At 75.8% G+C, this 57,671-nt stretch carries 47 protein-coding genes (1 of these 47 running past the window's edge); 18 read left to right on the plus strand and 29 right to left on the minus strand.

Annotated features, from left to right (window positions below; all coding sequences use genetic code 11):
- Positions 1–74: 74 nt before the first annotated feature.
- The 3 genes from FN207_RS20250 to FN207_RS20260 form a co-directional block, all read right to left on the minus strand.
- Positions 75–1,787: a GAF domain-containing sensor histidine kinase gene (locus FN207_RS20250; RefSeq protein ID WP_221888316.1), complete on the minus strand. Its 1,713-nt coding sequence runs from the start codon at positions 1,785–1,787 to the stop codon at positions 75–77.
- Positions 1,788–1,894: 107 nt separating this feature from the next.
- A complete protein-coding gene (locus tag FN207_RS26445; RefSeq protein WP_185938450.1) occupies positions 1,895–2,362 on the minus strand; it encodes a pyridoxamine 5'-phosphate oxidase family protein in 468 nt (155 codons plus the stop codon).
- Positions 2,359–2,913, minus strand: coding sequence for a flavodoxin domain-containing protein (locus FN207_RS20260; RefSeq protein ID WP_142460267.1), 555 nt, complete (start codon positions 2,911–2,913; stop codon positions 2,359–2,361). The genes FN207_RS26445 and FN207_RS20260 overlap by 4 nt, the downstream gene beginning before the upstream one ends.
- Positions 2,914–3,225: 312 nt before the next feature.
- On the opposite strand from FN207_RS20260, the gene FN207_RS20265 reads away from it, so the two are divergent.
- Positions 3,226–4,143, plus strand: coding sequence for a universal stress protein (locus FN207_RS20265; RefSeq protein ID WP_142460268.1), 918 nt, complete (start codon positions 3,226–3,228; stop codon positions 4,141–4,143).
- 27 nt (positions 4,144–4,170) lie between these two features.
- Here the strand turns inward: FN207_RS20265 and FN207_RS20270 are convergent, their stop codons facing one another.
- Positions 4,171–4,767 carry an Rv1733c family protein gene (locus FN207_RS20270; RefSeq protein WP_142460269.1) on the minus strand — a complete coding sequence of 199 codons (597 nt, stop codon included), beginning with the start codon at positions 4,765–4,767 and terminating at the stop codon, positions 4,171–4,173.
- 90 nt (positions 4,768–4,857) lie between these two features.
- Entirely contained in the window at positions 4,858–5,172 is a 315-nt protein-coding gene (locus tag FN207_RS20275) for a hypothetical protein (protein WP_142460270.1), read from the minus strand.
- 251 nt (positions 5,173–5,423) lie between these two features.
- Between FN207_RS20275 and FN207_RS20280 the strand changes: the two genes are divergently transcribed.
- Positions 5,424–5,954, plus strand: coding sequence for a YceI family protein (locus FN207_RS20280; RefSeq protein WP_142460271.1), 531 nt, complete (start codon positions 5,424–5,426; stop codon positions 5,952–5,954).
- Positions 5,955–5,966: 12 nt separating this feature from the next.
- Here the strand turns inward: FN207_RS20280 and FN207_RS20285 are convergent, their stop codons facing one another.
- Together FN207_RS20285 and FN207_RS20290 are read right to left on the minus strand one after the other, a co-directional pair.
- A complete protein-coding gene (locus FN207_RS20285) occupies positions 5,967–7,127 on the minus strand; it encodes an acyl-CoA dehydrogenase family protein (RefSeq protein ID WP_221888317.1) in 1,161 nt (386 codons plus the stop codon).
- A complete protein-coding gene (locus FN207_RS20290; protein ID WP_142460272.1) occupies positions 7,124–8,671 on the minus strand; it encodes an acyl-CoA synthetase in 1,548 nt (515 codons plus the stop codon). Before FN207_RS20290 ends, FN207_RS20285 begins: the two co-directional genes overlap by 4 nt.
- Positions 8,672–8,794: 123 nt before the next feature.
- Here FN207_RS20290 and FN207_RS20295 point away from each other — a divergent pair, with 123 nt between their 5' ends.
- Complete coding sequence (locus FN207_RS20295; RefSeq protein ID WP_142460273.1) at positions 8,795–9,442, plus strand: TetR/AcrR family transcriptional regulator; 648 nt, start codon at positions 8,795–8,797, stop codon at positions 9,440–9,442.
- Positions 9,443–9,562: 120 nt separating this feature from the next.
- Here FN207_RS20295 and FN207_RS20300 read toward each other — a convergent pair whose 3' ends face one another.
- From FN207_RS20300 to FN207_RS20330, 7 genes are read right to left on the minus strand one after another with little or no spacing between them, the layout of a single operon-like run.
- Positions 9,563–10,336, minus strand: coding sequence for an enoyl-CoA hydratase-related protein (locus FN207_RS20300; RefSeq protein WP_142460274.1), 774 nt, complete (start codon positions 10,334–10,336; stop codon positions 9,563–9,565).
- Positions 10,320–11,921, minus strand: coding sequence for a class I adenylate-forming enzyme family protein (locus tag FN207_RS20305; RefSeq protein WP_221888318.1), 1,602 nt, complete (start codon positions 11,919–11,921; stop codon positions 10,320–10,322). The genes FN207_RS20300 and FN207_RS20305 overlap by 17 nt, the downstream gene beginning before the upstream one ends.
- The gene (locus FN207_RS20310; RefSeq protein WP_246066218.1) at positions 11,911–13,947 is read right to left on the minus strand and encodes an ATP-binding protein; all 2,037 of its coding nucleotides are present in this window, start codon (positions 13,945–13,947) and stop codon (positions 11,911–11,913) included. The genes FN207_RS20305 and FN207_RS20310 overlap by 11 nt, the downstream gene beginning before the upstream one ends.
- Positions 13,944–15,524 carry an acyl-CoA carboxylase subunit beta gene (locus FN207_RS20315; protein ID WP_142460276.1) on the minus strand — a complete coding sequence of 527 codons (1,581 nt, stop codon included), beginning with the start codon at positions 15,522–15,524 and terminating at the stop codon, positions 13,944–13,946. Before FN207_RS20315 ends, FN207_RS20310 begins: the two co-directional genes overlap by 4 nt.
- Positions 15,521–17,290: an acyclic terpene utilization AtuA family protein gene (locus FN207_RS20320; protein WP_142460277.1), complete on the minus strand. Its 1,770-nt coding sequence runs from the start codon at positions 17,288–17,290 to the stop codon at positions 15,521–15,523. Before FN207_RS20320 ends, FN207_RS20315 begins: the two co-directional genes overlap by 4 nt.
- On the minus strand, positions 17,287–18,090 hold the full coding sequence (locus FN207_RS20325; RefSeq protein WP_246066219.1) for a TIGR03084 family metal-binding protein: 804 nt from the start codon (positions 18,088–18,090) through the stop codon (positions 17,287–17,289). Before FN207_RS20325 ends, FN207_RS20320 begins: the two co-directional genes overlap by 4 nt.
- Positions 18,087–19,232, minus strand: coding sequence for an acyl-CoA dehydrogenase family protein (locus tag FN207_RS20330; protein ID WP_142460278.1), 1,146 nt, complete (start codon positions 19,230–19,232; stop codon positions 18,087–18,089). Before FN207_RS20330 ends, FN207_RS20325 begins: the two co-directional genes overlap by 4 nt.
- Positions 19,233–19,485: 253 nt before the next feature.
- On the opposite strand from FN207_RS20330, the gene FN207_RS20335 reads away from it, so the two are divergent.
- From FN207_RS20335 to FN207_RS20345, 3 genes are all read left to right on the plus strand, one after another.
- Positions 19,486–20,454 carry a sugar phosphate isomerase/epimerase family protein gene (locus tag FN207_RS20335; RefSeq protein WP_142460279.1) on the plus strand — a complete coding sequence of 323 codons (969 nt, stop codon included), beginning with the start codon at positions 19,486–19,488 and terminating at the stop codon, positions 20,452–20,454.
- Between the two features lie 118 nt (positions 20,455–20,572).
- Positions 20,573–21,424, plus strand: a complete 852-nt coding sequence (locus tag FN207_RS20340; protein ID WP_142460280.1) for a patatin-like phospholipase family protein — start codon at positions 20,573–20,575, stop codon at positions 21,422–21,424.
- The gene (locus FN207_RS20345) at positions 21,417–22,457 is read left to right on the plus strand and encodes a lysophospholipid acyltransferase family protein (protein ID WP_246066220.1); all 1,041 of its coding nucleotides are present in this window, start codon (positions 21,417–21,419) and stop codon (positions 22,455–22,457) included. The genes FN207_RS20340 and FN207_RS20345 overlap by 8 nt, the downstream gene beginning before the upstream one ends.
- Positions 22,458–24,646: 2,189 nt before the next feature.
- Here the strand turns inward: FN207_RS20345 and FN207_RS20350 are convergent.
- From FN207_RS20350 to FN207_RS20360, 3 genes are all read right to left on the minus strand, one after another.
- Positions 24,647–25,621 (minus strand): zinc-binding dehydrogenase, encoded by a 975-nt coding sequence (locus FN207_RS20350; protein ID WP_142460281.1) that lies wholly within the window; start codon positions 25,619–25,621, stop codon positions 24,647–24,649.
- A gap of 73 nt (positions 25,622–25,694) precedes the next feature.
- Positions 25,695–27,824, minus strand: a complete 2,130-nt coding sequence (locus FN207_RS20355; RefSeq protein ID WP_142460282.1) for an MMPL family transporter — start codon at positions 27,822–27,824, stop codon at positions 25,695–25,697.
- A gap of 282 nt (positions 27,825–28,106) precedes the next feature.
- The gene (locus tag FN207_RS20360) at positions 28,107–29,648 is read right to left on the minus strand and encodes an MDR family MFS transporter (RefSeq protein WP_142460283.1); all 1,542 of its coding nucleotides are present in this window, start codon (positions 29,646–29,648) and stop codon (positions 28,107–28,109) included.
- Positions 29,649–29,746: 98 nt separating this feature from the next.
- Between FN207_RS20360 and FN207_RS20365 the strand changes: the two genes are divergently transcribed.
- The 3 genes from FN207_RS20365 to FN207_RS20375 are packed head-to-tail and all read left to right on the plus strand — an operon-like array spanning position 29,747 to position 32,805.
- Positions 29,747–30,175: an ester cyclase gene (locus FN207_RS20365; protein WP_142460284.1), complete on the plus strand. Its 429-nt coding sequence runs from the start codon at positions 29,747–29,749 to the stop codon at positions 30,173–30,175.
- 48 nt (positions 30,176–30,223) lie between these two features.
- A complete protein-coding gene (locus FN207_RS20370; protein WP_142460285.1) occupies positions 30,224–31,765 on the plus strand; it encodes an acyl-CoA synthetase in 1,542 nt (513 codons plus the stop codon).
- A gap of 17 nt (positions 31,766–31,782) precedes the next feature.
- Positions 31,783–32,805 carry an LLM class F420-dependent oxidoreductase gene (locus FN207_RS20375; RefSeq protein ID WP_142460286.1) on the plus strand — a complete coding sequence of 341 codons (1,023 nt, stop codon included), beginning with the start codon at positions 31,783–31,785 and terminating at the stop codon, positions 32,803–32,805.
- A 5-nt stretch (positions 32,806–32,810) separates the two neighbouring features.
- On the opposite strand, the gene FN207_RS20380 is transcribed toward FN207_RS20375, so the two are convergent.
- From FN207_RS20380 to FN207_RS20390, 3 genes are all read right to left on the minus strand, one after another.
- Positions 32,811–33,392 (minus strand): dihydrofolate reductase family protein, encoded by a 582-nt coding sequence (locus FN207_RS20380; RefSeq protein WP_142460287.1) that lies wholly within the window; start codon positions 33,390–33,392, stop codon positions 32,811–32,813.
- Positions 33,393–33,433: 41 nt separating this feature from the next.
- Positions 33,434–33,997, minus strand: coding sequence for a dihydrofolate reductase family protein (locus FN207_RS20385; protein ID WP_142460288.1), 564 nt, complete (start codon positions 33,995–33,997; stop codon positions 33,434–33,436).
- A 93-nt stretch (positions 33,998–34,090) separates the two neighbouring features.
- Positions 34,091–34,591: an Lrp/AsnC family transcriptional regulator gene (locus FN207_RS20390; protein ID WP_142460289.1), complete on the minus strand. Its 501-nt coding sequence runs from the start codon at positions 34,589–34,591 to the stop codon at positions 34,091–34,093.
- A 151-nt stretch (positions 34,592–34,742) separates the two neighbouring features.
- Between FN207_RS20390 and hppD the strand changes: the two genes are divergently transcribed.
- Together hppD and FN207_RS20400 are read left to right on the plus strand one after the other, a co-directional pair.
- Positions 34,743–35,948, plus strand: coding sequence for a 4-hydroxyphenylpyruvate dioxygenase (hppD, locus tag FN207_RS20395; RefSeq protein ID WP_142460290.1), 1,206 nt, complete (start codon positions 34,743–34,745; stop codon positions 35,946–35,948).
- 44 nt (positions 35,949–35,992) lie between these two features.
- A complete protein-coding gene (locus FN207_RS20400; protein ID WP_142460291.1) occupies positions 35,993–37,195 on the plus strand; it encodes a homogentisate 1,2-dioxygenase in 1,203 nt (400 codons plus the stop codon).
- On the opposite strand, the gene FN207_RS20405 is transcribed toward FN207_RS20400, so the two are convergent.
- From FN207_RS20405 to FN207_RS26450, 4 genes are all read right to left on the minus strand, one after another.
- The gene (locus FN207_RS20405) at positions 37,184–38,167 is read right to left on the minus strand and encodes an NAD-dependent epimerase/dehydratase family protein (protein WP_142460292.1); all 984 of its coding nucleotides are present in this window, start codon (positions 38,165–38,167) and stop codon (positions 37,184–37,186) included. The two genes, FN207_RS20400 and FN207_RS20405, sit on opposite strands and share 12 nt — an antisense overlap.
- Complete coding sequence (locus tag FN207_RS20410; RefSeq protein ID WP_246066221.1) at positions 38,164–40,707, minus strand: alpha/beta fold hydrolase; 2,544 nt, start codon at positions 40,705–40,707, stop codon at positions 38,164–38,166. Before FN207_RS20410 ends, FN207_RS20405 begins: the two co-directional genes overlap by 4 nt.
- Positions 40,704–41,777: a 3-oxoacyl-ACP synthase III gene (locus tag FN207_RS20415; protein ID WP_246066223.1), complete on the minus strand. Its 1,074-nt coding sequence runs from the start codon at positions 41,775–41,777 to the stop codon at positions 40,704–40,706. The genes FN207_RS20410 and FN207_RS20415 overlap by 4 nt, the downstream gene beginning before the upstream one ends.
- 113 nt (positions 41,778–41,890) lie before the next feature.
- Entirely contained in the window at positions 41,891–42,061 is a 171-nt protein-coding gene (locus tag FN207_RS26450) for a hypothetical protein (protein ID WP_185938451.1), read from the minus strand.
- A 130-nt stretch (positions 42,062–42,191) separates the two neighbouring features.
- On the opposite strand from FN207_RS26450, the gene FN207_RS20420 reads away from it, so the two are divergent.
- A complete protein-coding gene (locus tag FN207_RS20420; protein ID WP_142460293.1) occupies positions 42,192–43,385 on the plus strand; it encodes a YncE family protein in 1,194 nt (397 codons plus the stop codon).
- A gap of 25 nt (positions 43,386–43,410) precedes the next feature.
- On the opposite strand, the gene FN207_RS20425 is transcribed toward FN207_RS20420, so the two are convergent.
- A complete protein-coding gene (locus FN207_RS20425) occupies positions 43,411–43,803 on the minus strand; it encodes a VOC family protein (protein ID WP_142460294.1) in 393 nt (130 codons plus the stop codon).
- A gap of 117 nt (positions 43,804–43,920) precedes the next feature.
- The gene (locus FN207_RS20430) at positions 43,921–44,400 is read right to left on the minus strand and encodes an STAS domain-containing protein (protein WP_142460295.1); all 480 of its coding nucleotides are present in this window, start codon (positions 44,398–44,400) and stop codon (positions 43,921–43,923) included.
- A 271-nt stretch (positions 44,401–44,671) separates the two neighbouring features.
- On the opposite strand from FN207_RS20430, the gene FN207_RS20435 reads away from it, so the two are divergent.
- Positions 44,672–45,904 carry an epoxide hydrolase family protein gene (locus FN207_RS20435; protein WP_142460296.1) on the plus strand — a complete coding sequence of 411 codons (1,233 nt, stop codon included), beginning with the start codon at positions 44,672–44,674 and terminating at the stop codon, positions 45,902–45,904.
- Positions 45,905–45,950: 46 nt separating this feature from the next.
- Here the strand turns inward: FN207_RS20435 and FN207_RS20440 are convergent, their stop codons facing one another.
- The gene (locus tag FN207_RS20440; RefSeq protein WP_142460297.1) at positions 45,951–48,320 is read right to left on the minus strand and encodes a flippase-like domain-containing protein; all 2,370 of its coding nucleotides are present in this window, start codon (positions 48,318–48,320) and stop codon (positions 45,951–45,953) included.
- 252 nt (positions 48,321–48,572) lie between these two features.
- On the opposite strand from FN207_RS20440, the gene FN207_RS20445 reads away from it, so the two are divergent.
- From FN207_RS20445 to FN207_RS20460, 4 genes are all read left to right on the plus strand, one after another.
- Positions 48,573–48,950: a cupredoxin domain-containing protein gene (locus tag FN207_RS20445; RefSeq protein ID WP_221888319.1), complete on the plus strand. Its 378-nt coding sequence runs from the start codon at positions 48,573–48,575 to the stop codon at positions 48,948–48,950.
- Between the two features lie 235 nt (positions 48,951–49,185).
- Positions 49,186–51,486, plus strand: coding sequence for an MMPL family transporter (locus FN207_RS20450; RefSeq protein WP_185938452.1), 2,301 nt, complete (start codon positions 49,186–49,188; stop codon positions 51,484–51,486).
- A 113-nt stretch (positions 51,487–51,599) separates the two neighbouring features.
- Positions 51,600–52,982, plus strand: coding sequence for a carotenoid oxygenase family protein (locus FN207_RS20455; RefSeq protein ID WP_142460299.1), 1,383 nt, complete (start codon positions 51,600–51,602; stop codon positions 52,980–52,982).
- A 41-nt stretch (positions 52,983–53,023) separates the two neighbouring features.
- Entirely contained in the window at positions 53,024–54,007 is a 984-nt protein-coding gene (locus tag FN207_RS20460) for a redoxin domain-containing protein (protein ID WP_142460300.1), read from the plus strand.
- Between the two features lie 32 nt (positions 54,008–54,039).
- On the opposite strand, the gene FN207_RS20465 is transcribed toward FN207_RS20460, so the two are convergent.
- Together FN207_RS20465 and FN207_RS20470 are read right to left on the minus strand one after the other, a co-directional pair.
- A complete protein-coding gene (locus tag FN207_RS20465) occupies positions 54,040–54,783 on the minus strand; it encodes an alpha/beta fold hydrolase (protein WP_142460301.1) in 744 nt (247 codons plus the stop codon).
- 97 nt (positions 54,784–54,880) lie between these two features.
- Positions 54,881–55,840: an alpha/beta fold hydrolase gene (locus FN207_RS20470; protein ID WP_246066224.1), complete on the minus strand. Its 960-nt coding sequence runs from the start codon at positions 55,838–55,840 to the stop codon at positions 54,881–54,883.
- Positions 55,841–56,010: 170 nt separating this feature from the next.
- Between FN207_RS20470 and FN207_RS20475 the strand changes: the two genes are divergently transcribed.
- On the plus strand, positions 56,011–57,671 hold the 5' portion of the coding sequence (locus tag FN207_RS20475; RefSeq protein ID WP_142460302.1) for a helix-turn-helix transcriptional regulator. Its footprint extends 1,189 nt past the window's final position; only the first 1,661 of its 2,850 coding nucleotides appear in the window; the start codon lies at positions 56,011–56,013; the stop codon falls past the right edge of the window.

A 57,671-nucleotide genomic window follows, 5' to 3' on the forward strand; every position in this document is an offset into this window, starting at 1 on the left:
AACGGCGGACGCAGGCGGCGGTGCTGGCCACCGAGCTGCGTTCCGGCGGCTCCCGCCAGGGCTGACCGGCCCGGTCAGGGCAGGGGCGCCCACCACCGCAGCCGGGTACCGCCCTCGGCGGGCGCGTCGACGGTGAGGCCGCCACCGCGGCGGGTGGCCCGCTCCTCGAGGTTGCGCAGCCCGCTGCGCGCGGCGCGGGGGTCGATGCCGCGGCCGTCGTCGACCGCCTCGAGCACGACCTCGTCGCCGACGTCGAGGGTGACGGTCACGTGCCGGGCACCGGAGTGGCGGGCGGCGTTGCTCACCGCCTCGCGGGCGACGGCGACCACGTCGACGGCCAGCTCGCCGGTGACGAGGGTGTCGACCGCGCCCGACATCCGCACCGTCGACTCCAGGTCGCCCGCGGTCGCGGTCACCGCGTCCAGGACCGCGCGGCGCAGGCCCCCGTCGTCGGAGGAGTCGGCGGTGTGCAGGTCGAAGATGCTGGTGCGGATGTCGCGGACGGTCGCGTCGAGCTGGCCGACGACGTCGCGGATCCGGCGCTGCGCCTGCGGGTCGGCGACCCGCGGCAGCACCGACTGCAGCCCCAGCCCCGCGGCGAAGACCCGCTGGATCACGTGGTCGTGCAGGTCGCGGGCGATGCGGTCGCGGTCCTCGTAGACGTCGAGCTGGCGGGCGAGGCGCTGCTGGGCGGCCCGGTCGAGCGCCACGGCCGTCTGGTCGGCGAACGCGGCGACCAGCGGGGTCACCGAGGGGTCGAACGGCGCGGCGCCGGCCCGGCGGGCGGCCACGACGACGGCCGGCTCGGCGTGCGTCCCGCGCAGGGGGACGGCCAGGCAGTGCCCCCAGTCGACGTGCGCATCGGGGCCGCCGCGGGCCGTGCCGGTCAGGTCGACGGCGACGACCTCCCCGGAGCCGGTCAGCACGGCCTGCAGCACCGGGACGTCGGACGCGGCCACCCGCCTCCCGGTGAGGTCCGGGAGCCCCTCGCCGACCTGCACGCGGACCTCGTAGCAGCCGTCGTCGTCGGGGCCGAGCACGATCCACGCGGCCTCGGCCCCGGTCAGCGCGGCCACCCGGTCGGCGATCAGGGCCAGTGCGCTGCTCCCCTGGTCGTCGCCGAGCAGAGCGGCCCGGACGTCGGAGAGGGCGGTGGCCCACCGGCGCCGCTCCTCGGCCTGCTCGTAGAGCCGGGCGTTGTCGACCGCGACGCCCGCGGCCCCGGCCAGCGCGGTCAGCACGGCCTCGTCCTCGGCGGTGAACATCCCGTGCCGCTTCTCGGTCATGTAGAGATTGCCGAAGACCGTCCCGCGGACGAGGACGGGCACCCCGAGGAAGCTGTGCATCTCCGGGTGTCCCGGGGGGAAGCCGACCGACGCGGGGTGCCCGCTGAGCTCGCTGATCCGCAGGGGACACGGCTCCGTGATCAGCTGGCCGAGTACGCCCCTGCCCTCCGGCAGGTGTCCCATGGCGGCGGCCTGCTCGGCTCCGACGCCGACGTGGATGAACGCCGCCAGGCCGCCCTGCGGTGCCAGCACGCCCAGGGCGCCGTAGCGGGCGTCGACGAGGTCGCAGGCGGTCTCGACGATGCGCCGCAGCGTCGTCTCCAGGTCCAGCCCGGAGGAGACGGCGAGGAAGGCGTCGAGCAGCTGCTGCACGCGCGCCTGGCTGCGCGCCACCGCGGCGAGGCGCTCCTGCACCTCGCCGATCAGCTCGGCGAGCCGCATCCCGGCCAGTGAGGACCCGCCGTCCGGGTCCGGCCCGGGCCGGCGCTCCGGTCCGCTCACGTCGGGACCTCCCCCTTGGACGGAACTCCTCCGTCCGGGGAGCCTGTCACGGGAGACGCCGCCGGAGTAGGCACCCGGGGCGCGCGTCCGGTCGCTGCGGGAGGGGGTCACGCCGATCGCCGGGGAGCGGGCGCCGCCGGCGTCCGCCAGCCGCGGACGACGCCGGCCCGGAGGACGACGTAGCAGTGCCCGTCGTCGGCGTCCGGGAGGCCCGGCCAGCCGAGGGCGTCCCAGGTGGCCACCCCCGCCGGGTCGGTGACGGTCCGGGCGTGCCCGGTGACCGTCACCGACCAGCCGGACCAGCCGTCGAACTCGTCGACGCCGAGGACGACGACCGCCCCGCGGGGCGGGAGCAGGTGGTCGCTGTCCGGGCGTGCGGGGATGACCAGCCGGTCGGCGTCCACGGCGTAGCGGACGGGTGCGATCGCCGGCAGGGCGTCCCGGGTGAAGGCGAGGTGTCCCCGCGAGGCCGTGCCGAGCAGCCGTCGGCACTCCTCGCCGGTCAGGTCCTCCCGGTGCTCCGCGGCCGGCTCCGCGGCCGTTCCGCCGACCGGGCCGCGGCGTACGCCGGTCACGGCCCGGAGGAGGGCCCGAGGGGCACGGCCACGGACCCCTCGACCAGCGCGGCGGCGATCTCCCCGGCCCACTCCCGCAGCGCCGCCCAGTCCCGGGAGTCGCCGAGGGGAGCCCGCATGGCGGTCACCACGGCGCGTTCGGCGAAGCCGAGCAGGGACCGGTCCAGCCGGCCCGGGAGGACCCGGTGACCGCGGGGGGCGAGCAGGGCGGTGAGGGCGGCGGCGTCCTGGGGCTCGTCGGGCGGGTAGGGGGGATCGCCGATCGGCCCGCTGGAGAACAGCCACACGGGCCGCCGGCGGAGCTCCCCCGCGGAGCCGACGGCGAACTCCCGCGCCGACGGGAGCCAGCGGCCGGCGTAGACGGCGCTGCCGAGCACCACCGCGTCCCAGCGGGCCGGGTCGGGGTGCGACTCGGTGGCCAGCGCCGCCGCGAACAGGCCGGACCGGCGTCCCGCCGGGGACTCCGCGAGGTCCCGGGCGAGCGCCTCGGCGAGCTCCCGGGTGGACCCGTGCCGGCTCGCGTACGCGACGAGGACCCGCGGCCGGCTCACCGCGGACCTCCCGTTCCCACGTGCCGGTCCATGACGTCCCTCGCCTGCACGGCTCCACCTCCGGTCGGTCGTCCCGGACGTTAGGGAGCGCCGTGCGCCCCGGCCCAGGGTCGGTGGCCGTTCCCGGCAGGGACCGAGGTCCCGGGACCGGAGGTCCCTCGCCCCGGGTCCGGCGCGCCCGCGCGGCGCATCGTCGGGGACGCCGCCCGGGACGCATCCGGGCCCGACGTGAGGACCCCGGATGGACGCCTCCCCGCAGCAGCAGCCCGGCGCCGACGCGCCCGCCCTCGCCTGACCGTGGGCACCCCGCCGGTGACGGGAGAGCCGGCAGACGGCGGGCCGGGGGGCCGGGTACTGGCGGCCTTCGACGGGTCGCCGACCAGCCGGGCGGCCGTGGCCTGGGCGCTGGCCGCCGCCGCCCGGGCCCGGACCGGCCTGGAGGTGGTCACCGTCCTCCCGGTCGGCGAGTCCTGGGGCGAGGCCGGCCTGCTCGACCCGGCGCGGGTCGACCGGGTGCGCGCGGACGTCGCCGACCACGTCCGGGCCCTGGTGGACGGGTGCCACGGGGACGCGCCGGACACCGCGTCGGTGCCCGTCGCCGCCACCGTGCTGACCGGCCGGCCGGTCGAGGAGCTCGTGCGGCGCTCCGCCGACGCGGGCCTGCTCGTCGTCGGCAGCCGGGGCCGCGGGGCGGCGCGCAGCACGCTGCTCGGCTCGGTCGCCCTCGGCTGCGTCCCGCGGGCGCGGTGCCCGGTGGCCGTGGTGCACCCGGCCGCGCCCGCGCCGGGGCGGGCACGGGTGGTCGTCGGGCTCGACGACACCGACGACGCGCGGGAGGTGCTGTGGCGTGCGGCCGCCGAGGCCGGCCGGATGGCCGCGGACCTCGACGTCGTCGTCGCCCGGCGGGTTCCCGAGCACTGGGGGGACCTCGGGTCGGCCGCCACGCCGGTCCGCGGGGAGACCGGCGCGCACGCCACCTGGCGGGCGGGGCGCCTCGTGCGCGAGGTCCTCGGTGCCCGCCCCGGCGTCCGGGTGCTGGTGGAGACCGGCCCGCCGGCCGAGGTCCTGGTCCGCGCCGCGCAGGGCGCCGCGCTGCTCGTGGTGGGGAGCCGCAGTCGCAGCCGGCTGTCCGGGATGGTCCTCGGCTCCACGGCGCTGCACTGCGTCGTCGCGGCGCGGTGTCCGGTGCTGGTCCTGCACCCGCAGCCGCTGCCCGCGCCGACCGCCTGACGAGCGCCGGGGACCGACGGCGTCGCGTCAGCGCAGGCGGAAGCGGGCCGCCCAGAGCGGCTCGACCTCGGCCCACTCGCGCTCCCACGCGCGGTCGCGGGCGCGGCCGACCAGGGCGCACACCGACGCGTGCCCCGCGGCGGCGGTGGCCAGCCCCAGCAGCAGCGTCAGCGTCCCGGCGGTGACGGTCACGACGACGACGTCGGTCCGCTCCAGCGGCCGGCTGGAGGACTCGCCGTCCGGGCCGATCCACACCTGCACCGTCTCGCCGGCGCGCGTCCCCGGCCGGACCGGGACGGTGTCGTCGTGGTCGGTCCCGTCGGGGGCCGTCCACTGGACCGGCGCGGTGGCCCGCAGCGACGACGTGCCGCCGGCCACGACCTCGGCGTCCTCGAGGACGTCGGCCGGGACCTCGAGGCGCTCCGCGGTCTGCTGGGAGGCCAGCGTGCCGGCGTCGTGCGCGACCACGCTCCCGACCGTCAGGGCCAGGGGCACGGCCGCGAGCGCCAGCAGGACCCAGACGAGTCGCGAGAGCCGCTCCACCCGGTCCGTCGTCCGGCCGGCGGCGTTGCGGCGCCGGTCGTCGGGGCCCGGTCGAGGGAGGGGAGCGGCGCGGAGGGCCATGGCGGGACTCCTCGGGACGACAGGTGTCCCGAGCGTCCTCCGGGCGGGACGCGGTGTCCCGGGCCCGAGGTCACGGGTCGGGCGGGACCATCAGCGGCCGCGGCGCTCGATCCGCAGGACCATCCCGTCGGCCGCGGCGAGGACGACCAGGTCGCTGCGGCGGTAGCGGTCGCGCGAGGGGTTCCTCGCGTCGGGGGTGACGTCGTCGGGTGCGTCGAGGCACCGCTGGACGTCGGCGTCGGTCACGTCCATGCCGGCGGCCGCGTTGCGGGCGCCGCGGGTCATGCGGAGCGTCGCGGCGGGCCGGGCGGCGCGGGCGGGCCGCGATGCCGGGAGGTCGGGAGTGACGTCGTGGTCGCCGCCGGCCGGCGGCGGGGCGAGGAAGACCAGGGCGGGTGCGCTCATGCGGTACTCCGGGTTCATCGGGTGCGGGTTCGTCGAGGTGCGGGTTCGTCGAGGTGCGGGTTCGTCGAGGCGCGGGGGCGGCAGCCCTCTCCGCGGGTCGGCGTGCGCGTCGCGCCGGTCGCCGATCCCCGTGCAACGACCCGTGACCGCGGTTCCTTCCCCGGGACGGCGGCCACGGCGCGGGAAAAGCGGTCGCGGGCGCGGGGAGGTGTGCTGTCCTGGACGCGCACGGGGGTGAGGAGGACCGGTCCATGACCGTCGGCAGCGCCACCCCCATCGAGATCCCCACCGCCGGGCGGTACCGCATCGACCCCCGCCGGTCGACGCTCGCCTACACCGGCAGGCACCTGTTCGGCCTCGGGACCGTGCACGCGACCTTCCAGGTCCTCTCCGGCGAGGTCGTCGTCGCCGACCCGGTCACGGGGACGACGGTCGCCGCGGTGGTGGACGCCGGCAGCTTCAGCTCCGGCAACGCCCGCCGGGACCGCGACGTCACCGGCGCCGGGCTGCTCGACAGCGACGCCCACCCGGAGATCCGGTTCACCTGCACCGGCACCCGGCAGGACGGCGACCGCTGGCTGCTCGCCGGCACGGTGACGGCGCACGGCGTGTCCGTGCCGGTCGAGCTGGCGATCGACCGGTGCGCGCGCGAGGGGACCGGCATGCGGGTGCACGCCCGCGCCGAGCACCTGGACCGGCACGCCTTCGGGGTCACCGGCGGCCGCGGGATGGTCGGCCGCCACCTCGACCTGGACCTCGACGTCGTCGCCGACCCGGCCTGACCCGGACCGGCCTCACAGGCCGAGGCGCTTGGCGATCACCTCGTTCATGATCTCGGTGGTGCCGCCGCCGATGCCGAGGATCCGGGCGTCGCGGTAGTGGCGCTCGACCTCCGACTCGCGCATGTAGCCCATCCCGCCGAAGACCTGCACCGCCGCGTCCACCACGGAGTCGCAGGCGGCGACCGCGGTGTTCTTCGCCATCGACACCTCCGTGACCACGTCCTCGCCGGCGAGCCAGCGCTGCATGACGGCGCGGGTGTAGGTGCGGGCGACGTCGACCTGCCGGGCCATCTCGGCGAGCTTGTGGCGGATGACCTGGCGGGACGACAGCGGCCGGCCGAACGTCTGCCGCTGCCGCACCCAGTCCAGGGACAGGTCGAGGCAGCGGGCGGCCGTCGCGTAGGCCTGCACCGCCAGGCTCAGCCGCTCGGACTGGAACTGCTGCATGATCTGCACGAAGCCGCTGCCCTCGGCGCCGACCAGGTTCCCGGCCGGCACGCGGACGCCGGCGAAGGACAGCTCGGCGGTGTCCGAGCAGCGCCAGCCCATCTTGTCCAGCCGTCGGCTGACGGTGAACCCCGGCGTGCCCCTGTCGACCACGAGCAGCGAGATCCCGCCGTGGCCCGGCCCGCCCGTGCGGACGGCGGTGGTGACGAAGTCGGCCCGCACGCCGCTGGTGATGTAGGTCTTGGCGCCGTCGACCACGTACTCGTCGCCGTCGCGCACCGCCCGGGTGCGCAGCCCCGCGACGTCGGACCCGGCGTCGGGCTCGGTGACGCCGAGGGAGCCGATGAGCTCCCCGGCCAGCGTCGGGCGCACGTAGCGGTCGACGAGGGCGGGGGAGCCGTGCGCGAGGACGTGCGGCAGCGCGATCCCGTGCGTGAACAGGCTCGCCACCACGCCGGTCGACCCGCCGCCGAGCAGCACCTCCTCGGTGACGATCGCCGAGTCGATCGCGTCGCCGCCCCCGCCGCCGACCTCCTCGGGGAACGCGACGCCGAGCAGCCCGGTCGCCGCGGCGCGGCGGTGCAGGTCCCGCGGCAGCTCGCCGGCGTCCTCCCACGCGCCCATGTTCGGCGCGATCTCCCGGGCGACGAAGTCGCGGGCCAGCCGGCGCAGCGCGACCCGCTCGGGTGTCGTCCACGGATCGGCGGCGACCCCGAGCGCGGTCACCGCTGCACGGACTCCGCCGCGCCGCCGTACTCCGTGCGCAGCGTCGTCTTGAGCACCTTGCCGGTGGCGTTGCGCGGCAGCTCGGGCACGAACTCCACGCGGGTCGGGCACTTGAAGTGCGCCAGCCGCTCGCGGGCGTAGCCGAGCAGCTCGTCGACGTCGGCCTGCGCGCCCTCGGCGAGCGCGACGACGGCCACCGGCGTCTCGCCCCAGCGCGGGTCCGGCACGCCGACGACCGCGACCTCCCGGACCGCGGGGTGCCGGTAGAGCACCTGCTCGACCTCGATCGGGTACACGTTCTCGCCGCCGGAGATGATCATGTCCTTCTTGCGGTCGACGAGGGTGACGAAGCCCTCGGCGTCCATCCGGCCGAGGTCGCCGGTGTGGAACCAGCCGTTGCGGAACGCCTCCGCCGTCGCCTCGGGCAGCCCCCAGTAGCCGGCGAACACGTTGGGCCCGCGCACCACCAGTTCGCCGACGACGTCGGTGGCGACGTCGCGGTCGTCGTCGTCGACGATCCGCGCCTCGACGTGCATGAGCGCCCGGCCGATCGAGCCGGCCTTCTCCTTGACGTGGTCGGCGTCGAGGATCGAGACGGCCGGCGCGGTCTCGGTCATGCCGAAGCCCTCCTGGAAGGGCAGGCCCTTGCCCTGGAAGAACTCGATCACCGGCAGCGGGCACGGCGCGCCGCCGGTGACGGCGAGCTCCAGCGCGGACAGGTCGTGGCGGTCGAAGCCGGGGACCGTCGTCAGCGCGGCCCACATCGCCGGGACGAGGAACTGCACGGTCGCGCGCGCCTCCGCCATCGCCGCGAGCGTCTGCGCCGGGTCGAAGGAGGGCAGGACGACGTTGGTGCCGCCGAGGTAGAGCAGCGGCAGCGTGTGCACGCCGAGACCGCCGATGTGGAACATCGGCGCGACGGTGACCGTCACGTCGCTCTCCTTGAGGCCGCGGCCGAAGGACAGCACGTTGATCACGTTCCACACGTGGTTGTCGTGGGTGAGCATCGCGCCCTTGGGGCGGCCCGTGGTGCCCGAGGTGTACATCAGGCAGGACAGGTCGCTGCCCGCGACGTCGGTGCCCAGCGCCCGCGGCTCGCCGGCCGACACCAGTGCCTCGAGGTCCAGCTCGCCGTCCTGCGGCTCGCCGCCGGCGACGACCCGGTGCCGCACGCGGATGCCCTCGCCGGCCAGCGCCGCCCGGGCGACGGGCGCCAGGGGCGCGGACCACACGAAGACGTCGGCGCCGGAGTCGGCGAGCAGGTAGCTGACCTCCGGCGGCGCCAGGCGCAGGTTCATCGGCACGAAGACCGCGCCGAGCTTGGCGGTGGCGAACATCGTCTCGAGGAACGCGGGGCTGTTGAGCAGCAGCCCGGCCACCCGGTCGCCCTGCCGCACGCCGAGGTCGCGCAGGGACCGGGCGAGTTGGTCGGTGCGGCGGTCGAACTCGGTGTAGGTGATCCGCCGGTCGCCCGCCACCAGGGCGGTGCGGTCCCCGGAGAGGAACGCCCGCCGCGTCGGCCAGCTGCCGATGCCCCTGTCCATGGATGTCCTCTCCCGCGCGCGACTGTGGTCTGGGTCACGCAGTCTGTCGAGGACCTGACGAATGCGTCAACTACCCGCGGGCTGTGGCAGGCTGCCCGGGCCCGGAGTGAGCGGAGGTGGGGGATGACAGGCGTGCAGTCCGAGCAGGTGCCGGTCACCGACCGGGGACGGCGCACCCGCACCGCCCTCCTGCAGGCCGGCCGGGAGCTGTTCGAGGAGCGCGGCTGGGCCGACGTCCGCATCGACGCCGTGGCCGAGCGGGCCGGCGTCTCGCACGGCACCTTCTACACCTGGTTCGACTCCAAGGAGTCGCTGCTGCGGGCGATCGTCGCCGTCGTGGTGGAGGACCTCTTCGCCGCGACGACGGTCGGCCCGCGGCTGCCGCCCGACGCGCCCTACGCCCGGATCGAGGCGGCCAACCGGCTCTACCTCACCGCCGTCACACGGCACGCCCGGATCCTGCGGGTGCTCGACTCGCTGGCCGACACCCGGGAGGAGTTCCGGCGGCTGCGTGTCGACGTCCGGGAGGCCTTCGTGCGCCGCGGGATGGAGGGCCTGGTGCGGCTGCAGGAGCTGGGGCTGGCCGACGGCGACCTGCCGCCCCGCGCCACCGCCAGCGCGCTGGGGGCGATGGTCGAGTCGTTCGCGCACCTGTGGCAGGACCCGGGGGAGGACCTCGACGAGGACGCCGCCGTCGACGTGCTCACCCGGCTGTGGGCCGGCGCGATCGGCCTGCCGCGCTCGGCCTGGCCCGACGGCCGGACCGCCTAGCCTCTGGACCCCTGACCAAGATCAACACGCGTGGGTGGCGCCTTCCCGGACCACCCGGACGACCGTGGGCGCGTACTGATCTCGCCCCGGTCGGCGCCACAGGAGCCGCCCAGGGGGCACCTAGTCCCCGGCGGCGGCCCAGGACGGGCGGCGCTTCTCCAGCAGCGCGGCGATGCCCTCGCGGGCCTCGGCCGAGCCGAACCGCTCCGCCGAGACCGCGGCCATGCGGCGGAGGTCCTCCTGCAGGTCGTCGCCGGGCAGCTCGCGCAGCAGCCGCTTGGTGACGGCGAGGGCTTCCGGCGCGCCGCGGCCGAGCGAGTCGACGAGCGCGTCGACGGTGGCGTCGAGCTCGTCGTCGGCCACCGCGCGGTCGAGCAGGCCGGCCTCCCGCGCCCGGACGCCGTCGAAGGCCTCGCCGGTGAGGAACAGCTCCCGCGCCGCCCGGCGGTCCATCCGCCGCAGGCAGGGCACGGCGATGACCGCCGGCGCCACCCCGATGCGCACCTCGCTGAAGCCGAACGTCGCCGAGGCGAGGCCGACGGTGAGGTCGCAGGCGGCGATCAGCCCGAGACCGCCGGCCCGGGCGGCGCCGTTGACCCGCGCCACCACGGGCTTCGGCCCCTCCATCAGCAGCGTCAGGACCTCCGGCACGCCTCCCGCACCGGGGGTGGCGCGTTGCTCCTTGAGGTCGGCGCCGGAGCAGAACACCGGGCCGGCGCCGGTGAGCACCACCGCGCGGACGCCGTCGTCGGCCATCGCCCCGGTGAGCGCCGCGTGCAGCTGCTCGACCAGGGCGCGGGACAGCGCGTTGCGGTTGGCCGGGGAGTCCAGCGTCACCACCGCGGCCGGCCCGCGCCGGGCGACGGTGACGAGGGGTTCAGCCGCGGAACTCATCGCGCAGCTCGTGCTTCTGGATCTTGCCGGTGGCGGTCTTGGGCAGGCCGGTGCGGACCTCGATCCGCTTGGGCACCTGGAAGCCGGCCAGGTGCGCCCGGCAGTGGGCCAGCAGCCGCTCGGCCAGCGCCGCCGGGTCGGTGCCCGGGTCGGCGGGCACGACGACGCCGGTGACCGCCTCGCCCCAGCGGTCGTCGGGGACGCCGATCACCGCGGCCTCGACGATCTCCGGGGAGGCGAGCAGCACCCGCTCCACCTCGACGGAGGAGACGTTCTCGCCGCCGGTCTTCACCATGTCCTTGACCCGGTCGGTGAACCAGACGACGCCCTCGTCGTCGAGGTGGCCGACGTCGCCGCTGTGGAACCAGCCGTGCGCGAAGGCGGCTGTGTTCGCGGCCGGGTTGTTCCAGTAGCCGCTCATCACGTGCGGGCCCCGGTAGACGATCTCCCCGGTCTCGCCCGGGGGCAGGAGGTTGCCGCCGGGGTCCATGACCTGGGTGTCCACGGTGACCGTGGACGGCCCCCAGGACGCCGCCTTGGTCTCCTGGTGCGAGGGCCACTGGAACACCGTCGCCGGCACGCACTCGGTCTGCCCGGAGCCCAGCAGCACCTGCGCGGAGGGGAACGCCGCGGCGATGGCGGTGATGCGCTCCTGCGGCATGGGCGCCATCGCGTAGATGCACAGCCGCACCGACGACAGGTCCCGCGTGCCGATGCCGGGCGAGGCCAGCAGCGCGGCGTACATCATCGGCAGCAGCATCAGGTGCGTCGCGCGGCGGCGTTCGACGACCTCCAGGAAGCCCTCGGGCTCGAAGCCGCGCGGCAGGACCGCGGTGCCGCCGGTGAGCAGGACCGGCAGCAGCAGGGTGTCCAGCGCGGTGGTGTGGAACAGCGGCAGCACGATGGGCAGGACGGAGTGCTCGTCGCCGCGCCGGTGGCCGACCTGCAGCGCGTTGCTCAGCACGCCCACGTGCACGGCGAGGTGGCTGGTCAGCACGCCCTTGGGCCGGGCGGTGGTGCCCGAGGTGTAGAGGCAGTGCAGGGTGTCGCGGTCGTCCACGAGCACCCGGACCGGCGTCGGGTCGGTGGCGACGTCGTCCCAGCGGACGGTGTCGCGGCCGGCCACCTGTGCGGGGACGTCGTCGCCGGTGACGACGACCTGCGTGATCGCGGGCAGCGCCGGCAGGACGGCCTCGAGCAGCGGCAGGAACACCGGGTCGGCGACGACGATCCGCGTGCCGGAGTCGGCGAGGATCCACGCGACGTCCTCGGGCGCCAGCATGAGGTTGACCGGCAGCGCGACCAGTCCGGCCTTGGCGCAGCCGAAGAAGCTCGCGGCGAACCGCCAGGAGTTGCCCAGCAGGAACGCCACCGGCTCCTGGTGCTGCACGCCGGCGTCGAGCAGGCCCCGGCCGAAGGCCTCCGCGGCGGCGTCGAGCCGGGCGTAGGTGACCTCCTCCTCGCCGTCGACGATCGCGGTGCGGCCGCCGAACAGCTGCGTGGAGCGGGTCAGCATGTCTCCGACGGAGAACCGGGTGGCCAGGTTCAGCTCGAGGGGGTCGATCCCGGACAGGTCAGGACGCACGGCGGTCCCCTCCACTCTCGGTGTTGCCCGTGACGACCGCGAGGACCGCGCCCGTCTCCACCTGCCGGCCGACCTCGGCGGACAGGGAGGTCACCACCCCGTCGGCCGGGGCCAGCACGGGGTGCTCCATCTTCATGGCCTCGAGGACCAGCACCAACTGCCCGGCGCGGACCTCGTCGCCCTCGGCCACGGCCACCCGGGTGACGGCGCCGGGCATGGTCGCGGTGAGCGACCCGGGTGCGACCGCGGCGGTCCGCGCGGGGAAGCGCGGCTGCTCGACCAGCGTGGTGGCGCCGTCGGGGCCGTCGACGTGGCAGCGGTCGCCGTCGACGTGCACCTCGTAAGTGCTCCGCAGCCCGTCGGCCTCGACGTCGAGCCGGACCCGGCCCGGGCCGGTGACCGCCGTGCCGAGCACGGTGAGCGCGACCGGCTCGCCGTCGACGTCGGCGGTCAGGCCGGAGCGGTCGAGGCGGTAGCGCACCGTGCCGGCGTCGAAGGCGGTCGTCTGCCGTGCCGTGGGGTTGTTGCGCCAGCCCGAGGGCAGGGCTGCGAGGACCGGCGCGCAGGCCCGCCGCAGGGCCGCGCCCGCCAGCGCCGCGACGACGGCGTGCACGCGTCGGCCGGCGTCGTCGACCAGCGGCGCGGCGAGGACGTCGAGGCCGTGCCGGTCGAGGAAGGCGGTGTCGGTCTCGCCGGCGAGGAACGCCGGGTGCCGGAGCACGCGCACCAGCAGGTCGCGGTTGGTGGTCAGCCCGTGCAGGCGGGCCCGCTGCAGCGCACCGGCCAGGGCGAGGGCCGCCGACGCGCGGTCCGGTGCCCAGGCGACCACCTTGGCGAGCATCGGGTCGTAGTGGACGCCGACCTCCCCGCCGGCGGTGACGCCGCTGTCGACGCGGATGCCGGGACCGGACGTCGGCCGGAACTCGGTGTCCGCGGCGATCGCGAAGTCGGCGAGCCGGCCCGACTGCGGCAGCCAGCCGCGCGCCGGGTCCTCCGCGTAGAGGCGCACTTCGATCGCGGCGCCCGACAGCATGGGGCCGGTCGCCTCCGCGGGCAGCGGGCGGCCGGCGGCGACGTCGAACTGCAGCCGGACGAGGTCGAGACCGGTGACGGCCTCGGTGACCGGGTGCTCGACCTGCAGCCGGGTGTTCATCTCGAGGAACCAGAAGTCGCCGGAGGACTCCAGCAGGAACTCGACGGTGCCCGCGCCGACGTAGCCGATCGCCCGTGCCGCGGCCACCGCCGCCTCGTGCAGCCGCGCGCGCAGCTCCGGCCCGACGGCGGGCGACGGCGCCTCCTCGACCACCTTCTGGTGCCGGCGCTGGATGGAGCACTCCCGCTCGAACAACGCCACGGTGGTGCCCGACCGGTCGCCGAACACCTGCACCTCGACGTGCCGCGGCCGCTCGACGAGCCGCTCGAGGAAGACCGTGCCGTCGCCGAACGCCGACGCCGCCTCGCGGGCCGCGCCCTCGACCGCCTCGGCCAGCTCCGACGGCTCGCGCACCGTGCGCATGCCGCGCCCGCCGCCGCCGAAGGACGCCTTCACCAGCAGCGGGTAGCCGACCTCGGCGGCGGCCTTGTCGAGCGTGTCGCCGGACAGGCCGGTCGCGTCGACGCTGGGCAGGACGGGCACGCCGGCCCGGCTCATGAGCTCCTTGGCGGCGAGCTTGCTGCCCATCGCCTCGACGGCCGCCGGGTCGGGGCCGACGAACACCAGCCCGGCGTCCCCGACCGCACGGGCGAAGGCCGCGTTCTCCGACAGGAAGCCGTAGCCGGGGTGCACGCAGTCGGCGCCCGCCCGCAGCGCCGCGGCGACGACGAGGTCGGCCCGCAGGTAGGTCTCGGCCGGCGTGTTCCCGGGCAGGCGGACGGCGACGTCGGCGTCGGCCACGAACGGGGCGTCGGCGTCGGCGTCGGAGTACACGGCCACCGTGCGCAGGCCCATGGCGCGGGCGGTGGTGAACACGCGACGGGCGATCTCGCCGCGGTTGGCCACCAGCACGCAGCTGAGGGGACGGCTCACAGCCGGAACACCCCCCATCCGTCGTGCAGTCCTCGGACCGGGGCGTTGTCGATCGCCGAAAGAGCCAGGCCGAGCACGGTGCGGGTGTCGCGGGGGTCGATGATCCCGTCGTCGTAGAGGCGGCCGGAGAGGAACAGCGCGAGCGACTCCGCCTCGATCTGCTGCTCCACCGCGGCGCGCATGGCCGCCGCGGCCTCCTCGTCGTAGTCGCGGCCGCGGGCGCGCGCGCTGGCCCGGCCGACGATGTCGAGGACGCCGGCCAGCTGCGCCGGCCCCATCACCGCGCTCTTGGCGTTGGGCCAGGTGAACAGGAACCGGGGCTCGTAGGCGCGACCGCACATGCCGTAGTTGCCGGCGCCGTAGGAGGCGCCGATGTTCACGGTGAGGTGCGGGACGGTGCTGTTGGACACCGCGTTGATCATCTGCGAGCCGGCCTTGATGATCCCGTCCTGCTCGTACTCGGTGCCGACCATGTAGCCGGTCGTGTTCTGCAGGAACAGCAGCGGGGTGTCGGTCTGGTTGGCCAGCTGGATGAACTGCGCGGCCTTCTCGGCGTCCTGCCGGAACAGCACCCCGCGGGCGTTGGCCAGCACGCCGACCGGATAGCCGTGGATGCTCGCCCACCCGGTGACCAGCGACGTCCCGTACAGCGGCTTGTGCTCGTCGAAGCGGCTGCCGTCGACCACCCGGGCGAGGACGTCGCGGGGGTCCAGCGGCTGGCGCAGGTCGGCCGGGGCGAGGTCGAGCAGCTCCTCGGGGTCGTGCAGCGGCGGGTCGGCCGGCCGGGAGGGCCCCGGGCCCTGCTTGCGCCAGCTGAGGTTCCGCACGATCTGCCGGCCCAGCCGGATGGCGTCGACCTCGTCGACGGCGAGGTGGTCGGCGCTGCCGGAGACCCGCGCGTGCATCGCGGCCCCGCCGAGGGACTCCTCGTCGGCGTCCTCGCCGGTGGCCATCTTCACCAGCGGCGGCCCGGCGAGGAACACCTTGCTGCGGTTCTCGATCATCACGACGTGGTCGCTCATCCCGGGCACGTAGGCGCCGCCGGCGGTGCTGTTGCCGAAGACCAGCGCGATCGTGGGGATGCCCGCCGCCGACAGCCGGGTCAGGTCGCGGAACCCGCGGCCGCCGGGGATGAAGATCTCCGACTGGGTGGGGAGGTCCGCGCCGCCGGACTCGACCAGGCTGACGAACGGCAGCCGGTTGACCCGCGCGATGTCGTGCGCCCGGGCGGACTTGCGCAGCGTGTAGGGGTTGGACGTGCCGCCGCGGACGGTGGGGTCGTTGGCCGACACCACCACCTCGACGCCCTCGACCACGCCGATGCCGGTGACGGTGCTGGCGCCGACCGGGAAGTCGGTGCCCCAGGCGGCGTAGGGGGAGAGCTCCAGGAACGGGCTGTCGCGGTCGAGGAACAGCTCGATGCGCTCCCGCACGGTGAGCTTCCCGCGCTCGCGGTGGCGGGCCAGCGCCTTCTCGCCGCCGCCGGCGTTGGCCAGGCGGAGCTGCTCCTCGAGCTCCGCCAGCCGCTCGAGCAGGGCCGCGCGGTTGCCCGCCGCCCGGTCGTCCAGCACCGTCATGCGTCTCCCTCCGAGGGCAGCAGGCGGGCCGGGACGTCGACCACGCGGGAGCGCAGCCACTCGCCCACGGCCTTGGCCTGGGGATCGAACCGGGTGCCCGCGGCGACGCCCTCGCCGAGCAGCCCGGGCAGCTGGAACAGCAGCGCCCGCAGGCCGGGCAGCAGCTCGCGGGTGACCGGCAGCGCGGTGGCCTCGGGGAGCAGCGCGCGCAGCCGGTCGGGGGTGAGGAAGGCGGCCAGCCAGGCCCAGCCGTCGTCGGTGCGGGCGTAGACGCCGAGGGTGGCCGCGCCGCCCTTGTCGCCGCTGCGCGCGCCGGCGACCCGGCCCAGGGGCACCCGCCGGGTCGGGCCGTCGTCGTCCCACGCCGGCGTGCCCCCGACCCCGGCGTCGTCCCCGACCGGCGCCGGGGGAGGAGGGGAGGGCAGCGTCTCGGTGCTGCCGTCGGGGAGGCCCACCACCTGCGGCACGTCCGCCGCGGGCACCCAGGCGGCGGAGTAGACGCCGTAGGCCGAGGGGCTCGGTGGCGCCGACGTCGCGTGGAACCCCGGGATGCTGGCCAGGCCGAGCTCGATGACCGGCACGGTGAACGCCTTGCCGACCCGGCGGCGGTCGGGGTCCTTGACCGTCACGTGCAGCAGGGCGGCGGCCTCCTCCTGCACGTCGGCGTCGGGGCGGTCGGTGCGGGCGAGGGTGACGGTGACCTCCTCGACGCCGGCCAGCGCGGGGGCGAGCTGGCGGCGCAGGAGGTCGGCCTTGCGCTCGACGTCGAGCCCGGTGAGCGGCAGCGTCATCGTGTTGCGGAAGCCGCCGAGCCGGTTGACCGCGACCTTGAGCTCCGCGCCGGGCGGGAGGCCGCGGGCGCCGGAGACCTCCACCCGGTCCGGGCCGGCCGCGCGCAGCCGCAGGGTGTCGAAGCGGGTCACGACGTCCGGCCCGCCGTAGCGGCTGCCGGTGAGCTCGTAGAGCAGCTGCTCGGTGACCGTCTCGACCGTCACCGCGCCGCCGGTGCCCGGGTGCTTGGTGATCACCGCGGTGCCGTCGGCGGCGATCTCGGCGAGCGGGAAACCCGCGCGGTCCAGGGCGGCGGGGTCGGCGTCGAGCAGCTCGGCGAAGAAGCTGAAGTTGCCGCCGGTGGCCTGCGCGCCGCACTCCAGCACGTGCCCGGCGACGGTGGCGCCGGCCAGCGCGTCGAGGTCGGCGGGGCCCCAGCCGTGGTGCCAGGCGGCGGGCCCGACGACGAGGCTCGCGTCGGTGACCCGACCGGTGACGACGACGTCGGCCCCGGCCTCCAGCGCGCGCACGATGCCGCGGCAGCCGAGGTAGGCGTTGGCGGTCAGCGCGTCGTCGACGTCGCGGTCGCCGGGCGGGCGGTCGCCGCCGCGGAGCCGGCCGCGCAGCTCGCCGAGGCGGGGGAGCAGGTCGTCGCCGCTCACCGTGGCCACCCGCACCGGGACGCCGAGCCGCTGCCCGAGCTCGGTGACGGCGTCAGCGAGGCCCTGCGGGTTGAGCCCGCCGGCGTTGCTGACGATCCGGACGCCGCGCTGCAGCGCCGTGCCGAGGCATTCCTCGAGCTGGGACAGGAAGCTGCGCGCCCATCCGGCGGAGGGGTCCTCCTGCCGCTGCCGGCCGAGGATGAGCATGGTCAGCTCGGCGAGGTAGTCGCCGGTGAGGACGTCGACCTCCCCGCCGGCCAGCATCTCCCGCATCGCAGCGTGCCGGTCGCCGTAGAAGCCTGAGACGTTGGCGATCCGCAGCGGCGCGGTCACCGCCGCGACCCCAGCGGCTGCCGGCCTCCGCCCGGGGGACCGGCGAAGGCCTGCGCGATGCCGGCCCACTCCTCGGCGGCCGGACCGGTGACCTCGAGGTCCAGGTCGTCGCGGTGGCGGCGCTGGGTGACCAGCAGGCAGAAGTCCAGCGCCGGGCCGCGGACGACGTCGCCGGCGTCCTCCGGCCCCCACGTCCAGCGCTCGCCGCCGGGGCCGGTGAGCTCGACGCGCAGCGGGCGCTCCGGCACGGGCAGGCCGCGGACTGCGTAGGAGAAGGGCCGGGCGCGGACGCCGATCTCGGCGACCGAGCGCAGCCGGGCGGTGGCCGGCCGGTCCTGCCCGAGCGCGTCGACGACGTCTTGCCCGTGCGCCCAGGTCTCCATCAGCCGGGCGGTGACGAACGACGCCGGGCTCATCGGCGGCCCGAACCACGGCACCCGCGTGCCGGGGGTGAGCCCGCGCAGGGCGGTGGCGAGGGCCTCGCGGCCGGCGCGCCAGTCGGCGAGGACCTCGGCCGGCGGCGTGCTGCGGCCCTCGCGGGTCAGCCGCTCCACGTAGTCGCCGGCGTCGCTGCCGAGGCCCTGCACGCGCGCGGCGAACCCGGCGGGGTCGGTGACGGCGAGCAGCGCGTCGCGGTCGAAGAAGCGCAGGTGGTTGATCGTGTCGCGGACGTCCCAGCCGGCCGCCGGCGAGGGGGTGCGCCAGCCGTCGTCGTCGAGGGGCGCGACGCGGGCGTCGAGCTCGGCGGACTCGGCCGCGAGGTCGTCGACGAGGGCGTCGAGCAGGACCGGCGCGCTCACGCCTCGAACCCGTCCATCCGGGCGAGCACCTGGAGCATCACCTCGTCGGCCCCGCCGCCGATGGAGGCCAGCCGACTGTCGCGGAAGAAGCGGGAGGTCCAGGTCTCCTCCATGTAGCCCATGCCGCCGTGGAACTGCAGGCAGGTGTCGGCCACCTCGCGCAGCAGCCGGCCGGCGGTCAGCTTGGCCACCGTGGCCGCTCGGGTGGTGTCCTCGCCGTCGACGTAGGACTCGGCGCAGGCGTAGTTGTGCGACTGCAGCAGGTCCACCTGGGCCGACAGCTCGGCCAGCCGGAACGCGACGTACTGGTTGGCCGCCAGGGGCCGGCCGAACGCCTGCCGCTGCCTGAGGTACTCGCGGGTCCGGTCCAGCGCGTGCCGGCAGCTGCCCACGGCGCCGTAGGCGGCGAACATCCGCTCCACGACGAACTGCGACATCTGCTGCTGGAACCCGCGGCCGACGGTGCCGATGGTGTTCGACACCGGCACCCGCACGTCCTCGAAGAACAGCTCGGCGGTGTCGGAGGAGCGGTTGCCGAGCTTGTCGAGCTTCCGGGACACAGCGAACCCGGGGGTGTCGGTGGGCACGACGATCTGGCTCATCCCGCGGTGGCCGCCCTCGTCGGACGTGCGCGCGAGCAGGCACAGCCAGTCGGCCTGCGTGCCGTTGGTGATGTAGAGCTTGCTCCCGTTGATGACCCAGTCGTCGCCGTCGCGCACCGCACGCGTGCGCAGCCCCGCGACGTCGGAGCCGGCGCCCGGCTCGGTCACCGCGATCGAGCAGACGGCGGTGCCGCGGATGGCCGGCTCGAGGAAGCGGCGCTTGAGCTCGTCACTGCCGAAGTCGTGCAGCGACGGCGTCGCCATCATCGTCTGGACGCCGATCGCCATCGGGATGCCGGCGCAGCCCGAGCGGTGCAGCTCCTCGCAGAGCACGACGCTGAACAGGTGGTCGGCGCCCTGGCCGCCGTACGCGGGGTCGTACTCCAGGCCCAGCAGCCCGAGCTCGCCGAGCTTCGGGAACAGCTCGTGCGCGGGGAAGGAGCCGGCCCGTTCCCACTCGTCCACGTGCGGCGCGATCTCCCGCTCGACGACGTCGCGCACCATCTTCCGGAACGCGTGGTGCTCGGCGGTGAAGCGCATGCGGACTCCTGGCGGGGACGCGCGGCGGGCCCGCGGCCGGACTTGACAGTGGTGTCAGGTCTAGCAGTCCGGTGTGACCTGCACAACGATCCGGACCCGGTGGACTCCCGGTGCCGCTACACGGAGGCCTGCCGGACTTCTGTTTCCGGTTGCGCAGAAGTCCGGCTACGTTGTGGCGCACGGCACAGTTCCGCTACCGGGTCCCGGTCGCGGGCGGTGCCGTGCACCGGTCCACCACCCGAGGGGGAAGTCCGTGAGAGAAGCGAGAAGCCCGCGCTCCGTCCTGCGCGCCGTGCTCGTCGCCGCCGTGTCGGCGGTGCTGTTCGTGGGGCTCGTCGGCACGGCGAGCGCCGCGCCACCGAGCAGTGCCCAGGGAGGCTCCGACTGCGTCGGCCGCACCATCCCGACGAGCAAGATCTCGATCCAGCTGTACACCTTCGCCGAGGTCATCGGCGGCGGCGTCGGAGAGCAGGAGCGCCACGAGGAGGTCCTGCGCCGTCTCGCGGAGATGGGCTACCGCAACGTCGAGCCGTTCACGCTGAGCGGCTGGAGCGCTGAGGAGTACCGCGCCCTCCTGGACGAGTACGGCCTCAAGGCGTCCGCCCGCCACGTCGACGTCGGCTCGCAGTACAGCCCCGCGGACATCGAGCAGATCCTCGAGGAGAACCGGATCCTCGGCATCAAGTACTTCGGCTCCGGCAGCACCGCGGGTGCTCCGTGGGTCGGGGAGCTGACGACCGAGGCCGACTGGATCGCGTACGCGCAGTACCTGGACGCCGTCGGCGAGCAGGCACGCAAGGCCGGTCAGACGCTGATGGTCCACAACCACGACTTCGAGTTCACGACCGTCTTCGGCGAGCGCACCGCCTTCGACATCCTGATGCAGTACACCCAGGCGAAGAACGTCGTCTTCCAGCTCGACCTGTACTGGGCGACTCGCGCGGACCTGGAGGGGTCGCCCAACGCCGACCCGATCGAGCTCATCGAGCAGTACCGCAACCGGATCCAGCTGTTCCACGTCAAGGACCTCAACACGGAGCTCGGCAACCGGATCGAGATCGTCGGCCGTGGAGACATCGACTTCCGGAGCATCTTCGCGGCGGCCGGTGGCGGCATCCGGTACTACGTCGTCGAGCACGACCCGCGCTTCGGCGACCCGACCTTCGACCCGTTCGAGGCGGCGGAGGTGGGCCTCGCCTACCTGACCTGCAAGCGCGACTGAACCACGGCGCCACGCGCTCCTCGGGGGGCGGTCCCGGACACCCGGGGCCGCCCCCTCGCGCGCGGTGCGGGTCCCCGTCCGACCTGCCCGTCCCCGGAGGGGATGCCACGATGCGGCCATGACGGGGACGGGCGGCACGGCGTTCGTCCTGGGCGGCGGGGGAGTGCTCGGCGCGGCCGAGGTCGGGATGCTCCAGGCGCTGGCCGAGGCCGGGATACGCCCCGACCTCGTCGTCGGCACGTCGGTCGGTGCGATCAACGGTGCGCTCGTCGCCGCCGACCCGACGCCGGGCGCGGTGGACCGGCTGCGCGGCGTGTGGGAGGAGCTGGCCTCGCGGCGGGTGTTCGCCGGCTCCGTGATCGGCCGGGTCGGCACGCTGGTGCGCACCCGCACCCACCTGCACCCGCGCGAGCCGCTGCGGGAGCTGCTCGAGGACGCGCTGCCGGTGGGCACCTTCGCCGAGCTGGCCGTGCCGTTCCAGTGCGTGGCGGCCAGCATCGAGCGCGCCGCCGAGCACTGGTTCGCCGACGGCCCGCTGCTCGACGCGGTGCTCGCCTCCTGCGCCGTCCCCGGGCTGCTGCCCGCGGTGGAGGTCGACGGCGAGCACTACCTGGACGGAGGTCTCGTGCACAGCATCCCGGTGGGCCGCGCGGTCGCGCTCGGCGCCGACACCGTCTACGTGCTGCACGTCGGGCGGATCGACCGCCCGCTGCGGCCGCCGACCCGGCCGTGGGAGGTGGCCACGGTCGCCTTCGAGATCGCCCGCCGGCACCGGTTCGCCGCCGACCTGGCCACGCTGCCCGAGGGGGTCACGGTGCACGTGCTGCCCGCGGGGGACCCGGCTCCGCCCGGCGCGGCCAACCTGCGCTACCGCGACTTCTCCGGGGTGTCCGCGCGCATCGACCGCGCGCACGTCGCGGCCCGCGACCACCTGGCGCGCATCGGCGTCTCCCGGGACGGGGGTGCCTGAGGTGCTGCCGTCCCGCCGCGTCCGCCGGGTCACCGGCCCGCTCCTCATCGGCGCGCTGGTCGTCGCCGTCGCGCTGCTCCCCGTCCTCGTCGTCGTCTCGCTGGTCGCCTCGCTCTTCCTGCCCGGGCGCCTGCGCGCGCTGCGGCTGCTGGCCTTCGGCCTCGTCTACCTGGCGCTGGAGGTGGCCGGGCTCGCCGCGGCGGCGGTGCTGTGGGTGGCCAGCGGCTTCGGCCGCCGGCTGCGGTCCCCGGCGTTCCGGTCGGCGCACTACACGGTGCTGCGCCTGCTGCTCGACGTCGTCATGCGCGCGGCGCAGCGGCTGTTCGCCCTGCGGCTGGTCACCGACGGGGAGTCCTGGTCACCCCTCGACGACGGCGTCCCCGGCTCGACCAACGCCATGGTGGTGCTGTCCCGGCACGCTGGGCCCGGCGACTCGTTCCTGCTCGTGAACACGCTGATGAACCGCGACCACCTGCGCCAGCCGCGGATCGTGCTCAAGGACCTGCTGCAGATGGACCCGCTGATCGACGTCTACCTCAACCGGCTGCCCAACACCTTCGTCGCCTCCGGTCCGGGCAGCGGCCAGCGCTCCGAGGAGGCCATCGCCGACCTGGCGCGCGACCTCGGCGAGGAGGACGCGCTGCTGATCTTCCCGGAGGGCGCCAACTCCACCCCGCAGCGCCGGGTCCGCGCCATCCAGCGGCTGCGCGAGCGGGGCCTGACGGCGGCGGTGCGCCGCGCCGAGGCGATGCGGCACCTGCTGCCGCCGCGGCCGGGCGGGGTCGTCGCGGCGCTGCGCGCGGCACCGCACGCCGACGTCGTCCTGGTCGCGCACACCGGGCTGGAGCACCTGAGCACCGTCCGCGACGTCTGGCGGGGCCTGCCCACCGACAAGACCCTGCACCTGCGCTGGTGGTTCGTCCCGGCCGCGGAGGTGCCGCGCGAGGAGGCCGAGCTGACCGACTGGCTCTACCGCTGGTGGGAGACGATCGACGACTGGATCACCACGACGTCGGCGCGCGAGGCGGCCTGAGACGTCGGCGGGCTGAGGCCGCTTCGTCCGGGAGCTCGACGCCCGCGGTCCGGACCGTCCTCCACCATCGCTCCCCCCTGCTCCGGTCTACGGAGTTGAGTCCTGCTCCTCGAGCGGGGCGTCCGCCGGCGCAGGCTCCGTACCACCTCCGGTCGTCTCGGACGACGCGTCCCCGGAGGCGGGCTCGGACGCCGGCTGATCTGGCGCTGTCTCCGGTTCTGGCGTTGTCTCCGGATCCGGCTGGGGTGCCGGCTGCTCGTCCGGTGCCGGCGGGGGTGCGGTCTCTGGTTCAGGCGCCGGCTCTGGCTCGGGCGCCGGCTCTGGCTCGGGCGGCGCTTCTGCCTCGGGCGGTGGCTGCTCGTCCGGTGTCGGCAGCGGCTCGGCAGCCGCCTCCGGCGCCGTTTCCGGCGCCGGGTCCGGCTCGGCCGACACCTCTGCCTCACTCCCGGGTGGCGCAGTCGGCTCGGGTGCCGCCTCGGACGGGAGCTGTGGCTCCGTCGGTGGCTGCTCGTCCGGTGCCGGCAGCGGCTCGGCAGCCGACTCCGGCGCCGTCTCGGGCGCTGGCTCCGGCTCGGCCGACACCTCCGCCTCGCTCGCGGGCGGCGGAGCCGGCGAGGCCTCCGGCTCCGGTGCGGCCTCGGACGGGGACTCCGACGTGGGTGACGACTGCTCGGCGGGCGCCGGCCCGGGGGACTCCTCGGGCTGGGGCGTGGGCTCCGGCTCGGCCGTCGCCTGAGGCGCAGGCGACGTTCCGGTCCCGGGTCCCGGCGCCGGGAGTGCCTCGGGCGGCTGGGTCGACCCGGGTGGCACGTCGCCGTCCGGTGCCGGTGCCGGTGCCGGTGCCGGTTCCGGGCTGAGGGGTGTCCCGGTCTCGGGTGCCGAGTCCGAGGACGTCTCCGGCTCCGAGGACGTCTCCGGCTGCGGTGCCGCCTCTGCCTCGGGCGACGGCTCGGGGATCGACGGTGCTCCGGTGTCCGCTGCCGAGGGCGGGACGGGCACCGCCGACGGCTCCGGTGTCTCGTCGAGGGCAGCGGTGGACCCGGTGGCCGCGTCGGTCTCGACGGAGTCGGTCGCGGCACCGCCGTCGGCGTCGACCCCGTCGACTCCGGCCGTGGTGCCCGGGTCGGTGTCCACGTCGGTCGGGCCGGGCACCGGTTCGGTCTCGACGTCGGGAGCAGCCTCGTCCTGGACCTCCGCATCGGCATCGGGCGCGGGCGCCGGCTCGGGGTCGGGAACCGGTGGGGGTGCGGAGTCGGTGCTCGGGGTGGGCTGGGGAGTGGGCACGGGCTCGGTGGTGGGCACGGGCTCGGTGGTGGGCGCGGGCCCGGGGGCGGGCGGCGCCTCCGTCGCGTCCGGTGACGTCGGCGCCACCTCGACGTCGGCGTCGGGCGCGGGGGTGTGCGGAGCCCTCGGCGTCCCCGCGTCCGCGTCCGTCGCCGTGGGGCCCGCTCCACCCGACTCCAGTGGGGCGGGCGCGCTCGGGGCGGGAGGCGCGGTGTCCAGCAGTTCGGAGAAGGCGCGGACGACCCCTCCGCCCGGGGGAGCTCCCTGGAGGGCCTGGGCCAGCGAGGCGGCCCCCGTCCAGACCAGCAGGACCGCGGTGCCCGCCGCCGTCCGTGCCGCGCGGCCGGGGAGCCGCCGGGCCCACGTCGGCGCACCGGGGGACCGCCTCGCGGCAGGCCGACGTCCCGCCTCCCGACGCCGGCTCCCGGTGCGGCGCGCGACGAGCGCCGTGAGCCCTCCGGCCGTGAGCAGCAGGCCGCCCCCGAGGAGGAGCCAGACGGTCCCCGGGCCGGCGGTGCGCGGAGAGGCGCCCGCGACGCCGACCGTGCTCGCCACGGCCTGGGCGCCGGCGGCCACCACCACGGAGAACAGGAGCGCCGCGGCGGCGGTCGCGAGCGCCTCGCCCCGGGGGGACAGACGGCGCGACGCCCGCCTCGACGCTCCCGGACGGTGGCTGACGACGGGCCGGCGCGGGACGCTCCGGCGGAGGGCGTCGTCCGTCCTGACACCGCGAGCGCCGCCTCGGGCGGAGCCCCGTCGCCGTGCACGCATGGAGCCTCCCGGTGGTGGCGTCGGTGCGTGGTCGTCCGTCGGTCCCCGTGGCGGGCCAGCATGGTGGCGCGCCACGGGCGGGCGCAACAACCGCCGGCCTCCGGTCCGGTGCGGGTCCCGCGGGACCCGCACCGTCACGTCATGTCGACGGCGATCTTGAGCTGACCGGGTCGCGGGGCGATCGCCGCACCGAAGGCGGCCTCGACGTCGGCGACGGGGTGGACGTGCGTGACGTAGGAGTCCCGCAGCTCCGGGTGCTCGGCCAGGTAGGTGCCGGCGTCGGTGAGGACCCGCCGCCGCTCCAGGGCCACCCCCGAGCGCAGCGTCAGGTTCTTGCGCAGGAACGTCATCATGTCGAACGGGTAGACCGGGTCGTCCGGGACGCCGAAGTAGAAGACCTGCCCGCCGTGGGCGACGGCGTCCAGCGCCGGCTGCAGCGTCGAGATCTGGTGGCCCACCGCCTCCACCACCACCGACGGCCGGTCGGCGTCGGACAGCCCGGCCGCCCATCGCTCGGCGCGGGCGGTGACGGCCTCGTCGACGCCGAAGACGGAGGCGACGTCGGTGCGGTCCACCGGGTCCACGCCGGTGACCCGGGCCGCCCCGCGGGCCTTGAGCACGGAGCTGAACAGCAGGCCGATGGGGCCCTGGCCGATCACCGCGGCGCTCTGCCCCGACACGTCGCCGAGCTGCTCGACGGCGTAGAGCACGCAGGCCAGGGGCTGCAGCATCACCGCGGTGGTGGCCGGCAGGGACGTGTCGTAGGGGGCCAGGCCCTCGCCGTCGGTGACCACGAGCTCGGCGAGGGCGTCGAACATCGACGCCCAGCCGACGACGAGGTCACCGGGGGTGTGCCCGGGGTGCTCGCTGGCGACGACCTTCCCGACCACCTCGTGCATCGGGAAGCCGGGCGCCCGGGTGGCCCCCCACCCGTCCTCGGCGGCCGGGTGCGGCCACACGCCGCCGCGGAAGTTGGGCAGGTCGCTGCCGCAGATGGCGCCGGCGCGGGGAGCGAGCAGCACGTGCCCGGGCGGCAGCGCGGCGGGGTCCGGCGCGGCCACCTCGACCTGCTCGAAGCGGAAGGGACCGCGCAGCGTCTGTGCCCACATGTGTCCTCCGTGCTGCCCCGCGTGCCGACGGGAGCGATCCGACCACACGCGGGGGAGCACGGCGACCCGCTGGTCAGGTGCGGACCGGCGTCTCCGGCTCCGCCGCGGCCGGCGTCGTACCGCCCGGGGGCGCCTCCGCCTCGTCGAGGCGCTGCGCCAGCCGGCCGGGCCACCACATCCACCGCCCGACGTCGAGGGTGAGGGCGGTGACCAGCACCGAGCGCACGATGATGGTGTCGAGCAGCACGCCGAGGGCCACGGCGATGCCCAGCTGCGTGAGGAACGTCAGCGGCAGCGTGCCGAGGACGGCGAACGTCGCCGCGAGCACCAGCCCGGCCGAGGTGATCACCCCGCCGGTGGCGGCCAGCGAGACCAGGGCGGCCCGCCGGGTGCCGTGGTCGACGGCCTCCTCCCGCGTCCGGGTCATCAGGAAGATGTTGTAGTCGATGCCCAGCGCCACGAGGAACACGAAGACGAACAGCGGGAACGAGCTGTCGGTCGCGGTGACGTCCAGGGCCCAGTCGAAGACCAGGGCGCTCAGGCCCAGCGCGGCGCCGAAGGACAGCACCACCGTGGCGATCAGGACCAGCGGTGCCACCAGCGCCCGCAGCAGGACGGCCAGCACGGCGAACACGACCAGCATGATCAGCGGGATGACCACGCGGTTGTCCCGCTGCGAGGCGTTCTGCACGTCGAGGTTGAGCGCGGTGTTGCCGCCGACCAGCGCCTGCCCGTCGCCGGCGTCGTCGAGCTCGGTGCGCAGCTCCCCGATCGTGGCGTAGGCGGCGGCGCTGTCGAACGGGTCGGCCAGCGCGGCCTCGACGAGCGCGGCGTCCCCGACCACCTGCGGCTCCCCGACCACGGCGATGCCGTCGTTCGCGGCCACGACCTCGGCGACCTCGTCGGCGGACTCGGCCGTCGTCACCACGCTCACGGCGTTGCCCGCCACGGCCGGGAAGTGCCGGGCCGCCGCGGCGTCGCCCTCGACGGACTCGGGGGACCCGCGGAAGCTCTCCGCCTGGGTCAGCCCGGTGGGGTCCAGGCGGAACACGGCGGTGCAGGCGAGCAGCAGCAGGAGGCTGGTGACCACCCAGGTGGTGCGGGGGCGAGGCTTGATCCAGCTGCCCACCCGCGCCCACAGCCCGGTCGCGCTGGGCTCGGCGCTGCCGAAGCTCGGCCGCACCGGCCAGAACACCCAGCGCCCGCAGATGACCAGCAGCGCCGGCAGCAGCGTCATGAGCACCACGAGGGTGACGGCGACGCCGATCGCGGCGACCGGGCCCAGGCCCGCGGTCGAGTTCATCTCCGCGGCGACCAGGCACAGCATGCCGAGGACGACGGTGCCGCCACTGGCCAGCACCGCGGGGCCGGCCCGGTGCACGGCCTCGGTCATGGCCTCGTGCCGGTCGGTGTGCAGCCGCAGCTCCTCCCGGTAGCGGGCGACCAGCAGCAGGGCGTAGTCGGTGCCGGCGCCGACCACCAGGACGGTGAGGATGCTCGCGCTCTGGGCGTTGACCGTGAGGTCGGCGTAGCGGGCCAGCAGGTAGACGACGGCCTGGGAGCAGAACAGCGCGATGACCGCCGAGAAGATCGGCAGGATCCACAGCACCGGGCTGCGGTAGGTCAGCAGCAGGATGAAGATGACGACGCCCAGCGCCGCGAACAGCAGCGTGCCGTCGATCCCCGCGAAGGCCTCCGAGGAGTCCGCGGCGCTGCCCGCGGGACCGGTGACGTAGGCGGTCAGCCCGTCCGGTCCGTCCGAGGCCTCGGCGCGCATGTCGTCGACGAGCGGGGCGATCGCCTCCCAGCCGTCCGGGCCCACGTTGAGCGGGACGATCAGCTGCACGGCCTGCCCGTCCTCGGACGGGATCGGGCCGACCACCGGACCGTCGAGCGCGTCGAGCTGCCCGAACGCCCGGACGTCCTCCTGGATCGCCGCGGTGTCCTCCGCGGTCAGCCCGTCGGTCCGCTCGTAGACGACGACCGCGGGGATCACGTCGGGGTCCGAGCCGAGCTCGGTCTGCAGCTCGAGGGCCCTCGTCGACTCCGCCCCGGACGGCAGCCACGCCGCGATGTCGTTCTCCTGCTGGTCGGTCAGCCCGCCGGCCAGCGGTGCCGAGACGCCGGCCAGCACCAGCCAGACGACGAGGATGACCCACTTCAGGCGGCGGGAGCTGACGCGGCGCGCGAACGACCTGGCCATGGGGGCCCTCTCCGACGGTGCCGGGCCCCGCACCCCGGACGGCGACGATGCGGCCCGGACGCTAGCGAGGGCCGCGGGCGCCCGTCACCCGCCATTTCGCCGCTCTGCCGCTCGGATCCGGCCTCCCGGGCGCGCGCCTCGCCCCCGTGACCGGTCGTGCGCCCGCTGTGATCACGAACCGGGACCTCCGACCCAGTGAGGGCCTCCGGCGCACCGAGACCTGCGAACCCGTGGCCGTCGCGCGCTGATGGCCACGGGTTCGCAGGTCTCGGTGCGAGAGCGCTACGGGGCGGCCGCCGCGGCCGCGTCGGGCGCCGGGTCGTCGTCGAAGCGCAGCGGCTCGGCGCGCCGGGGCATGGCGACCACGGCGACGGCGATGACGAGGGCGGTGACCGCGGTGGCGAGGAAGACGCCGTGCGAGGCCGCGTGCAGGCTCTCCCGCGCGTACTCGGCCACCGCGCCGCCCTGGGACAGCGCGGCGGTGGTGCTGTCGACGTCGGTCGGGAGCTCGCCGGCGAGGCCGGGCGGGGGCGAGGCGAACCGGGCGGCCAGCGTGGTGTTGGCGATGGCCCCGAAGACCGCCGCGCCGACCGCCGAGCCGATCGAGCGGGAGAACATGTTGGTGCCGGTGACGACGCCGCGCCGGTCCCACCCGACGACCGACTGCACGGCGACGATGAGCGGCGAGGCCGACAGCCCCAGCCCGAACCCGGTCACGAACATGGCCAGGCCGACCTGCCACAGGTGCGACTGCGACCCGAGCAGCGCCGTGGCCGACGTCCCCGCGACGGCGAGGACCACGCCGATCAGCGCGGTGTTGCGGAACCCGATGCGCAGGTAGACCCGCCCGGACAGGCTCGCCGCGATCGGCCACCCGAGGGTCAGCGCGGCCAGCGCGAAGCCGGCCTCGAGGGCGCTGGCGCCGAGCACGCCCTGCGCCCACGTGGGCAGGTAGGAGCTCAGGCCGATGAGCAGCGCGCCGAGGCCGAGGGCGGCGAGGTTGCCGGTGACGAGGATGCGGCGGCGGAACACCCAGGTCGGCAGGACCGGCTCGGCCGCCCGGCGTTCCACGAACGCGAACGCCACGAGCAGCGCCACCGCAGTCCCCAGGACGGCGACCGAGGTGCCCGACGCCCACGCCCAGGCGTTGCCGCCCTCCAGCAGCCCGAGGATCAGCAGCGCGCACCCGGCCGACAGCAGCACGGCGCCGGCGACGTCGAGCCGCTGCGGCCGGCGCTCCACCCGCTCGGTGAACCGGCGGTACAGCACCACCAGCGCCACGGCGCCGAGGGGCAGGTTGACCAGGAAGATCCACCGCCAGGACAGGTAGTCGCTGAAGACGCCGCCCAGCGTCGGGCCGAGCACCGCGGACACGCCCCACACCGAGGCCAGGTAGCCCTGGACCCGCGCCCGCTCCTCGACGGTGTAGATGTCGCCGATGACGGTCATGCCGATCGGCTGCACCGCGCCGGCGCCGATGCCCTGCAGCGCGCGGCCCACGATCAGCGCCGGCATCGACCAGGCCAGCCCGCAGAACAGCGAGGCGGCGACGAACACCGCGATGCCGAACAGCAGCACCGGCTTGCGCCCGTAGACGTCGGAGAGCTTGCCGTAGACGGGGACGGTCACCGCCTGCGTGAGCAGGTAGACGCTGAACAGCCACGGGAACTGGCTGAACCCGCCGAGGTCGTCGACGACCGCCGGGACGGCCGTGGCGATGATCGTGCTGTCGAGCGCGATGAGCGCGGTGCTGAGCATCACCGCGCCGAGCACGGGTCCGCGCTCGGAGCGCAGCCCGACCGACGCGCGGGGAGGGGAGGTCACGCCGGAGCACGAACGCGGACCGGCGGGGCCCGCATTCCCGGCGCCCGGCGTGTCCTCCGGCCCTGGTGGGCGGGGGAGCCGGCGCCGAGCATGGCGCGATGGCCTTCGACGTCGACCGGCTGCTGCGGTTGTGGACCGAGCCGCTGCTCGCCGGACCGGCCGCGGAGGAGGCGTTCCGCGCCGTCTACACCGACCCGGTCACGGTCAACGGCGCGGCGCTGACCGCCGCCGACCTCGTCGCCCGCGCCCGGGCGCTGCAGGCCGCCTTCGCCGACGCGCAGCGGGAGGTCGTCTCCGTGGTGGAGGACGGCGACCGGGTCGCGGTGGCGTTCCGCATGGGCGGCCGGCAGGTCGGGCCGCTGGGCACCTCCGCGGGGCCGCTGCCGCCCACGGGCCGGCACGTGGAGCTGCGCGTCATCGACGTCCTGACGCTCACCGACGGCCGGATCAGCGAGATCTGGATGGTCGCCGACGAGCTGGGTGCGCTCGCCGCGGTCGGCGCCGTCGCGCTGGTGCCGGCCTCCTGACGCCCTAGTGTGACCCGGGGCACAGCCGGTGCCCGGGAGGAGGCGGCCGTGTACCCGGGGACCCACGCCCGGACGACGCCGGGGAAGGCGGCCGTCGTCGTCGCCGAGACCGGGGACGTCGTCACCTACGCGGAGCTCGACGAGCGCTCCACCCGGCTGGCGCGGGTGCTGCGGGAGGCCGGCCTGCGCCCCGGCGACCACCTCGCCTTCCTCTCGGACAATCGCCCCGAGGTGTTCGAGGTCTACTGGGCCGCGCTGCGCTCGGGGCTCTACGTCACCGGCGTCAACGCGCACCTGAGCGCCGACGAGGCCGCCTACGTCGTCGCCGACTGCGGCGCCCGCGTGCTCGTCGCCTCCGCCGCGCTGGCCGACCTGGCCGCCGCGGTGGCCGCCCGGGTCCCGGCGCTGGAGCTGCGGCTGGCCTTCGGTGGCGACGTCCCCGGCTTCGAGCCGTACGCCGACGCGCTGGCGGCGACGTCGGCCGAGCCGCTGGGCGACCAGCCGTGCGGCGCGGACATGCTCTACAGCTCGGGCACCACCGGCCGGCCCAAGGGCGTGCAGCCCGCGTTGCCGCAGCGGCAGGTCGACGAGCCCGGCGACACCGTGGCCGGCGTCTTCGGCCCGCTCTACGGCTTCGGCCCGGACACCGTCTACTACTCGCCGGCGCCGGTCTACCACGCGGCGCCGCTGCGCTTCGGCGGCATGGTGCACCGCTTCGGCGGCACGCTGGTGCTGGCGTCCCGCTTCGACGCCGAGGCCGCGCTGGCCCACCTCGGGCGGTACCGGGTCACGCACGCGCAGTTCGTGCCGACGATGTTCGTCCGCATGCTCAAGCTGCCGCCGGAGGTGCGCGCGGCCGCCGACGTCTCCTCGCTGCGGGTGGCGGTGCACGCCGCGGCGCCGTGCCCGGTCGAGGTCAAGCGGCAGATGATGGCGTGGTGGGGGCCGGTGCTCCACGAGTACTACTCGTCCACCGAGGCCAACGGGGTCACGCTCATCGGCCCCGAGGAGTGGCTGCAGCGGCCCGGGTCGGTCGGGCGGGCCGGCCTCGGCGTCATCCACGTCTGCGCCGACGACGGCGAGGACCTGCCCGCCGGCGAGGTCGGCACCGTCTGGTTCGAGCGCGACGAGATGCCCTTCGCCTACCACGGCGACCCGGAGAAGACGGCCGGGGCGCAGCACCCGCGGCACCCGACCTGGTCCACGGTGGGCGACGTCGGCTACGTCGACGACGAGGGCTACCTGTACCTCACCGACCGCAAGGCGTTCATGGTCATCTCCGGCGGCACGAACATCTACCCGCAGGAGGTCGAGGACGTCCTGACCCTGCACCCGGCGGTGTACGACGTCGCGGTCATCGGCGTCCCCGACCCGGACATGGGCGAGGTGGTGAAGGCCGTCGTCCAGCTGCCCGACGGCGTCGAGGGCGGTCCGGAGCTCGAGCGGGAGCTCATCGGCTTCGTGCGCTCCCGCATCGCCCACTACAAGGCGCCGCGCAGCGTGGACTTCGTCGACGAGCTGCCGCGCACGCCCACCGGCAAGCTGCAGAAGCACAGACTGCGGGCCCGCTACACCGCGGGGACCGGCTGAGGAAGGCGAGCGACGCGATGCGACTGGGACTGTCCCTGGGCTACTGGGGCGCCGGGCCCGACCCGCAGGCCGCCGAACGGGTCGCCGCGGCCGAGGACCTCGGCTTCGACTCGATCTGGACCGCCGAGGCCTACGGCTCCGACGCCCTGACGCCGCTGGCCTGGCTGGGCGCCCGCACCACGCGCGTGCGCCTGGGCACCTCGGTGGTGCAGCTGTCGGCGCGCACCCCGACGGCGACGGCGATGGCCGCGCTCACCCTCGACCACCTCTCCGGCGGGCGCATGGTGCTCGGCATCGGCGCCTCGGGGCCGCAGGTGGTCGAGGGCTGGTACGGGCAGCCCTATCCGCGGCCGCTGGCCCGCACGCGTGAGTACGTGCAGGTGATGCGGCAGGTGTTCGCGCGGGAGAAGGTCGAGTTCGCCGGCGAGCACTACGCGTTCCCGTACCCGGGCGGCACCGGGCTCGGCAAGCCGCTGCGCCCGACCGTGCACCCGCTGCGCCCCGACCTGCCGGTGCTGCTCGCCGCCGAGGGGCCGAAGAACGTGGCGCTGGCCGCGGAGATCGCCGACGGCTGGCAGCCGCTGTTCTACGCGCCGCGGCAGGACGCCCACTACCGCGAGGCACTCGCCGAGGGCTTCGCCCGGCCCGGCGCGCGGCGCACCGCCGACGACTTCGAGGTCGTCGGCATGGTGCAGGTCGTCGTCGACGACGACGTCGAGGCCGCCGCCGACCGGCTGCGTCCGATGCTGGCGCTCTACATCGGCGGGATGGGCGCGAAGGGCGTCAACTTCCACCACGACGTCTTCGTGCGGATGGGCTACGCCGACGAGTGCGCCCGCATCCAGGAGGCCTACCTGGCCGGGCGCAAGGACGAGGCCGCCGGGCTGGTGCCGTTGCGGCTCGTCGAGGAGGTCGCGCTCGTCGGGCCGCGCGGCAAGGTCGCCGAGGAGGCGCACGTCTGGCGGGACTCGCTGCTCACCACGATGGTCGTCGGCGGCGACCCGAAGACGCTGGCGGCGATCGCCGACGTCCTCGGCTGAATCGGTCAACGGCGCACCCGGTAGCGCAGGTGGAGCACCCGGTTGCCCTGGAGCACCACGTCGGGATCCGCCAACAGGTGCTGCGCATGGGCCGACCCGAAGAAGCGCTTGCCGGACCCGAACACGACGGGCACGACGTCCATGCGCACCTCGTCGACCAGGCCCGCGGCGAGCACCTGGCCACCGACGTCGCCGGCGGCGACCTCGACCAGGCGGTTCCCCGCGAGCTCCTGCGCCCTGGCCACGGCCGCCTCGACGCCGTCGACGAAGTGGAACGGCGCGTCGGGGTCCCAGCCCTCGGGCATCGGCCGGTGGGTCACGACGACCACGTGGTCGATCCCGCTCGGGGGCTTCCCGTCCCAGCCGTCCGTCAGGTCGAAGACGTGGCGGCCGCAGATCGTGACCCCGATCGCGTCCCAGTACGGCCGGGTGTGGTCGTAGGACGTCTGCGACACCGTCAACGCGCCGCTCTCGTCCAACGGGACGTCCCCGCTGGACAACCAGTCGAACAACGGACCGGGCTGGTCGTGCTCGTCGGCGATGAAGCCGTCCACCGACACCGAGCCGTACATGACCACCGTGCTCACGGGGTTCTCCTCTGCTTGGGGGTACGCGGATCCTCGGGCGCTCAGTGCCTGGTCTCGTACCTGGTCAGGAGCACGCCGTCGGGGAACGTCCGGGTCTCCACCAGGGCCAGGTCCACCCAGTCGTCCAGGGCCGTGAAGAACGGCGTGCCGCCGCCCACCAGGACCGGGTGGGTGACGAGCGCGTACTCGTCGATCAGCCCGACCCGCATCGCCGCCGCGGCGAGAGTGGCCCCGACGATGTCCAAGGGGCCGCCGTCCTCGGCCTTGAGCCGGGTGATCTCGGTGACCGCGTCGCCGGTGACCAGGCGCGTGTTCCAGTCGACCGTGTCGATCGTGGAGGAGAACACCACCTTCGGCATGTCCCGCCAGCGGCGGGCGTACTCGACGTGCGCCGGTGTGGCGCCGGGCTGCTGGTCGGCGGTCGGCCAGTGGGAACTCATCCCCTCCCACACCTTGCGCCCGTACAGCGCCGTGCCCGTCGCTCCCACCCGGTCGGACCACCACTGGAACAGCTCGTCGCTCGGCACGCTCCAGCCGAGGTCGTCGCCGGGTGCGGCGGTGTAGCCGTCCAGGCTCAGGTTCATGGCGAAGGTCAGTCTCCGCATGGCGTCATGCCTCCCGGAAGTCGGTCATCGGCGTACTGACCAGCACGGCGCGCAGAAGTCATCGGTCGGGCCACACCGAGGGCAGGCGGGGGACTAGGTCCGGGGCATCCCGCTGCGGCCGGCGCCCTCCGCCGCCTCGGACCGCAGCAGCGGCAGCGTCCGCCACGGGACGAGCTGCGACAGCGCGACGACGCTGGTCGAGCGCACCACCGCCGGCGAGCGGTTGAGGTCGACCAGTACCTGCTGCAGCGCCTCGTGCGAGCCGGCCGCCACCCGGCAGAGGACGTCGCCGCTGCCGGTGGTCGCGTGCGCCTCCAGCACGCCGGGGATGGCCTCGAGGTCGGCGCGCACCGCCTCGATCGCGCCCTGGGCGATCTCGAGGGTGACGAACGCCTGCACGCCGAAGCCGGCGGCGGTGACGTCGACGTCGGGCCCGTAGCCGGTGACGATCCCGGACCGCTCGAGCCGGGCGATCCGGGCGGTCACGGTCGCGCGGGCGACCCCGAGCAGCCGGGACAGCTCCAGCGCGCCGGCCCGCGGGTGCTCGCGCAGCGCCGTCAGCACCGCCAGGTCGAGCGCGTCGAGGTCGGCCACGTCGTCCTCCGCTCAGCTGTACCGGTTGCACAGCCGGACCGCCCGTCCGCTGTGCGAGCGGTGCAGTCCGACCAGCAGCGGAGGGGATGGTTGCACAGACCCGGCGCCGGGAGTGGGCTGGAGGCCTCGCGGAGGAGACAGGAGCGTCGCCGTGTCGATCGAGCAGGCCCTGACCGACGAGGAGCGCCTCGCGCAGCTCGACCTCGAGCAGCTGCGCCAGCTGGTCGGCCTCGTGGAGTACGACGGGTCGGCCGACCCGTTCCCGGTCTCGGGCTGGGACGCCCTCGTCTGGATCGTCGGCAACGCGGTGCAGACGGCGCACTTCTTCCAGTCGGCGTTCGGCATGGAGCTGGTCGCCTACTCCGGCCCCGAGACCGGCAACCGCGACCACCATGCGTTCGTGCTGCGCTCGGGGGCCGCGCGCTTCGTCGTCACCGGCGCCTACGACCCGGCCAGCCGGCTGGCCGACCACCACCGGGCGCACGGCGACGGCATCGCCGACATCGCGCTCACGGTGCCCGACGTCGACCGCTGCATCACGCACGCCCGCGCGCAGGGCGCCACGGTGCTCACCGAGCCGCACGACGTCGCCGACGAGCACGGCACCGTGCGGCTGGCGACCATCGCCGCCTACGGCGACACCGTGCACACGCTCGTCGACCGCTCGCGCTACACCGGCCCGTACCTGCCCGGCTACGTCGCCCGCACGTCCACGCTGCAGCGGCGGCCCGGCGCCCCGCGGCGGCTGTTCCAGGCCGTCGACCACGTCGTCGGCAACGTCGAGCTCGGCGCCATGGACGCCTGGGTCGACTTCTACAACCGGGTCATGGGCTTCACCAACATGGCCGAGTTCATCGGCGACGACATCGCCACCGACTACTCGGCGCTGATGAGCAAGGTGGTGGCCAACGGCAACCACCGGGTGAAGTTCCCGCTCAACGAGCCGGCCGCGGGGAAGAAGAAGTCGCAGATCGACGAGTACCTGGAGTTCTACGGCGGGCCCGGCGCCCAGCACGTGGCGCTGGCGACCAACGACATCGTGGGCACCGTCGACGCGATGCGCGCCGAGGGCGTGGAGTTCCTCGCCACCCCCGACTCCTACTACTCCGACCCGCAGCTGCGCGCCCGCATCGGCGAGGTCCGGGTGCCGATCGGGGAGCTGCGCAGCCGGGGGATCCTCGTCGACCGCGACGAGGACGGCTACCTGCTGCAGATCTTCACCAAGCCCACCGGCGACCGGCCCACGGTGTTCTTCGAGCTCATCGAGCGGCACGGCTCGCTCGGCTTCGGCAAGGGCAACTTCAAGGCGCTGTTCGAGGCGATCGAGCGCGAGCAGGAGCGGCGCGGCAACTTCTGAGCGGCAGAGATGGCCATTTCTGCCGCTCCTCAGGGAGGTCGAGCATGGCGTTCTACCGGCGGGTGGGCAGCGTCCCGCCCAAGCGGCACACGCAGCACCGCCGTCCCGACGGCGGCCTGTACGCCGAGGAGCTGATGGGGGAGGAGGGCTTCAGCTCCGACTCCGCGCTGCTCTACCACCGCGGGATCCCGTCGGCGCTGGTCGACGCCCGGCCGTGGGAGCTGCCCGACCAGACGCTGACGCCGAACGCGCCGCTGGTGCCCCGGCACCTCAAGCTGCACGACCTGTTCCCCGGTGAGGAGCACAAGGGCACCGACCCGGTCACCGGGCGGCGGCTGGTCCTGGGCAACGCCGACGTGCGGATCTCCTACGCGGTGAGCAGCCTGACCAGCCCGTACTACCGCAACGCCACCGGCGACGAGTGCGTCTTCGTCGAGCGCGGCGCGGCCACGGTGGAGACGGTGTTCGGCGCCCTGGAGGTCGGGCGGGGCGACTACGTTGTGATCCCGCGGGCCACCACGCACCGCTGGGTCCCCACCGGCGAGGAGCCGCTACGCACGTACGCCGTCGAGGCGAACTCCCACATCGCCCCGCCCAAGCGCTACCTGTCGCGCTACGGGCAGTTCCTCGAGCACGCCCCGTACTGCGAGCGGGACCTGCGCGGCCCGTCCGAGCCGATGCTCGCCGAGGGCACCGACGTCGAGGTGTACGTCAAGCACCGCGCCCCCGGCGGCCTCGCCGGCACGGTGCACGTCGTCCCGGATCACCCCTTCGACGTCGTCGGCTGGGACGGCTGCCTGTACCCCTACGCCTTCGACGTCGCCGACTTCGAGCCGATCACCGGGCGGGTGCACCAGCCGCCGCCGGTGCACCAGGTGTTCGAGGGCGCCGGCTTCGTCATCTGCAACTTCGTGCCGCGCAAGGTCGACTACCACCCGCTCGCGGTGCCGGTGCCCTACTACCACTCCAACGTCGACAGCGACGAGGTCATGTTCTACGTCGACGGCGACTACGAGGCCCGCAAGGGCTCCGGCATCGGCAAGGGATCGATCTCCCTGCACCCCGGCGGGCACTCGCACGGCCCGCAGCCCGGCGCGGTCGAGCGCTCGCTGGGCGCGGAGGCCTTCGACGAGCTCGCCGTCATGGTCGACACCTTCCGCCCGCTCGACCTCGGCGAGGCCGGTACGGCCAGTGACGACGGGAAGTACGCCTGGAGCTGGTCCGGGCGCGGGCCGTCAGGCGGCTGAGTCGGAGGCGGCTGAGTACGAGCTGGCCAGGCGGGCGAAGCCCTCCTCGAGCGTCACGTGCGGCTCCCACCCGAGGGCGGTGCGGGTGCGCCGCTGGTCGAACCAGTGCGCGGTCGCGAGCTGCTCGGCGAGGAAGCGGGTGATCGGCGGGACGTCGCGCCGGCCGGTCACCGCCCAGATCCCCTCGACGGCGGCGCCGGCCGCCCAGGCCGCCCGGAACGGCACCCGGCGGCGCGGCGCGGGGACCCCGGCGGCCCGGCACAGCCGCCCGATGACCTCCGCGACCGGGCGCGGCTCGCCGTTGGAGACGACCAGCGCCTCGCCGTGCACGGACCCGCACGCGTCCACCGCGGCGACCAGGGCCGCGGCGGCGTTGTCGACGTAGGTGGTGTCGATCAGCGCCGCGCCCGAGCCGATCACCGGCAGCCGGCCGGTGCGCGCCCGCTCGACGATGCGTGCCACGAGCTGCGTGTCGCCCGGTCCCCACACCAGGTGCGGCCGCACCGCCAGCACGGCCAGCGCGGGGCCGTCGGCGGCCAGGACCTCGCGCTCGGCGATCGCCTTGGAGCGCGAGTAGCGGCCGCGCGCGCCGTCGGGGTCGGCCGGCCCGGCGCCGACGCCGGTCAGCGCCGTCCCGGCGTGCGCCACCGACGGCGAGGAGACGTACACCAGCCGGCCGACGCCGGCGGCCCGGCACGCCCCGACGACGGACCGGGTGCCCTCGACGTTCGCGGTCACGTACTCCGCCCACGGGCCGGTGACGTCGACCTTCGCGGCCAGGTGCAGCACGGCGTCCTGGCCCCGTACGGCGCGGTCGACGGCGTCCCGGTCGGCGACGTCGCCGAGCACCTCGCGGCACGGCAGGCCCGAGGGCCGGCGCTGCAGCACCGTCACGTCGTCGCCGCGCTCGAGCAGCGCTCTCGCCGTCGCCCGGCCGAGCATGCCGCTCGCGCCGGTGACCAGCACCCTCACGACCGGGCGCCGGCCAGCACCCGCGCCGCGCGGCGGGCGACCTCGGCGCGGTCGACCTTCGACTGGTGCCGGATGTCCACCGGCAGCGCCGGGACGGTCAGCACCGCGGCGACGTCGACGCCCGCGGCCGAGCGGACGGCGTCGGTGAGGTCCGGTCCGGCCAGCCGCGGCCGCCGGCCGCGCCGCCGGTCGTGGGAGGGCACCACGACCACCACGACGACCTGCGCCCCCGCCGGCCCGACGCCGACGGCCGCCGCGGACGTCACGCCCTCGAGGCGCTCGACCCGCTGCTCGATCCCGACCGGCGTCACCGGTCCCACGGCCGTGGTCACCACGTGCTGCAGGCGGCCCTCGATCCACAGCCGGCCCTCGGCGTCGAGGTGCCCGACGTCGCCGGTGCGGTGCCAGCCGGCGTCCCGGGAGGTCGCGCGCTCCAGCGCCCACAGCGCGTCGTAGCGGTCCTTGACGTGCGCGGCCCGCACGCACACCTCGCCGGTGGTGCCAGGGGAGTCGGTGAGCGGCCCGTCCGCCCGTCCGTCGGCCGACAGCGGGCTGACACGCACGGAGACGCCCGGCAGCGGCGTGCCCACGCAGACGCCCTCGCCCTCGCCGGCCGCCTCGATGCCAGCGAGGGAGACGTCGGCGACGGGCAGCACCTCGGTCATCCCGTACGGCGTGTGCGCGTCGGCGGCCGGGAGCACGTCGCGCAGCGAGCGCAGCAGTGACGCCGGGACGGGCGCGCCGGCGGACATGAGCAGCCGGACGCCGGCGAGCGCCTGCCGCTGCGCCGCCGAGAGGTCCGCCGCGGTGGCCGCGACCCGCCGCAGCGCCGCGGGCGAGGCGAACACGACCGTCGCCCCGACCGCGGCCGCGGCGTCGGCGAGGGCGGCCGCGGTGAGCGACCCGGGTGCGGTGACGTCGACGTCGGGGACCGCCGACCCGATGCCCAGCGCGGGCCCGAGGATCGCGAAGGGGGCGAACGCCGCCACCAGGCGGTCGGCGGGGGTGAGGGCGTAGGCCGAGCGGACGAGGGCGGTCTGCGCGGCGGCCTGGCGGTGCGTGTAGACGACGCCCTTGGCGGGCCCCGTGGCGCCGGAGGTGAACAGCACGGCGCAGTCGTCGTCGACCGGGACCTCGGCCGGCACCGGGGCCGAGCGGCCGAGCACCTCGAGGTCGTCGAGGGTGTGCGCGGCGCCGCGGGAGCCCCGCCCCGCCGCGATGCGGAGCCCGGGCAGGCCCATCAGCCGCGCGGCGGCCAGGCCCTTGCCGCTGCCGATGACGGCGTCGACCCCGGCGCTGCGCAGGGCCCGGCGCATGCCGGCGAACCCGAGGCCCTTGTCGGCCACGACCACGACCCCGCCGGCGCGCCAGACGGCGTAGACCGAGGCGGTGAGGTCGGCCGAGGGCTCGACCAGGAGCGCGACGCGGTGCCCGGGGCGGACGCCGGCGGCCGCGAGCCCGGCGGCCAGGTGCCGCACCCGCGCGGCGAGCCCCGACCAGGTCACCGTCGTGCCGCCGACCTCGACGACGGCGGCCGCGTCGTCGCCGGCCCGCTCCTCCAGCGCCGACCACAGCCGCCGCGCGGCGCCGTCGGCGGGCCCGGCCGGGCGGTCGGGCGCCGCACGGCCGGCGTCGAGGTCGGTCACCCACTGCGCCACGGCCTGCGCGTACTGCGGCGCATCCTCGGGGAGCAGGTGCGAGGCGCCCTCGTAGCGGTGCAGCCGGGCCTGCGGCAGGCGGCCGCGCAGGTCGGTCAGGTACCGCTCGCCGAAGACGGGGTCGCGGGGGCCCCACAGCAGCAGCGCGGGGACGTCGAGGTCGCGGATGCCCTCGGCGATCGCCTCCTGCGCCGCGCGCGAGGGGTGCCCGGGCGAGAACGGGATGTCGGCGACGAAGTCGCCCACCGACCGGCGCCGCGCGCGCGAGCGGTACGGGCTGGCGAACGCCCGGCGCACCTCGGCGGGCAGGGCCGGGCGGGACAGCGCCGTCGTCGCGCGGACGAACACCGGCGTGCCGACGGTGACCGCCGCGCGGACGCCGGGGGCGTCGGCGGCGCGGATGAGCACCGGGCCCCAGTCGCCCTCGGGCATGGCGACGGCGGTGTTGCACAGGACGACCCCGCGCAGGTCGGCGCGGTGCTCCAGTGCCCAGCCCAGCGAGATGACGCCGCCCCAGTCGTGCCCGACGGTGACCACCGGGCCGGTGACGCCGAGCGCCGCGGTCAGGTCGCCGAGGTCGGCGACCCGCTGCCGCAGCGTCCGGGGCGCGGTCAGCCGGTCCGACCACCCCATGCCGAGCTGGTCGGGGGCGACCACCCGCCACCCGGGCGGGGCGGCGGCCAGCAGCCGGCGCCACAGGTAGGACCAGGTGGGGTTGCCGTGGACGCACAGCAGCGTGCCCACGGGGTCGGTCACGCCGTTGTCGAGGACGTGCCAGGTGTGCTTGGTGCCCGTGGCGTCGGCGACGGCGAGCGTGCGGGACCAGGCGGGGTCCAGGCCGGGCAGCGCCGGCGGGGACCCCGCCACGTCGGGCGCCGTCACCAGGCGAGCTCGAGGCAGGAGACGTTGAGGCCCGAGCCGATGCCCATGAGGAGCACGCGGTCGCCGCCGGACAGGGAGTCCTGCTGGCCGGCCAGGGTGTAGGGGACCGACGCCGGCCCGAGGTTGCCGCGCACCGGGAACGTCGTCGGCACCAGGGCGGGGTCGATGGAGAACCGGTCGCACATCGCCTTCGTGTGCACCTTCGAGACCTGGTGGACGATGTAGCGGTCCATCCCGGAGGCCCAGTCCACCTCGGCCGCGGCGTCGGCCCACATGTCCTCCGACAGCGCCAGGCCGGCGTCGAGCAGGCCCTTGAGGTCGGTGCGCATGAGGTCGTTGTCGCCGACGCACAGCTCGTGGTGCTCGGTCCCGGCCCGGCTCACCGAGGCGACCAGGCGGTGGCCCTCGGGGTGGCGGTCGGCGCGGCCGAGGACCATGGCGACGGCGCCGGAGCCCAGCGTCAGGGTGGCGAACTGCGCGATCACGTCCTTGGACGTCGTCCCCGGCTCGTTGAGCCGGTCGAGGGTGCGCTCCTGCACCGGCCGCGAGTCCTCGCCGTTGACGACGAGCGCGTACTCGACCATGCCGGAGTCGATCATCGCGGCGGCGAGCTCCATGCCGTTGACGAAGCCGAGGCAGGCGTTGGTCACGTCGAAGTTCTGGCACGAGCGCGGCAGGCCGAGCGCGTGGTGCACGGCGACCGCGGTGGAGGGCTCGAGGTACTTGCGGCTCACCGAGGTGTTGACCATGAGACCGATGGCGGCGGGGTCGACGCCGCTCTCGCTGATCGCCTTGGCGCCGGCCTCGGCCGCGCCCTCGACGAACGTGACGCCCTCGCCCCACCAGCGGCGCTCGCGGATGCCGGCCAGGCGCTCGAGCAGCCCGGGCCGCAGCCCCACGCGCCGGTAGGTGTCGGCGAGCGCGTCGTCGAGCGCGTCGGAGGTGACGACCCGGCTGGCGTCGGCGGTCTGCAGTGCCAGGACGGCCGTGTTGCCGAACCTGTGGATGGCGTTACCGCCCATGTGCGGGGTCCCGTCCTCGGGGGCGGCGTCCTGCTGCGCCGCCGTCATCTGGGAGCAACTACCCGACCGCCTCCCGGCCATTCCGCCGGTCCGGTCACTGCGCCCGCCGCGGTCGCCGGATCACTGCACGTGAGGGCGCCGCGGGGGCTGGGTCGAGAGCCTCAGGCGGGCTCGGGCACGCCGCCGGGGTCGCCGCCGGGATCGTCCGGTGTCGCCTCGACCGGCGGCGGCGGGAGCGGCTCCGGTGCGTCGGGGAGCAGCTCGGCGGGATCGTCCGGCACCGGCTCGGTGGGGTCGATCTGCGGATCGGGCTCCGGCAGGGGTGCGACCATCCGCCGAGTCAACCAGCGCCCAGCCCGCTGCGGGAAGCCCACCCGTCGCCGGGCAGCGCCCGTACCCCTTGCCGCGGGCCGCCCACCCCCCGACCATGCACTCCCGGACCGTCGACGAGGACGGGAAGCCATGGCACGCGACGACAGGGACCTGCACCACTCGTCCGCGCACGGCAGGCACCGCCGCAGGCGGACCCGCCGGCTGACGCTCGCGATCGGCCTCGCCCTCGGACTCGTGGCCGCCGCCGTGGTCGGCGGCCTCCTCCTGCTCCGCGGGTCCCCGTCCTCCGACGGCCGGGCGGAGGCGGCCGCCGCGTCGACCGGCGCGGGCGGGGACGCGCACGCCGGGCACGGGGGAGCGGCACCGACGACGCCGGCCCCGGCCGCGCCCTCGGGCCCGCCGCGCAGCGGTCCCACCCCCGGCCTCGGCGTGGCCCTCCCCGTCGGCGCGGCGCCGCACCACATGGCGATTGCCCCGGACGGGCGCTCCGCCTACGTCGCCGACAGCGCCCTCGGGGCGCTGCTGCGGCTCGACCCCGCCTCCGGCGCGGTGACCGCCACGATCCCGATCCCGGAGGCGCCGCCGCAGATGGTGACCCTCGCCCCCGACGGGTCGCGCGCGTACGTGTCGGCCTACGACGAGACCTTCGCGACCAGCTACGTCGTCGTCGTGGACACCGCGATCGACCGCGCGATCATGGCCGTGCCGGTGGGCCGGGGGCCCTACGCCATGGCGACCGGCCCGGACGGGCGGCTGCTGTACGTGCCCTACTACGACGAGGACCACCTCGACGTCCTCGACACGAGCACGCTGGCACGCGTGCAGCGGATCGACGTCGCGCCGTCGCCGCACTGGATCGACTTCTCCGCCGACCGGCGGTCGGCCTACCTGACCAACCACTTCTCCGGCCTGGTGACGGTCCTGGAGCTGGACGGCCACCGGGTGGTGACGACGATCGACGTGGGGGAGGGCCCGCACAGCGTCGAGACCTCGCCCGACGGGACCCGCGTCGCGGTCGTCAACTACGTCAGCGACGACGTCTCGCTCATCGACCCGGCGACCAACACCGTGGTCGGCACCGTCCCGGGGGTGGGCGCCGGACCGCAGGACGTCACCTGGGCGCCCGACGGCCGGCACCTCTACACCGCCAACGTCGAGGACGGCACCGTCGGCGTGGTCGACGTGGCGACGGGCACCGTCACCGCGCGCATCCCCACCGGGGACAGCCCGACCAGCGTCTCGGTCACCCCGGACGGGCGCCGCCTCCTGGTGACCAACTACGGCGACGGCACCGTCCGGCTGCTCGACGCCGCCGGCGCCTAGCCCGCGGACCAGGCGGGAGGCCGCCTCAGCCGGCGGTCTCCTCCTGGTCGATGCACATGGTGTTGCCCTCGCTGTCGCGGAACCAGGCCGCGCGGCCCAGCCCCTCGAGGGTGGCGATCTCGCCGTCCCACCGGACGCCGGGCATGTCGTAGACCTCGAAGACCACGCCCTTGGCCTTGAGGTCGCGCACCTCGACCTCGATGTCGTCGACGTGCCACTGGGCGATGGTGTGGCCCGCCTCGCCCGCGTGCGGCGTCTCGTAGACGTTGAAGGCCGTGCCGGAGTCGGTCCGGTAGGCGAGGTTGACGCCCGCCATCTCGCGGGCCGGCGTCATCCCGAGCTTGTCGGCGTAGAAGGCCCGGGCCCTGGCCAGGTCGGCCGCGGGGATGTTGGCCTCGACCCTGCTGGTGTTCAGCATCGCGTGCTCCTGGGGGTGCGGCGTGCACCGGGACCCGCGCAGGGCGGTCCGGGCGCGGGCCGGGACGTGGGGGACGGTCCTCGCTCCTCCGGCGCACGGCCAGGGACGCAGGTCCCGTCACTCCTGACCGCGGTGCGGACGGCCGTCGTCCGGGACCGGCGCCCCGAGGTCGCCGGCCGCGTCCGGCTCCGTCGGCGGACCGGTCAGCAGGGCGCGGTGGTCGAGGCTGACGCCGTCGTCGAGGTGGCGGGTGACCGCGGCCGAGACCGACACCAGCCGCAGGGTGGCCGCCCGCAGGCGCATCGCCTCCGCGGCCTCGAGGACCGGGGCCATGCCCTCCTCGTCGATGGCGAGGACGCCGGACATGTCGAGCACCAGCTCCCGGGGGCCGCCCTCGGTGCTGAACATCGCCAGGAACATCCGCAGGCGCCCGGCGGTGTCGGCGTCCAGCCGGCCGCCCACCGCCAGGACCACCGACCGCTGGTGCAGGCTGAGGAGGGGCTCGCGGGGCCGGGGGACCGGCGCTCGGCCCGGCGCCCTGTCCGGCGCCTCCCCGTCCCTGACCACGTGCAGGCCGTGCCGCGATCGTCCGGTCATGGACACGCCGACTCCTCAGCGGTGGAGCGATCGGCTGCCGGGTCCGGGGCAGGGCCCGCGCGTGCGGGCGTGCACGCAGCCTACGACTCCCCGCGCTCCTGGACGTCCCGGTCGACCCGGCGGCAGGACGAGTCGTTCGACCGTGGCGACGCCGCGGACGCGCGGACCAGGGTGGGTCGTCCCGGAGCGCCGACCGTGCCCGGCCCGTGGGCTCCCGCTCCCGCCCCGCCCGGTCCGCTCCCCCCGGAAACCGACAGAGGGCAGAGCGACCATGACCGCAGTCCAGCAGCAGGCCGGCAGCGCCATCCGTCCCTTCCGCGTCGACGTCCCGGAGGAGGCGCTCACCGACCTGCGCCGCCGCCTGGCCGCGACGCGCTGGCCGAGCCCGGAGCTGGTCGCCGACCGCTCGCAGGGGGTGCAGTCGGCCACGATGCAGGCGCTGGCCCGTCACTGGGCCGGCGAGTACGACTGGCGCCGGTGCGAGGCGCGGCTGAACGCGCTGCCGCAGTTCGTGACCGAGATCGACGGCGTGGACGTCCACTTCCTCCACGTGCGCTCCCCGCACCCGGACGCGATGCCGCTGGTCATGACGCACGGCTGGCCGGGCTCGGTCGTCGAACTGCTCGACGCCGTCGACCCGCTGACCGACCCGCCCGCCCACGGCGGGCGCGCCGAGGACGCCTTCGGCCTCGTGCTGCCGTCGCTGCCCGGCTACGGCTTCTCCGCGGAGCCCAGGGAACTGGGGTGGGACGTCGGTCGCGTCGCCCGGGCGTGGGCCGAGCTGATGCGCCGCCTCGGCTACGACCGCTACGTCGCCCAGGGCGGCGACGTCGGCGCCGGCGTCACCGACGTCATGGGCCGCCAGGCACCCGAGGGCCTGCTCGGCATCCACGTCAACCTGCTCGTGACGGCGCTCGGGGGCCTGCAGTTCCCGACCGACACCGAGGAGGAGCGCGCGGCGGCCGCCGCCATCGCCACGTTCCAGGCCAGCGGCTTCTCCTACTTCCTGCAGATGGCCACCCGGCCGCAGACGATCGGCTACGCCCAGCTGGACTCGCCCGTCGCCCTCGCGGCCTGGCTGCTCGACCACGACACCGACAGCTACGAGAAGATCGCCCGCGCGTTCGTCGACGGGGAGCCCTCGGGCAACCTCACCCGGGACAACGTCCTCGACAACATCACGCTGTACTGGCTCACCGGCACCGGGGCGTCGGCGGCCCGGTCGTACTGGGAGAACTACGGACCGGTCGCCGCCGCGGCCGCCGCGGCGGGGCCGCCCCCGCCGGACGTCGCGGTCCCGGTCGGCTTCACCACGTTCCCCGGCGAGATCTGGCGGACGCCGCGCAGCTGGGCCGAGCTGTCCTACGCCACGCTCGGCTACTTCAACGAGGTGGACCGGGGCGGCCACTTCGCCGCGTGGGAGGAACCGGAGTTGTTCGCCTCCGAGATCCGGGCGGCGTTCCGGCCGCTGCGCACCCCGCCGATCCCGCAGCCGCGCCGCTGACCCGCGGAGAACCGGCGCCGGCGGCGGAGGGCTGCCCGGCGGCGGGCTACACGGCGTCCGTCCTGCGCAGCCAGCGCAGGGCGAACCAGCCCGGCAGGACCGGCAGCCAGAAGGTCGCGATCCGGAAGAGGAAGACGGCGGGGACGGCGACCGTGTGGTCCATCCCCGCGCCGACCAGCCCGGCGATGAGGGCGGCCTCGAGGGCGCCCAGCCCGCCGGGCGTCGGGGCGGCCGCGGCGACGGCGGCGCCGACCAGGTAGACGGCGCCGACGACCGCGGGGCCCAGGTCGCCGCCCAGGGCCACCGTGCACAGGTAGAGGCAGAGGAGGTAGCCGAGGGTCGTCGTCGCCGAGCCCCCCAGCAGCAGCCCGAGCTTGCCGGGGCTGCGCAGGACGGCGGCCACGCCGTGCCGGGCCCGTCGCAGCGGCGGGAGCAGCCGCCCGGCGACCGTCCGCCGGACGGCCGGGACGGCGGCAGCGGCCACGAGGACCGCGAGCAGCGCCAGGGCGCCCCACAGCACGGCGGGCGACTCCACCGGCCCCAGGGCGCCGGCCAGCGACCGGCCGGCCCAGATCCCGAACCCGAGCAGCAGGAGCACGTGGACGGCGGTCCCGGCGGCGTAGCTGAGACCGACGGCGGAGGTGGCCACCGCCAGGTCGACGCCGCTGCGCTGGAGGAACCGGACGTCGAGCGCCATGCCCCCGAGCGCGGCGGGCGCCAGCTTGCCGGTGAACGCCGAGGCGAGCTGGGCGACGAGGGTGGGCAGCGGCCGCAGCCGGGAGGGCACGGCTCCGGCGAGGCTGACCGCGGCGCCCACGTAGGTCAGCGCGGACGCCGCGAGGACCAGGGGCGCCCAGGCCCAGTCGGCGTCCCGGACCCGCTCGGCCATGCCGGCCAGGTCCCCGAGCTGGGGGACCAGGACGTAGGTGACGACCGCCAGCACCACGCCGAGCACGAGCGTCCTCGGCCGGACGCGGTCGAGGTCGGTCAGCGGGGGCTCCGGGACGCCGCAGTGCGTGGAGACGGCGGCGCGGAGGTCGGCGAGCAGGTGCCCGGCGTGCTTCGCGGCCTCCCGCGTCGCGCCGCTCAGGCTCTCGGGCTGCAACCGGGGCAGCGACGCGGCGACCGCCTCCGGGCCGAGGCCGGCGACCGCGCTGTCGACGGCGGCGTCGACGCCGGTCTCCAGCGCCAGGGCGACGAGGAGCTGGGCGACGTCGGCGTCCAGCAGCGCCGGCGCGGCGGCGACCTCGCTGAACCCGAAGTCGATCAGCCAGGGCGCGCCCGAGGGGTCGAGGAGGAGGTTGGCCCGGCGCAGGTCCCGGTGCGCGACGCGGTGGCGGCGCAGGAGCGCCACCTGCTCCCAGATCCCGTGCAGCACCGGCGGGGTCAGCGCCGCGTCGGGCAGCCGGTCGAGGGTGGCGCCGTCGACCAGGTCGTAGGACAGCAGCAGGGCGTCGCGCCCGACCGGGGAGATGGTCCGCAGGCGCGGCGTCCGCGCACCGGCGTCCCGGACGAGCAGCGACACCAGCGCCTCGTGCTCGACGGTGCGGCGCAGCGAGGAGAACGGGCGCTCGTCGCCCACGTTCCGCAGCCGGAGGAACCGGTAGGTCCGGAACAGCAGGTCCGCGGCGCGGTTCTCGGCGCCCATCACCTTGGCGAACACCCGGTCCCCGTTCCGCAGGACGGCGGTCCAGGGGACCGAGCCGCGGGCGTCGACCGAGGCCGGCTGCACGTCGACCGGGTCCAGGCCGCTGCCGGCCAGGGCGGCGGCCACGGCAGCGCGGGTCGGCCGGGTGACGGGACGGCCGAGGAGCAGCAGCGTCCCGGACCCGGCCGCGGCGCCGAGCACGAGCGCCACGGCCTGCGTGGCCGGGAACCCCAGGGGGGCGAGCAGGTGCAGCAGGGTCGTCCCCGCGACCACCAGGACGCCGGCCCGCCGCCACCGGCGGGACACGAACGGCGCCAGCACCGCGAACGACGCCGTGGCGGCGGCCAGCCCGTCGCTGCCGAGCGTGCCGCCCCCGTCGAGGAGCCACCCGGCCCCGCGCGCCAGCGCCACGGCGGTGAGACCGGCGACCAGCAGGTAGCCGACCAGCCGGGGCCGGCGGGTCAGCGCGGCCGCGGTCCACGCCGCCGCCACCGACCCCGCTGCCAGCAGCGTGGCGGCCCCGGCCAGGACCCGCTCCACGGCCGGTGCGGCCGAGGACACCCGCCGGACCAGGTCGTCGTCGAGCGCCGAGGCCTCGCCGCGCACCCAGCGGGCCACCAGCAGCAGGAGGAGGGCCGCGACGGTCAGCACGGCGACGCGCAGCACGTCGCTGGGGGACCGCTCGTAGCCGGTGACCTCCTCCCGCGAGTGGTCCTCTCCCGCGGGTGTCGTGGCGGGCCGGGTCGCCGGGGTGTCCGTCCTCGTCATGCGCTCCGCCCTCCGGGGTCGTCGCTGGACCCACCGTGGCCCACCGGGGCCGCTCCCGGGGAGGAGCCGGACCCGGTGACCTCGACCGGGACGGCGGATCCACGCGGCACGCGGGACACCACCCACCCGGGGAGCCGTCCGGACTACCGTCTCCGGGGTCGGCACCACGTCGGGACGCCGGACCGCCGCCCCGGTGCCGCGAGGGGCTGCCGGGTGATGGCGATGAGACCTCCCACAGCAGGTGTCCTGGCGGTGCTCCTCCTGGCGGCCGCCTGCAGCAGCCCGGAGGACGACGACGGTGCGGAGGCGTCGGCGACCGCGGTGCCCGGGGCGCCGACGCTGCGGGGCACCGTCGGGACCGAGGACTCCGAGGACGCCTTCGAGATCGCCCTGGTCGACGAGGACGGGGCGCCGGTGACCGAGCTACCGGCCGGTCAGTACAACGTCGAGGTGACCGACCACAGCGGCGTCCACGACTTCCACCTCAGCGGCGGGGACGGCGCGGTCGACGAGAAGACGGGGATCCGGGAGCAGGGCGAGACGACCTGGGTGGTGACGTTCGAGCCGGGCGACTACCGCTACATCTGCGACCCGCACCCGAGCATGAACGGCCTGTTCACCGTCACGTGACGCCCTGACGGGCGCACCTGGGTCGCAGCCGCACCCGGGTCGCACGGCCCTGTCGGCCCCGGGCCGGGCGCTCCTAGCCTGCCGGGACCGGACTCCGCAGGGCTCGGCCCTCCGCCGCACGGGCCGGACCGCCTCGAGCGCATCGGAGAGCCAGCATGGCCCGCTCCGTCCCGCAGGCACCGCCCGTCCTCCGGGGACCCCGGGAGCCCGCACCCGCCGTCCCGCGCAGCGCGCCGTGAACGCCTTCCTCGACCGGCTCGGGCGCTGGTGCGCCCGCCGGCACTGGATCGTGGTGGTCGCCTGGGTGCTGCTGCTGGCGGCCGGGATCCTCGCCGGCCGGGCGTGGGCGGGGGAGTTCGCCAACGACTACTCCGTGCCCGGCAGCGAGTCCGCCGAGGGGCTCGCCGTCCTCTCCGCCGACTTTCCCCAGGCCGGTGGGTACGCCGGCCAGATCGTCTTCTCCGCCGGCAGCGACACCGTCGCCGACCAGCAGGCCGCCGTCAGCAGCTCGATGACCGCCGTCGCCGCGCTGCCCGACGTGCTCACCGCCACCGACCCGTTCAGCGTGCCCAGCCCCTCGCCGCTGGTCTCCTCCGACGGCACGGTCGCCTACGGCCCGGTGTCCTGGAGCGTCGTGCCCGGGTCGCTGGACGCGTCCTACCTCGACCGGCTCGACGACGCGGTCGCGCCGGCCCGCTCGGCCGGGCTGACCGTCGACTACGGCGGCGGCGCGGGGAAGATCGGCCTGGTCACCGACGACCTGGACTCCGAGCTCGTCGGCCTGGGCATCGCGCTGGTGCTGCTGCTGGTCATGTTCGGCTCGATCGTCGCCGCGGTCCTGCCGCTGGTCTCCGCGGTGGTCAGCGTCCTCACCGGGCTGTCGGCGGTCGGGCTGCTGGCCGCGCTGCTCACCTTCCCCGACGCCGCGCCGACCGTCGCCACGCTGCTGGGGCTGGGCGTCGCCGTGGACTACGGGCTGTTCCTCGTCGCCCGGCACCGCGACCAGCTCGACCACGGTGCCGACGTGGTCACCGCGGTCGGCCGCGCCACCGCCACGTCCGGCGCCGCGATCGTCGTCGCCGGCGGCACCGTCGTCGTCGCGATCCTGGGGCTCTACGTGGCCGGGGTGCCGTTCGTCGGGGCGATGGGCCTGGCCGCGGCCGTCGTCGTCGCCGTGGCGATGCTCGCGGCGCTGACCCTGGTGCCGGCGCTGCTGGGGCTGGCCGGGCACCGGATCCAGGCGCGCGGGGACCGCCGGGCGCAGCAGGCCGCCGCCGAGGGCGACGCGGAGACCGCGACGGCGCGGCTGGCCGCCCTCGCCGCCCGCAGCGACGAGGCGCACGAGCGCAGCGCCTTCGCCCGCTGGGGCCGGCGGGTGAGCGACCGGCCGCTGCCCTGGGCGCTGTTGTCGACCGCGCTGCTGGTGGTGCTGGCGATCCCGGTGCTCTCCCTGCAGCTCGGCCAGCTCGACGCGGGCACCGACCCGACGTCCCAGACCGACCGGCGGGCCTACGACACGCTCGCCGCGGCCTTCGGCCCGGGCGTCAACGGCCCGCTGTCGGTGGTCGTCGTCATCCCCGACGGCACGTCGCAGGCCGATGCCGGCACCCTGCTGACGGACACGGCGACCACGCTGGGCCAGACGCCGGGCGTGGCGTCGGTCGGTGCGCCGAACGTGGACCAGGACGGCGACACGGCAATCCTCACCGTCGTCCCGACGACGTCGCCGCAGGACCAGGCCACCACCGACCTGGTCGACACGCTCCGGACCTCGGTGCTGCCCGGCGTCGACGCCACCACCTACGTGGTCGGGACGACGGCCGGCTACGTCGACTTCACCGCGAAGATCGCCGCGCGCATGCCGTGGCTGATCCTCACCGTGGTGGCGCTGTCGTTCGTGCTGCTGACCGTGGCGTTCCGGTCGGTGGTGATCGCCACCAAGGCCGCCGTGCTCAACCTGCTGTCGGTCGGCGCCGCCTACGGCGTGGTCGTCGCGGTGTTCCAGTGGGGCTGGGGCTCGTCGTGGATCGGCATCGAGCAGGACCTGCCCATCCCGGCGTTCGTCCCGATGCTGATGTTCGCCATCGTGTTCGGGCTGTCGATGGACTACGAGGTCTTCCTGCTGTCCCGGGTGCACGAGGCGTGGTCGGCCACCCGCGACGCGCACCGCAGCGTGGCCATCGGCATCGGGGGCACGGCGCGGGTCATCACCACCGCCGCGGCGGTCATGGTGGTCGTGTTCAGCAGCTTCGTGCTCGACCCCGACCCCACGGTGAAGATGCTCGCGGTGGGGATGGCGGCGGCCGTGCTCATCGACTCCACCGTCATCCGGATGGTCCTGGTGCCGGCGGTGATGTCGCTGCTCGGCGCCCGCGCCTGGTGGATGCCCCGCTGGATGGAGCGGATCGTCCCGGACATCGACATCGAGGGCAGCGCCCACCTGGCGCGGGTGGCCGCCGTCGTGCCGACACCGCGGAGCGGGGACGACGCCGCCGCGGAGGCGCCCGCCCGCGAGCCGACCCGCCCGGCACCGTGACGCGACGGCCGGGACCTTCGCTCCCTGTCCGCCCGGGCGCGGGAGGGCCAGGCTCGGGGACGGACGGCGCGGGCGCGGACGCCCGGGCCGACACCAGCCGGAGGGCAGCTCCCGTGACCGACCGACCCACGCTCGACCGCAGTCCCCACCTGCAGGGCGCCTACGCGCCGGTGACGGAGGAGGTCACCGCCTTCGACCTGCCGGTCACCGGCGCCCTGCCGCCCGAGCTGGACGGCCGCTACCTGCGTAACGGGCCCAACCCGATGGGCCTGGACGACCCGGGCCACTGGTTCCTCGGCGCGGGCATGGTGCACGGGGTCCGGCTGCGTGACGGCCGGGCGGAGTGGTACCGCAACCGCTGGGTCCGCTCCCGGGACGTGGCCGGCGCGCTGGGGGAGACGTGGCCGGGCGGGCCGGTGCACGCCGGCACGGACTTCGCCGCCAACACCCACGTCATCGCCCACGCCGGGCGCACGCTGGCCACCGTCGAGGCCGGGTCGCTGCCCTACGAGCTGACCGCCGAGCTGGAGACCGTGGGCCCGTGCGACTTCGGCGGCACCCTGCCCGGGGGCTACGCGGCCCACACCAAGCCCGACCGGCTCACCGGCGACCTGCACGCCGTCGCCTACTGGTGGGGCTGGGACCACGTCCAGCACGTCGTCATCGGCCCCGACGGCACGGTCACGCAGACCACCGACGTCCCGGTCGAGGACGGGCCGATGATGCACGACTTCGCCCTGACCGAGCGCTACGTCGTGCTGTTCGACCTGCCGGTCACCTTCAACATGGACGCGGCCACGGCCGGGTCGCGGCTGCCCTACCTCTGGAACCCCTCGCACGCGCCGCGCGTCGGTCTGCTGCCGCGCACCGGCGCCGTCCGCGAGGCCCGCTGGTTCGAGGTGGACCCGTGCTGGGTGTTCCACACCCTCAACGCCCACGACGACGGCGACCGCGTCGTCGTGGACACGTGCCGGTACGAGGGCGTCTACGACATGACCGTCCTGGCCGAGCAGGGCGCGCTCACGCTCGACCGCTGGACCATCGACCCGGCCGCCGGGCGGGTGACCCGCCAGGTGCTCGACGACCGCCCCCAGGAGTTCCCGCGCGTCGACGAGCGGGTGGTCGCCCGGCCGCACCGCTACGGCTACGGCGCGGTGACCGCGGAGCTCAACCGGGCCACCGTGCGCATGGACGGCAGCTTCGCCGACGACGCGTTCGCCGGGGCGCTGCTCAAGCACGACCTGACCGCCGGCACGGTCGAGGCGCACCGCTTCCCCCGGGACGCCGTCGTCGGCGAGGGCGTGTTCGCCCCCTCGGCGCCCGACTCGGCCGAGGACGACGGCTACGTCATGACCTTCGTGCACGACCCCGACCGCGGCGCCGCCGACCTCGTCGTCCTCGCCGCCCAGGACTTCGCCGGCCCGCCGGTCGCCGTCGTCCACCTCCCGGCCCGGATCCCGCTCGGCTTCCACGGGAGCTGGATCCCCGACGCCTGAGGGCCGGTGCGCCGGCCTCCGACCCGAGAGCGGTGGAGCAGATGACCCGCACGACGACCGGCCTGCCCGTCGAGGGCACCCTCCCGTCCCTCGACGGCGCCACCGGGTGGCTCGGCTCGCCCCCGCTGACGCCGGAGGACCTGCGCGGGCACGTGGTCCTCGTCGACTTCTGGACCTACACCTGCATCAACTGGCTGCGCACGGCGCCCTGGGTGCGGGCCTGGGCACAGCGGTACCGGGAGCAGGGACTCGTCGTCCTCGGAGTGCACACGCCGGAGTTCCGCGTCGAGGCCGACCTCGCCAACGTGCGCCGGGCCGTCGCCGACCTGCGGCTGGAGTACCCGGTCGCGGTCGACAGCGACTACGCGGTGTGGCGTGCGTTCGGCAACTCCTACTGGCCGGCGCTCTACGCCGTCGACGCGCAGGGCCGCATCCGGTACCACCACTTCGGGGAGGGCGCGTACGAGGAGAGCGAGCGCGTGGTCCGGACCCTCCTCGAGGAGGCCGGGGCCGGCGCTGCCGGAGGGGACCCGGTGGAGGTGGTCGCCGAGGGCGTGGAGGCGCCCGCCGACTGGGAGCACCTGCGCTCGCCGGAGACCTACGTCGGTGCCCTCCGCGCGGAGCGGTTCGCCTCCCCGGGCGGGCTGGTCCCGGGCGCGCCGCACGAGTACGCGTTCCCGGCGCGGCTGCGCGCGCTGTCCTGGGCGCTGTCGGGCCGCTGGACGGTGGAGGACGAGTCGGCCGTGCTGGCCGGGGAGCCGGGGCGGATCGCCTACCGCTTCTCGGCCCGCGACCTGCACCTGGCCATGGGACCGGTCGCCGGGCCGGTGCGCTTCCGCGTGCTGCTCGACGGGCGGGCCCCGGGCGCGGCCGCCGGCACCGACGTCGACGAGGACGGGTACGGGACGCTGGACCGGTCGCGGCTCTACCAGCTCGTCCGGCAGCCGGGGCCCGTCGGCGAGCGGGAGTTCGAGATCGGGTTCCCCGACGGCGGGGTGGCGGCCCAGGTCTTCACCTTCGGCTGAGTCTTCACCTCCGGCTGAGCCGCCACCGCCGGTCAGCGGGAGACCGCGGCCAGGGCCTGCTCGATGACGTCGGCCACCAGGTCCGGCTGCGACACCATGATCACGTGAGAGCCCTCCGCCTCCACCGCGGTCGCCCCCGCGCGCTGCGCCATGGACCGGACGACGTCGCTGCCGGCCGCCTTGTCCCCGGTGGCCACCACGGCCCACGACGGCAGGGTCCGCCAAGCCGGGATCCCGGTCTTCTGACTGAACGCGAGGGAGGAGACCGGGCGCTGCGTCGCCGCCATCACGTGGGCCTGCTCCTCGGACACGTCGGAGGCGAAGGCGGAGTGGAAGTGCGCCGGGTCGATGGAGAACTCGAGCTCGGTGTCCATGCCGCGGCCCGTCGGGTACCGCCTCGGGACGAGGACGGTGGTCAGGACGCTGTCCCTCGAGTCGGCCTCGATGTCCTGCAGGACCTCGCCCTCGTCCGGCGCGAAGGCGGCCACGTAGACCAGCCCGACGACGTTGCCGGCCTCCAGGGCCGCGTTGGTGATGACCGCGCCCCCGTAGGAGTGGCCGACGGCGAGCACCGGCCCCGGGATCTGGCCGATCGCGCTGGCGACGTAGGCGGCGTCGAGGGAGATGCCGCGCAGCGGGTTGGACACCGACTCGACGGCCACCCCGTCGGCGAGGAGCCGGGCGACGACGCCGTTCCAGCCGGCGCTGTCGGCGAAGGCGCCGTGGACGAGGGCGACGGTCGGGGCGGCGGTCGGGCTGGGCGGTGCACTGGTCACGGGTGTCTCCTCCGGGAGCGGGGACGGGGCGGGCGCAGCGGTGCGCCGTGCCGGGATGGGCCGGACGCTCGTCGCCGCGTCACGGCCGGGGCAACGGTCAGGTGACCCGCGCCGGGGCGGTCCCTCCGGCGGTGGTTCCCCCGGCGGTGGTCCCCCAGCCGTGGAAGGCCCGCAGCGCCGCCAGGACCTCGCGCGGGCGCTCCTCGACCAGGAAGTGGCCGCAGTCCAGCGCCCGGCCGGTGACGTCGTCGGCCCAGTCCCGCCAGACGGCGAGGGTGTCGTACCAGACCGCGAGTGGGCCTCGGCCGGCCCACAGCACCTGGGTCGGGCAGGCGATGCGCCGGCCGGCCGCCCGGTCCTCGTCGTCGTCGCGGCGGTCGCAGGTGGCGCCGGCCCGGTAGTCCTCGCACATCGCCTCGACCGTCGCCGGGTCGCGGGCGCACCGCGCGTAGTCCGCGACGGCCGCCGGCGGGAAGCCGCGGATCACGCCGCCGAACTCGGCGTCGAAGAGGAAGGACTCCGGGTCCCGCCCGATGATCCGCTCGGGCACCGGGTACGGCTGGGCGAGGAACCCCCAGTGCCAGTAGGCGAGGGCGAAGCGGTCGTCGGCGCGGGCCCAGACCTCCCCGGTCGGGACGACGTCCATCACGGTCAGGCGGCGGACCACCGCGGGGGAGTCCAGCGCCATCCGGTAGCCGACCCGCCCGCCGCGGTCGTGCCCCGCCACGTCGAAGCGGTCGAAGCCGAGTGAGCCCATCAGCGCGACGCAGTCGGCCGCCATCGCCCGCTTCCCGGCGCCCTCGTGCCCCGGCAGCCGCGGCGGCGCGGTGCTGTCGCCGTAGCCGCGCAGGTCCGGGGCCACGACCGTGAACTGCTCGGCCAGGTCCCCGGCGACCAGCGCCCAGGCCAGGTGGGTCTCCGGATAGCCGTGCAGGAGGAGCAGCGGGGGTCCCGACCCGCCCACGCGGACGCGCAGCGACACCTCGCCGACCGTCGTCCGCGACAGCCGGAGGTCGGTGAACCGCCGGGGCAGTGCGTCTGCGTCCGGATCCGGCACGGGTCCTCCCCGGGTTCCCGGCCGAGGGGTCGGCCCAGGGCCGGAGCGTGACCCGGTCGAGGACCCCGGCGCATGCGTCAGCCGACCCGGTCCCGGGGCGGAGGGCACTGGTCGGCGTCGCCCCCGCGGTGGGAGTCTGGCGCCCGCTGCTCAGCCCAGGGGGACCCGCGATGGACGACGTCCGCTCCCCGGCCCGTGCGCCCGACCGTGTTCCCGACCGTGCTCCGGACCTCGTCGGCCGGACGGCGGACTTCGACCGGGTGCGCGCCTTCCTCGACCGGGCCGCCGGCGACGGCGCGGCGCTGCTGCTGGCGGGCGGCCCGGGGGTCGGCAAGAGCGTCCTGCTCGAGGAGGCCTGCCGGACCGCGGCGGAGCGCGGTGTCCGCGTGCTGCGCGCCTCCGGGGTGGAGTTCGAGGCCGAGGTGAGCTTCGCCGGGCTCAACCAGCTCTTCCTGCCCCTGCACGACCGGCTGGCCGAGCTCCCCGACCTGCACCGCGACGCGCTGACGGTGGCCCTGGGCGTGGGCTCCGGTCCGCCCGCCGGCCGGCTCGTGGTGTCGGCGGCCGCGCTCGCGCTGCTGCGGCTGGCCACCGCCTCGGGGCCGCTCCTGGTCGCCGTCGACGACCTGCAGTGGCTCGACCGGTCCAGCGCGCGCGTACTCGGCTTCGTCGCGCGCCGGCTGGAGGGCAGCTGCATCGGCCTCCTGGGCGCCGTCCGCAGCGAGTCCGACTCCTTCCTCCTGCACGCCGGCCTGCCCCGGCACGACGTGCCGCCCCTGGGCGAGCCGGACGCGGCCGACCTGCTGCGCAGCCGGTTCCCCGCCCTCGCCCCCGGGGTGCGGCGGCGCGTGGTCTCCGCCGCCCAGGGCAACCCGCTGGCGCTGCTCGAGCTGCCCGGGTCGATGACCGAGGCGCAGCGGCTGGCCGACGAGCCGCTGCCGCGGTCGCTGTCGCTCAGCACCCGCCTGCAGGAGCTGTTCGCCGACCGGGTGCGCGGACTGCCGCCGGACACCCGCCGGCTGCTCCTGCTCACCGCTCTCGACGGGACCGGCGACCTCCGGCCCCTGCGCGCGGCCGCCTCCGGCGACGGCTGGCTCGACGGCCTCGCCCCGGCCGAGCGGGCGGGGGTCGTGCACCTGGACACCGCCGCCGACCGGGTCGCCTTCCGCCACCCCCTCATCGGTGCCGCCGCCGTGGCCCTGGCCACCAGCGGCGAGCGGCGCCGCGCGCACGCCGTCCTCGCCGACCTGCTGACCGACGACCCCGAACGGCGCGCCTGGCACCTGGCCGAGGCCGTCGCCGGCCCGGACGAGCCGACCGCGGCGCTGCTGGAGGTCGCCGCCTCCCTGGCGCTGCACAAGGGGGACGCCGTCCGCGCCGTGCGCGCGCTGCTGCGCGCCGCGGACCTCAGCCCGCGCGGCGCCGACCGGGCCCGCCGGCTGGCCGAGGCCGCCTACGTCGGCGCCGACGCGGCCGGGCGGCTCAGCAGCGTCCCGGACCTGCTGGGGGAGGCCCGGCGCGCCGACCCGGACACCGGCGGGTCCCTCGCGACGGCGGTGGCCGCCGCCCACCACCTGCTCAACGGCGAGGGCGACGTCGAGACCGCGCACCTCGTGCTGGTCCGCGGCATCGAGGACGCGCTGCGGCGGGGACCGGCCGGGGGCGCGGTGGAGGAGGCCCTGCACACGCTGATGCTGGTGTGCCACTTCGGCGGCCGGGAGGAGCCGTGGCGGGCGTTCGAGGCCGCGCTGGCCCGGCTCGGCCCCGGCGTCCCCCCGCTGCTGGCGGTGTCGGCCCGCGTGTACGGCGACCCGGCCGGCGCCCCGGCGGC

This window comes from Geodermatophilus aquaeductus (assembly GCF_900182545.1).
In the GTDB taxonomy this organism is placed as follows: Bacteria; Actinomycetota; Actinomycetes; order Mycobacteriales; family Geodermatophilaceae; genus Geodermatophilus; species Geodermatophilus aquaeductus.

Excerpts from the sequence above, each read along its gene's own strand:
- FN207_RS20270 (WP_142460269.1), bottom strand. The coding sequence starts at position 4,767 with ATGGCCCTCCGCGCCGCTCCCCTCCCTCGACCGGGCCCCGACGACCGG.
- FN207_RS20275 (WP_142460270.1), bottom strand. The coding sequence starts at position 5,172 with ATGAGCGCACCCGCCCTGGTCTTCCTCGCCCCGCCGCCGGCCGGCGGC.
- FN207_RS20280 (WP_142460271.1), top strand. The coding sequence starts at position 5,424 with ATGACCGTCGGCAGCGCCACCCCCATCGAGATCCCCACCGCCGGGCGG.
- FN207_RS20290 (WP_142460272.1), bottom strand. The coding sequence starts at position 8,671 with ATGGACAGGGGCATCGGCAGCTGGCCGACGCGGCGGGCGTTCCTCTCC.
- FN207_RS20295 (WP_142460273.1), top strand. The coding sequence starts at position 8,795 with ATGACAGGCGTGCAGTCCGAGCAGGTGCCGGTCACCGACCGGGGACGG.
- FN207_RS20300 (WP_142460274.1), bottom strand. The coding sequence starts at position 10,336 with ATGAGTTCCGCGGCTGAACCCCTCGTCACCGTCGCCCGGCGCGGGCCG.
- FN207_RS20315 (WP_142460276.1), bottom strand. The coding sequence starts at position 15,524 with ATGACGGTGCTGGACGACCGGGCGGCGGGCAACCGCGCGGCCCTGCTC.
- FN207_RS20330 (WP_142460278.1), bottom strand. The coding sequence starts at position 19,232 with ATGCGCTTCACCGCCGAGCACCACGCGTTCCGGAAGATGGTGCGCGAC.
- FN207_RS20340 (WP_142460280.1), top strand. The coding sequence starts at position 20,573 with ATGACGGGGACGGGCGGCACGGCGTTCGTCCTGGGCGGCGGGGGAGTG.
- FN207_RS20350 (WP_142460281.1), bottom strand. The coding sequence starts at position 25,621 with ATGTGGGCACAGACGCTGCGCGGTCCCTTCCGCTTCGAGCAGGTCGAG.
- FN207_RS20355 (WP_142460282.1), bottom strand. The coding sequence starts at position 27,824 with ATGGCCAGGTCGTTCGCGCGCCGCGTCAGCTCCCGCCGCCTGAAGTGG.
- FN207_RS20365 (WP_142460284.1), top strand. The coding sequence starts at position 29,747 with ATGGCCTTCGACGTCGACCGGCTGCTGCGGTTGTGGACCGAGCCGCTG.
- FN207_RS20375 (WP_142460286.1), top strand. The coding sequence starts at position 31,783 with ATGCGACTGGGACTGTCCCTGGGCTACTGGGGCGCCGGGCCCGACCCG.
- FN207_RS20385 (WP_142460288.1), bottom strand. The coding sequence starts at position 33,997 with ATGCGGAGACTGACCTTCGCCATGAACCTGAGCCTGGACGGCTACACC.
- FN207_RS20400 (WP_142460291.1), top strand. The coding sequence starts at position 35,993 with ATGGCGTTCTACCGGCGGGTGGGCAGCGTCCCGCCCAAGCGGCACACG.
- FN207_RS20415 (WP_246066223.1), bottom strand. The coding sequence starts at position 41,777 with ATGACGGCGGCGCAGCAGGACGCCGCCCCCGAGGACGGGACCCCGCAC.
- FN207_RS26450 (WP_185938451.1), bottom strand. The coding sequence starts at position 42,061 with ATGGTCGCACCCCTGCCGGAGCCCGATCCGCAGATCGACCCCACCGAG.
- FN207_RS20420 (WP_142460293.1), top strand. The coding sequence starts at position 42,192 with ATGGCACGCGACGACAGGGACCTGCACCACTCGTCCGCGCACGGCAGG.
- FN207_RS20425 (WP_142460294.1), bottom strand. The coding sequence starts at position 43,803 with ATGCTGAACACCAGCAGGGTCGAGGCCAACATCCCCGCGGCCGACCTG.
- FN207_RS20430 (WP_142460295.1), bottom strand. The coding sequence starts at position 44,400 with ATGACCGGACGATCGCGGCACGGCCTGCACGTGGTCAGGGACGGGGAG.
- FN207_RS20435 (WP_142460296.1), top strand. The coding sequence starts at position 44,672 with ATGACCGCAGTCCAGCAGCAGGCCGGCAGCGCCATCCGTCCCTTCCGC.
- FN207_RS20440 (WP_142460297.1), bottom strand. The coding sequence starts at position 48,320 with ATGACGAGGACGGACACCCCGGCGACCCGGCCCGCCACGACACCCGCG.
- FN207_RS20460 (WP_142460300.1), top strand. The coding sequence starts at position 53,024 with ATGACCCGCACGACGACCGGCCTGCCCGTCGAGGGCACCCTCCCGTCC.